Source organism: uncultured Bacteroides sp., assembly GCF_902491285.1.
Taxonomy (GTDB): Bacteria; Bacteroidota; Bacteroidia; order Bacteroidales; family Bacteroidaceae; genus Bacteroides.
This window is the reverse complement of sequence record NZ_CABUHK010000003.1, coordinates 1-57671: the sequence shown is the minus strand read 5'-3', so window position 1 is coordinate 57671 and position 57671 is coordinate 1. Positions and strand designations below refer to the sequence as shown.

The following is a 57671-nucleotide window of genomic DNA, read 5'->3' as shown; positions in this document are numbered from 1 at the left end:
TGTTTATTCCAATGCAAAAATGACACGCAGGAAGAAACATGCCCTGATGACGACGGATGTTCCTGTACAGATTGTTGTTCTCCTTTCTTACATTGTAACACTTGCACGGGCTGTCCTGCACCCGAACTGTTTCATTCACCATTTGTCGTAATCATTCAGTTCAATGATAATCCCCTTTCGTTTTACAAAGAGAAACTGATTCCGCAGTTCTCATCTTCCATTTGGCAACCACCCAAGATAATGAATCTTTAAGAATTTATTTCAAGATATCTCTTCTATGGAGATATAACCAATTATTTAATTCACACGACGGTGAAGATTATACTTCAGCGTAGGTTTGTTGCGTATTTATTCATACTGCGGATAAGTGTGCAACGGTAAATTGTCAATAATAGAAATATGAACATAAGAATTATAATACTAGCAATATTTACATTGTTAGTGCAAAATGCATTGGCGCAAAATACATTTAAAGCAATCGTTAAAGACGAAAAAAGTAAAGAAATACTGATTGGTGTAAACGCTGTCCTTAGCAAAACGACCAATGGAGCAAGTTCGGATAAAAACGGAATAATCACTATTTCAAACATACCTGACGGAGTACAACATATTACATTCAGCTATTTAGGCTATGAGTCTGAAACAAAATCATTTTCGTTCCCCCTCTCTTCAACCGCTCCGGTAGAGATTCTTTTGGAGCAAGATGAAGAAATGCTGGAAGAGGTAATCATTTCATCAACCAGAGGGACACGAAGCATTCAAAACATACCCACCAGAGTTGAGTTCATCTCCAGCGAAGAGCTTGGAGAGAAAGGGAGTATGAAACCGGGAGATATCCGTATGTTACTAAACGAAAGTACAGGTATCATCACACAACAGACTTCTGCAACATCAGGAAACGCAGCTATACGCATACAGGGCTTGGATGGCAGATATACACAGATATTGAAAGACGGATTCCCCGTTTTTGCAGGTGCGGCAAGCGGACTGGGGCTATTACAAACTCCACCCCTCGACTTGAAGCAGGTTGAAATTATCAAAGGCTCCACATCTACCTTGTATGGCGGCGGAGCAATAGCCGGATTAATCAACCTCATCTCAAAAACTCCCGAAGAGAAGCGGGACTTAAGCCTGCACCTCAACGGGACATCAGGCAAAGGTCTGGACGTGAGCGGATTTTACGGGCAACGATTCAAGAAGGTCGGCACAACCATCTTTGCTTCTTATAACAGGAACTGGGCTTACGACCCTTCGGATACGGGCTTCACAGCAATACCCCAATTTGACAGATATGTCTTTAATCCTAAATTATTCCTCTATTTAACAGAAAACACGCAAATGAGCATAGGGCTTAATGCCATGTTCGAGAATCGCCAAGGTGGAGATATTGAGTATATAAAAGGGAAAGGGGACGATACGCATTCCTATTTCGAGAAGAATAAGACACAAAGACATTCTACCCAATTAACCTTCGGGCACAGATTTAATGAAAAAGACAGATTGGACTTTAAGAATAGCGTGACTTATTTCAAAAGAAATATAGGTGTACCAAGTTATTCTTTCGAAGGTACTCAAATATCTACATTCAGTGAGCTATCATACACGCATACGAATCAAAAAACGGAATGGGTAGCCGGACTGAATTTATGGACGGATAAGTTTGACGAAAAGAGACTGGCTGATTTTCAACTAAGAGACTATAACCAAACAATAATGGGAGCTTTCGTACAGAACAACTGGGAAGCGACGGAGTGGCTTCATCTGGAAACAGGATTAAGGACGGATTATGTTCCTGATTATGGAACTGCCATACTCCCACGTGTCTCCGCTCACTTCAAGATAACTGACAAATTTTCATCCCGGCTCGGTGGTGGATTTGGCTATAAAGCACCTACTATCTTTACAGAAGATAGCGAAAGGCTTCAATATCAAAATGTATTACCGATTGACAAGGATAAGAATAAACTGGAAAGGAGTTACGGGTTAAACATAGACTTTAACTATGTAACTTCATTCTGTGACGGCAATATCACATTCAGTGTCAACCAACTATTCTTTTATACCTATCTCGACAATCCTCTCTTGCTGCAATCAACAACAGACGGGCTTTACAGACTTAACAACATAACCGGCAATACAGATAGCAAAGGCGGAGAAACGAACGTAAAAATCGGATATAAAGATTTCCATCTATATCTAGGATATACATTTACCGATACCGGTACGAAAGAAAGCGGTATAAGACAAGAGAATATATTAACTCCCAAGCACCGGTTGAACAGCATTTTGATGTATGAGGTAGAGGATAAATGGAAAATCGGTTTAGAGGCATATTACTTTAGCCCGCAGAAATTAGGAGACGGATTGAAAGGGAAACAGTATGTGGTATGCGGCTTTATGATTGAGAAAATATGGGAGATGTTTTCTTTATATGCCAACTTTGAGAACTTCACGGACAGACGCCAAACCCGTTTTGATACTATATACACAGGCAGCATATCCAACCCTATATTCAGGGATATTTATGCGCCGCTTGACGGCTTCGTCATGAATGCAGGGATTAAATTAAGATTCTGATTTTATCAATTAATTAATTTATGAACGCACATTTCTTTTTTTCCTTGCCCATGAATTTCAGAACACATACCTTTGCGTCGTGATCACAAAACAAGAATAAAACAGATTAACTAACTATTAAAAAAGAAAGATTATGGCACTGAAGTATGTTGTCAAGAAAAGAGTTTTCGGCTTTGACAAGACAAAGGCTGAAAAGTATGTAGCACAGAATGTTATTACCAATACGGTAGATTTCAGAGATTTATGCAAGGAAGTATCCATGTTCGGTATGATTCCCGAGGGTGCGGTGAAGCACGTGATTGACGCGCTGATTGATGCGCTGAACACAAACCTGAATAAAGGGTTGTCGGTGCAATTAGGTGATTTCGGCTGCTTCCGTCCGGGAATGAGCTGTAAAAGTCAGGATACGGAAGAAAAGGTAGATGCCGACACCATCCAACGGGTGAAAATCGTGTTTACTCCGGGATATAAGTTTAAAGAAATGTTGGAAAAAGTCAGCATTAAAAAGACGGAAGGAAACGGCAGCAATGCTTCTTCGGGAAATAATGGCGGAAGTAATCCCGAGAACCCGGATAGTGATGATAGCGGTGAAACTCCGGATCCCGATCCCGCAGCATAAAATCTGATATACCTGAGAGCTAACGACTAGCTTTATTGAACGTGAGATACAGTTTCTACTTTTAGACAGAACAGTATCTCACGTCTTTTTTATTTCCATAAGCATAGATTAATACCGACAACATGCTTAATTTATTAAAAACTAGCCTTAATTGAATGATTTTTTGCCCTTCACTCATTAAAATAATCCTTATCTTTGGCTCCCGAAATTCAAACCTAATACAAAAAACCCATGAAGAAACAACTACTCTCCTGCTGCTTGGCTGCATTGGGACTGACAGCAATTCAAGCGCAAAGCTTCAATGAGTGGAAAGACCCGGAAGTGAATTCCGTAAACCGCTCCGCTATGCACACTAACTACTTTGCTTACACATCGGCTGATGAAGCTAAAGCCGGTATCAAAGAAAATTCCGCGAATTTCATGACTCTGAACGGTCTTTGGAAATTCAACTGGGTGAGACATGCCGAAGCACGTCCGACCGACTTTTACCAGACTAATTTCAACGACAAAGGCTGGGACGACCTTCAAGTGCCCGGCGTATGGGAACTGAACGGCTATGGCGACCCTATCTATGTAAATGTAGGATATGCCTGGAGAAGCCAGTTCAAGAACAATCCGCCGTACGTTCCGACAGAAAACAATCATGTAGGCTCTTACCGGAAAGAAATCATCGTTCCTGCCGACTGGAAAGGAAAAGAGATTTTTGCCCATTTCGGTTCGGTCACTTCCAATATGTACCTTTGGGTGAACGGACGCTATGTAGGATATAGCGAAGACAGCAAACTGGAAGCCGAATTCAACCTGACCAGCTATCTGAAACCGGGTAAGAATGTGATTGCTTTCCAGGTATTCCGCTGGTGTGACGGCAGTTACCTGGAAGACCAGGACTTCTTCCGCTACTCCGGTGTAGGACGTGATTGCTATCTTTACGCACGCGACAAGAAATATATTCAGGACATTCGTGTAACGCCCGATTTGGACAGCCAATATAAAGATGCTACGCTGAATATCGCTGTTGACCTGAAAGGAAACGGCACAGTGGTTTTAGACCTGACAGATGCCCAAGGCAACAGTGTAGCTACCGCCGACCTAAAAGGTTCAGGCAAGCTGAACACCACACTGAATATCTCCAATCCTGCCAAATGGACGGCTGAAACGCCTAACCTTTATACACTGACTGCTACCCTGAAAAACGGCAACAGCACAGTAGAGGTAATTCCTGTGAAGGTTGGTTTCCGCAAGATTGAATTGAAAGGCGGACAGATACTCGTTAACGGCCAGCCGGTACTCTTCAAGGGAGCCGACCGCCACGAAATGGATCCGGACGGCGGTTATGTAGTTTCCCTCGAACGTATGCTGCAAGATATCAAAGTCATGAAAGAACTTAATATCAACGCCGTACGTACCTGCCACTACCCGGACGACAACCGTTGGTATGACCTTTGCGACCAATACGGTATCTATGTAGTAGCCGAAGCCAACGTGGAATCTCATGGTATGGGATATGGAGACCAGACACTGGCAAAGAACCCCAGTTACGCCAAAGCTCATATGGAACGTAACCAGCGCAACGTACAACGCAGCTACAACCACCCGTCTATCATCTTCTGGTCACTGGGTAATGAAGCCGGCATGGGACCGAACTTTGAGAAATGTTACACTTGGATTAAAAACGAAGACAAGACACGTGCAGTACAGTATGAACAAGCACGTACCAGCGAATTTACAGACATCTATTGCCCGATGTATCTAGGTTATGAAGGTTGTATCAAATATTGCGAAGGCGATATTCAAAAACCGTTGATTCAGTGCGAATATGCACACGCTATGGGTAATTCACAAGGCGGATTCAAAGAATACTGGGACATCATCCGCAAGTATCCGAAATACCAAGGCGGATTTATCTGGGACTTTGTAGACCAGTCTTGCCACTGGAAGAACAAAGACGGAGTAGATATTTACGGCTATGGCGGCGACTTCAACAAATATGACGGTTCGGACAACAACTTCAACGACAACGGCTTAATCAGCCCTGACCGCGTGCCTAATCCGCATGCTTACGAAGTAGCTTATTTCTACCAGGACATCTGGACTACTCCTGCCGACCTCGCTAAAGGTGAAATCAACATCTTCAACGAAAACTTCTTCCGCGACCTGTCTTCATACTACATGGAATGGCAATTACTGGCAAACGGGGAAGTGATGCAGACAGGCATTGTATCCGACCTGAAAGTAGCGCCTCAACAAACTGTAAAAGTGCAGCTTCCGATTGACACGAAGAATATCTGTCCTTGCAAGGAACTGCTGCTCAACGTCAGCTATAAACTGAAAGCCGCAGAAACATTGTTGCCGGCAGGAACTACCGTCGCTTATGACCAGTTAAGTATCCGCGACTACAAAGCACCGGAACTCAAACTGGAAAACGTACAAACCACCAATCTTGCAATCACCGTGCCCAGTATCCTGGACAACGACCGTTACTACTTGATTGTTAAAGGTGAAAACTTCTCCATGGATTTCAACAAGCAAAACGGCTACCTCTGCCGCTATGACGTGAATGGCATGCAGATGATGGAAGATGGCAGCGAACTGACTCCCAACTTCTGGCGTGCGCCGACCGACAACGATTTCGGAGCAGGCTTACAACGCAAATATGCGGTTTGGAAGAACCCGGAACTGAAACTTACGTCTCTGAAACACGGCATCGAAAACGACCAGGCTGTGGTTCGTGCAGAATACGACATGAAATCGGTAGGCGGCAAGTTATTCCTCACTTATACTATCAATAATAAGGGAGCAGTGAAGGTTACCCAGAAAATGGTAGCCGACAAGAGCAAGAAAGTTTCTGAAATGTTCCGTTTTGGCATGCAACTTCGTATGCCTCTTACTTTCAACGAGATAGAATATTACGGACGCGGTCCGGGCGAGAACTACTCCGACCGTAACCACGGCGCCATGATAGGTAAATACCGCCAGACGGTAGAAGAGCAATTCTATCCGTATATCCGTCCGCAGGAAACCGGAACGAAAACTGATATCCGCTGGTGGAGACTGCTGAACATCGGAGGTAACGGTTTGCAGTTCGTTTCTGAAGCTCCGTTCTCTGCTTCTGCACTGAACTACACTATCGAATCACTGGATGACGGTGATGCAAAAGACCAACGTCACTCGCCGGAAGTTGAAAAAGCAAACTTTACAAACTTCTGCATTGACAAAGTACAGACAGGGTTGGCATGCGTCAACAGTTGGGGAGCTATACCGTTAGAAAAGTATCGTCTTCCTTATCAGGATTATGAATTCAGTTTCATCATGTCACCCGTATCGCATAAACTGAAGTAATGAAGTAAAAAACATAGTTAAAAAACACGGTATCAGAGTACAAGAATACCGAAATTACTGTACTTTTGCAGCCGGAAACTGATTTCACAGAATTAGTTTCCGGCTTTCATTCCTTAAATCCCCCCTTTATACAAGAGAATGACACACGTGCAACAAAACGCATAATTTTAAAAAACAGATAAATGAGAAGTATGAAAAGTAGAATTGTTTTATTTGCATTTTGCTTGGCCCTTCTGTCCAGTTGCGGCAATAAGGGTAATGACACCGGAAAAGTCCCAGAATATGCAGTACAAGAATTACAGAAGTCAACTGCAAATTTAACGACAGCTTATCCAGCTACCATTAAAGGTAAACAAGATGTAGAGATCCGTCCGCAAGTGTCCGGCTTCATCACCAAACTGTGTGTTGACGAAGGAGCAAGTGTACACAAAGGACAAGTTTTGTTCATTGTCGACCCGACTCAATATGAAGCAGCCGTACGTACTGCCAAAGCAGCCGTTGCTACAGCCGAAGCAGCCGTACGCACCCAACAAATCACAGTGGATAACAAACGCGAGCTGAACAAGAAAAACATCATCAGTGACTACGACCTGTCAATGGCCGAAAATACATTGGCACAGTCTCAGGCACAATTGGCCCAAGCACAGGCACAGTTGACTTCTGCTCAGCAGAACCTCTCTTTCACACAGGTGAAAAGCCCTTCTGACGGGGTTATCAACAATATCCCTTATCGTTTGGGAGCATTGGTCAGCCCTTCTATCGCTACGCCGATGACTACCGTTTCTGAAATTGATGAAGTATATGTATATTTCTCTATGACAGAAAAAGAGCTGTTGGCAATGACCAAGTCCGGAAGCACTATCAAAGAAGAAATCAGCAAAATACCGGCTATCAAATTGCAGTTGATCGACGGTACTGAATATAATATTGAAGGTAAAGTGGATGCAATCACAGGGGTTATCGACCAGACTACCGGTTCTGTAAGTATGCGCGCTATCTTCCCGAACAAAGAACACATCCTACGTAGTGGCGGTACGGCAAACGTGCTGATTCCTTACACAATGGAAAATGTTATCAGCATTCCGCAGTCTGCAACAGTAGAAATCCAGGATAAAAAGTTCGTTTACGTCCTGCAACCGGACAACACCGTGAAATATACGGAAATCGGTATCTTCAACCTGGATAACGGGAAAGAATATCTCGTTACTTCCGGTTTGAACGCAGGAGACAAAATTATCATCGAAGGTGTGCAGAGCCTCAAGAACGGTCAGGTTATACAACCTATCACACCGGCTCAGAAAGAAGCGAACTATCAACAGCACTTGAAAGACCAACGCGAAGGGAATTTAGCTACTGCTTTCAATTAATAACTTAGATAATCGTATGAAATTAGATAAATTTATTAACCGTCCGGTACTATCAACAGTTATTTCTATCTTGATAGTAATCTTGGGTGCTATCGGACTGGCAACACTGCCTATCACCCAGTATCCGGACATCGCGCCCCCTACTGTGTCTGTGAAGGCCACTTATACGGGTGCCAGTGCATCAACCGTATTGAACTCCGTGATTGCTCCGCTGGAGGAACAAATCAATGGTGTGGAAAATATGATGTATATGACCTCTAACGCATCCAACACAGGTGCCGGTGATATATCCATCTATTTTAAACAGGGAACAGATCCGGATATGGCTGCCGTCAACGTGCAGAACCGTGTTTCTATGGCACAGGGATTACTGCCTGCCGAAGTTACCAAAGTCGGTGTGACAACTCAGAAACGCCAGACTTCCATGCTGGTGGTATTCTCTCTTTATGACGAAACCGATACGTATACAGAAGCGTTTATCGAGAACTACGCAAAAATCAACCTGATTCCGCAAGTTCAGCGTGTGCCGGGTGTGGGTGACGCCTCTGTGATGGGACAGGACTACTCCATGCGTATCTGGCTGCGTCCGGACGTGATGGCTCAATACAAGCTGGTGCCGGGTGACGTATCCGCAGCATTGGCAGAGCAGAACGTGGAAGCTGCTCCGGGACAATTCGGTGAACGCAGTAACCAGACTTTCCAATATACCATCCGTTACAAAGGACGTCTGCAACAGCCGGAAGAGTTCGAAAATATCGTCATCAAATCTTTGCCCGACGGCGAAGTGCTTCGTCTGAATGATATTGCCGAAATCCAACTGGACCGTTTGGGATATAACTTTACCAACCGCGTAAACGGACATAAGGCTGTAACCTGTATCGTTTATCAGATGGCAGGAACAAATGCGACACAAACTATCAGTGACATCCAGGTGTTACTGGATGAAGCGTCCAAATCACTGCCGGCCGGCCTGAAGATAAACGTTTCCATGAATGCCAACGACTTCTTGTTCGCTTCTATCCATGAGGTATTGAAAACATTGTTCGAGGCATTTATCCTGGTATTTATCGTAGTATATATCTTCTTGCAGGACTTACGTTCTACATTGATTCCGACTATTGCCATCCCGGTAGCTCTTATCGGTACTTTCTTCATTCTGTCTCTGGTAGGATTCAGTTTGAACTTGCTGACGTTATGTGCGCTTGTGCTCGCCATTGCGATTGTGGTCGATGATGCCATTGTGGTCGTCGAGGGTGTACACGCCAAGCTAGACCAAGGTTACACATCCGCCCGTCTGGCTTCCATCGACGCAATGAATGAGTTGGGTGGTGCTATCGTATCCATTACGCTGGTCATGATGGCTGTGTTCGTTCCGGTAAGTTTCATGGGAGGAACGGCAGGAACATTCTACCGCCAGTTTGGTATGACAATGGCCATCGCCATCGGTCTGTCCGCCCTGAACGCCTTGACATTAAGTCCCGCCTTGTGTGCCGTTCTTCTGAAACCGCATAAGCAGGAAGGTGAAGGTTCCGAAGAGGTTCCTCCATTGAATGAGCGTATGAAAACAGCCTATAAAGCGGCTCATACAACGATGATAAACAGATATACCGAAGCTATCGGAAAGATGTTGCATCCGGGAATCACACTCACATTCACGCTTGTTGTCATCCTCGGTATGATTTTCGGGTTCTTCAATATCAACCCGATAGTTACCGCCATCCTCATACTTCTCAGTATTCTGGCACTAATCGGAATGAGCACGAAGAAATTCAAGAACAGTTTCAATGATACCTATGAATCTATCCTGAAACGGTATAAGAAACGCGTACTGTTCTTCATCCAGAAGAAGTGGTTGTCCATGGGACTGGTCGTTGCTTCCATCGTATTGCTTATGTTCTTCATGAACACTACTCCGACAGGTATGGTGCCAAACGAAGATACCGGTACACTAATGGGAGCTGTAACCTTGCCGCCGGGTACGTCACAAGACCGCTCGGAAGAGATTCTGGCACGTGTAGACAGCCTGATTGCCGCCGATCCTGCCGTATCTTCACGTACACTGATTTCCGGCTTCAGTTTCATCGGTGGACAGGGACCGTCCTACGGTTCTTTCATCATCAAACTGAAAGACTGGGACGAGCGTTCGATGATACAGAACTCTGACGTTGTGGTGGGTTCTTTATATATGCGTGCACAGAAAGTCATCAAGGAAGCACAGGTATTGTTCTTTGCTCCGCCGATGATTCCGGGTTATTCGGCATCTACGGATATTGAAGTGAATATGCAGGATAAGACGGGTGGCGACCTGAACAAGTTCTTCGATGTAGTCAACGACTATACCGCCGCACTGGAAGCCCGTCCTGAAATCAATTCGGCAAAAACAACGTTCAACCCGAATTTCCCGCAATATATGATTGATATTGATGCGGCAGCTTGTAAGAAGGCAGGTATCAGCCCAAGTGACATCCTTACTACCATGCAGGGATATTACGGTGGTCTGTATGCGTCCAACTTCAACCGTTTCGGTAAGATGTACCGTGTAATGATTCAGTCGGACCCGTTATCACGCAAGAACCTGGAATCCTTGAAGAATATCAAGGTTCGTAACAGTGCCGGAGAAATGGCTCCTATCTCTCAATTCATCACTATCGATAAGGTATATGGTCCGGATATCATCAGCCGTTTCAACCTCTACACTTCTATGAAAGTGATGGTGGCTCCTGCCAGTGGTTATACATCAGGTCAGGCATTGACTGCATTGGCGGAAGTAGCCAGCCAGAACCTTCCGACCGGTTACACCTACGAACTGGGTGGTATGGCACGTGAAGAAGCGCAGAGCAGTGGTAGTGCTACCGGATTGATTTTCATCCTCTGCTTCGTATTCGTTTACCTGTTGCTGAGTGCGCAGTACGAAAGTTACATACTTCCGTTGGCCGTGTTGCTATCCGTTCCGTTCGGTCTGTTAGGCAGCTTCCTGTTTGTGAACGGAGTGAGTGCTATCGGTAATATTTCGATGCTGAAGATGATTCTCGGTACGATGTCCAACAATATCTATATGCAGATTGCGTTAATTATGTTGATGGGGCTGTTGGCGAAGAACGCCATCCTGATTGTAGAGTTCGCCCTCGACCGTCGTAAGATGGGTATGAGTATCACATGGGCAGCCGTATTGGGTGCCGGTGCCCGTCTCCGTCCGATCCTGATGACCTCCCTGGCGATGGTAGTCGGTCTGCTTCCGTTGATGTTTGCCTTCGGTGTAGGTGCTCATGGTAACCGCACACTGGGTACTGCTTCTATCGGCGGTATGTTAATCGGTATGATCTGCCAGATTTTCATCGTTCCTGTCTTGTTTGTTATCTTCCAGTATCTGCAAGAAAAAGTGAAACCGATGGAATGGGAAGATATCGACAATACAGATGCCGTAACAGAGATTGAACAATACGCTAAATAATGAAATTCGATATGAAGAAACAGATTCTATATATGTTGTGCGCAACTGCTCTCCTAAGCAGTTGCCACATCTATAAGTCGTATGACAGACCCGAAGATATTACCACTTCCGGGCTGTATCGTGATCCGGTGTCGGATAATGATACACTGGCTTCGGATACAACCAACTTCGGTAATCTGCCGTGGAGAGAAGTCTTCACCGACCCACAACTCCAGTCTCTCATCGAGGCGGGACTGAACCAAAATACTGACCTCTTGTCTGCTGCACAGAATGTAAAAGCGGCAGAAGCGTCCTTGATGTCGGCCCGCCTGGCTTATGCTCCGTCACTGGGCTTGTCCCCGCAAGGAACTATCAGCAGTTTCGACAAGAATGCAGCTACAAAAACTTATTCATTGCCCGTCACTGCTAGCTGGCAAGTCGATTTGTTCGGCCAGTTGCTGAACTCCAAACGGAATGCGCAGGTTACACTGAAACAAATGAAGGCTTACCGACAGGCAGTACAGACGCAGGTTATCTCCAACATCGCCAATATGTATTATACATTAATGATGTTGGACCGCCAACTGGAAATAACCAAAGCTACGGCTGAAATTCTGAAAAAGAATGCCGAAACAATGGAAGCAATGAAAGACGCCGCTATGTACAACATCAACTCAGCAGGAGTTGAACAGAGCAAAGCTGCTTATGCACAAGTACTTGCCACCATCCCGGACATAGCACAGAGTATCCGTGAAACGGAAAATGCCCTGTCTACCTTCTTGGGAGAAGCTCCTCACGCCATCAAACGCGGCGTACTGGAAGCACAAGTACTCCCGACGGAACTTTCCGCAGGTGTACCTATCCAGTTGTTGTCCAACCGACCTGACGTAAAAGCAGCCGAAATGTCATTGGCAAACTGCTATTATAATACAAACTCGGCACGTGCCGCTTTCTACCCGCAAATCACGCTCAGTGGTTCGGCAGGATGGACAAACAGCGCCGGAAGCGCAATTGTCAATCCGGGCAAGTTATTGGCTTCCGCCATCGGTTCACTGACCCAGCCGCTATTCTACCGCGGACAGAATATCGCCCGCCTGAAAGCAGCCAAAGCACAGGAAGAACAAGCTAAGCTGTCCTTCCAGCAAACACTTTTAAACGCCGGAAGTGAAGTCAGCAATGCGCTGAGTTTATACCAGAAAAACAGCGAAAAGGTAGAATCCCGCCGGATGCAGGTAGAATCTGCCAAGAAAGCTTCGGAAGATACAAAAGAATTATTTAACTTAGGGACTTCAACCTATCTGGAAGTACTGTCCGCACAACAATCTTACCTGAGCGCACAAATTTCTCAGGTTTCCGATTGCTTTGACCAGATGCAGGCCGTAGTAAGCCTTTATCAGGCACTGGGTGGTGGAAGAGAAAAATAACTTTAAACATATACTATTATGATTAGTCCGTTAGCTTATGTAGACCCCGAAGCCAAATTAGGCAAGAACGTAACTGTCCTGCCGTTTGCCTACATCGAAAAGAATGTGGAAATCGGAGATGACTGTGTCATCATGTCTTATGCCAGTATCCTGCAAGGCACTAAAATGGGAAAAGGAAACAAAATCCATCAGAACGCAGTCCTGGGAGCGGAACCGCAAGATTTCCACTATACGGGAGAAGAAAGCAGTCTGATTATCGGTGACAATAATGATATTCGTGAAAATGTAGTCATCAGCCGCGCTACTTTTGCCGGCAACGCTACTAAAATAGGAAACGGAAATTACTTGATGGATAAAGTGCATCTCTGCCATGATGTGCAGATAAACAATAACTGTGTGGTAGGCATAGGCACCACTATCGCAGGTGAATGTACGCTGGACGACTGCGTTATCCTGAGCGGTAATGTCACCCTGCATCAATATTGCCACATCGGTAGCTGGACGCTGGTACAAAGCGGATGCCGTATCTCCAAAGATGTACCGCCGTATGTTATCATGTCCGGCAATCCGGTAGCATATCACGGAGTGAATGCCGTAGTCCTGTCGCAACACCGCAACACGTCGGAGAGAATCCTGCGCCACATCGCCAACGCTTACCGCTTGATTTATCAAGGTAATTTCAGCGTTCAGGATGCTGTACAAAAGATTATCGACCAAGTGCCGATGAGCGAGGAAATCGAGACAATCGTCAACTTCGTGAAAAACTCGGAAAGAGGTATCGTGAAATAAACAAAGTTACTTTCCATATAGAGTAAGGGTGATGCAAAAGAAAAGCGTCACCCTTCTTTTTTACAGACAGATGACGCTCTATAACTTATGCCCGTCCCGAAGGCGGATAATTATTCAAATTCCAGTGTACCGAAGAAGTCGGGACGATGAAAGTCCGGTTTCTCTATTTCTATCGGGTTCCACGAAAGAAAATGAGGGGTCTGCAATTCATCGCCACATTTATAGAAATTGGCTTTCAGCTCCTTTCCATCAAGTGAATCAATCTGATGTTTGAAGAACACAGCATAAGGGATAATCAGAGCGACTTCCCAGTTTGTCTCTTCAACGCGTTCCTCAAAAGGCGCATTGCCCAGGCTGGACCAGCGTTGCACAAGAGCTGTCACCTCCTTCGGAGCGTGCTCACGACCGTTACGGGCAGGGCCGGCACCAATCAGAATTGTCCCGATGCAGTTGCACTCTATATTATAATAGACTCCGTCACCAGCCGGTATAGAAAAAAATTCTACACAGGAATCAGTCCATACAGAACCGTTATCTTCACCATACCTGGCACGCACACTCTCTTCTTTTACTTTAAAATGCAACAAAATAGAGTCCTGCGTGTGAGCTATACGAAAATTCACTTTGGGTTTGTAGGGATATTCAGCCCAGTTGACACACTGAATGGCCTGAAAATCTATTTTTTCTTCATCGAATAATTTAGGAAGCGAGCAAGCCTCCACGTTAGCCGCACTAATTTTCTTTACTTTCATATTTCTTTCGTTTGAATGATACAAATATAGTTACTTTCTTCTAATAAGGTTCACAGAAATGAAATAAAAACAATATATTTGCCAATAGTAATACCTTAAAAGAACGAATTAGTGAGAAAAATAACTCTTTTATTTCTACTATTTTTAAGCGTAGCCGCTATCCGTACGCAAAGTCAAAACATTACTTTCAATCATTTGACCACGGATGACGGACTTTCACAGTTCTCTGTCAACAGCCTGTATATCGATGAACAGGGAATTATATGGATCGGCACACGCGAGGGACTAAACCGGTATAACGGTAACGACATTAAAAGTTTTAAACTCAAGAAGAACGACCCGAACAGCCTGTTCAGCAATACAGTGCTGCGCATCACCGGAAATAAGAACGGGAAAGTATACCTGCTCTGCACCGACGGTGTGGCTGAATTTGATCTGGCAACCCAAAAGTTCAAGACATTGCTTCAAGGTAATGTAGATGCTATTTATTTTAAGGAGAAATTATATATAGGTAAAAGGGAAGAAGTCTTTGTATATAATGAAAATACAGGCAATTTCGACCTTTTCTATCATCTTGCCGGAAAGAATATCACTCTGTCCTGCCTGCATCTGGATAAAAACAAGAATCTATGGATGGGAACTACCGGTAATGGCGTTTACTGCCTGTCGGAAAGCAAAACACTTTCGCAGCCTGTCAGCAAAGGTAATATAACCAGTATCTATGAGGATTCTTCCAAGGAGTTATGGATAGGTAGCTGGGAAGAAGGACTTTACCACATAAAAACGGACGGAAGTATTGAAAACCTCCACCATGACTCTATGAATCCGAACAGTCTCTGTTCCAATTTTGTCAGAAGCTGTTGCGAAGATAACTCCGGAGATTTGTGGATAGGAACATTCAACGGGCTGAACCGGTATGACAGACGCACAGGCAAGTTTCATCTCTACACTGCCAACGACAACAGTCCCGACGGACTCACCCACTCTTCTATCTGGTGTATCGTAAAAGACAAACAGGGGACGCTTTGGCTGGGAACTTATTTCGGTGGAGTGAATTACTTCAATCCCGAATATGAGATCTATACCCGCTATAAAGTGGGAGACACGGAGAAGGAAGGTCTGAGTAGCCCTATCGTCGGAAGAATGACGGAAGACAAAGATGGCAATCTGTGGATTTGTACCGAAGGGGGCGGTGTAAACGTTTACGACCGGATAAATAACACATACCGCTGGTACCGTCACGAAGAAGGGAAGAACAGTATTTCGCACAACAATGTGAAGGCTATCTATTACGACCGTGCTAATGAAATTATGTGGATTGGCACGCATCTGGGCGGACTGAACAAACTCGACCTGCGTACCAACCGTTTCACCGTCTACCGGATGAAGGTGGGCGACTCAACTTCATTGCCGTCGGATATTGTACGTGATATTGTGCCGTACAAAGATAAACTGGTGATTGCCACACAGAACGGTATCTGCCTGTTCAGCCCGGCAACAGGTACTTGTGAACAACTCTTCAAGGAAACCAAAGCGGGCAGAAATATCAGTATGGTAGCCAGTCTCTGTTTCGACAAAGACGGTACTCTATGGATTGCAGCTACCGGAGAAGGCGTTTACTCCTATCGGTTCGACACCAACACACTCACCAATTACGCGCATAATCCGGCTGTCCCGAATAGCCTCAGCAACAACAATATCAACAATATCATGCAGGATAGCAACGGAAACCTGTGGTTCTCGACTTCCGGCAGCGGATTAGACCGTTATCGCAAAGAGAGCAATGATTTCGAAAATTTCGATGTACAGAAAGATGGCTTGTCCAGTGACTGTATATACGAAGTATTCGAATCTTCCATTCAGAAAGGAGATTTATTGCTGATAACCAATCAAGGCTTCTCGCAATTCAACTATCCGAGCAAGAAGTTCTATAACTATGGTACGGAAAACGGATTCCCGCTGACTGCTGTCAATGAGAATGCGCTGTTTGTCACGCGTGATGGAGAAGTATTTCTAGGCGGTATTCAGGGAATGATTTCTTTTTGGGAAAAGAAATTCCATTTTACCCCGAAATCCTATAATATCATCCTTTCCCGCCTGCTGGTCAACGGAAGGGAAGTTACCCCCGGAGATGAAACCGGCATCCTGAAGCAGTCGCTCTGCCACACACCGGAGATTAGCCTGAAAGCGAATCAGTCGATGTTCACCATCGAATACGCCACCTCCAACTTCATTCCTGCCAACAAAGACGAAATTCTCTATCGTCTGGAAGGTTTCTCCGACGAATGGAATCATACATATCGCAAACAGACACTCATCACCTATACGAACCTGAATCCGGGCAAGTACACACTCGTCATCAAATCACAGCGGGACGGAATTAAAGAAGCCAAACTTCTTATAATAGTACTTCCTTCCTGGTATGAGACGTGGTGGGCTTACCTGATTTATACCATTGTCACAATCAGTCTGTTGTGGTATCTTATTCAGAACTATAATTCACGAATCAAACTCCGCGAGTCTTTGAAATACGAAAAGAAACACATCGAGGACCTGGAGGCACTGAACCAGTCGAAGCTGCGTTTCTTCACAAACATCTCGCATGAGTTCCGCACGCCGTTAACACTTATCGTGGGACAAGTGGAAACTCTGCTGCAAGTACAAACATTTACCCCAAGTATATATAATAAGGTATTGGGAATCTACAAGAACAGCATCCAACTGCGGGAACTGATTACCGAGTTGCTAGACTTCCGCAAACAGGAACAAGGGCACATGAAAATTAAGGTAAGCAAGCACAACCTGGTAGACTTCCTGTACGAGAATTATCTGCTCTTCCTTGAATATGCCAGCAGCAAGCAGATTAACTTCAAGTTCAACAAGCAGAAAGATGTCATTGAAGTATGGTATGACCAAAAGCAGATGCAGAAGGTAGTCAATAATCTATTATCCAACGCATTAAAACATACGAAAGCGGAAGATACCATTTCCATCAACGTTTCGCAGGAGCAAGACCATGCCATCATTGAAATAAAGGACACCGGTACAGGCATCGCCACCGCAGAAATAGACAAGATTTTCGACCGGTTCTATCAGACCGAACTACTGAATTCACTGAATACCGGTGCCGGAACAGGTATCGGGCTGGCTCTGACAAAAGGTATCGTCGAGCTTCACCACGGCACTATCCGCGTAGAAAGCGAGCCGGGCAAGGGAAGCAGCTTCATCATCACCCTGAAACTAGGTAAACAGCATTTTGCCGAGGAACAGATAGCACAAAGCGATACGGATACTACTATTCAGGAGACAGAATCTTTCGTGCCTTCAGCAGAAATAGTATCTGAATCGGAATGGAAAGAAGAAGACAACAAGCGGATTGAAGATGCCAAGATGCTGATTGTGGAAGATAATGAGTCTATCAAGCAGATGTTAGTCGGTATTTTTGAGACATTCTATCAAGTCAGTACCGCTTCCGATGGAGAAGAAGCACTGGAAATGGTAAAGAAAGATATGCCGAGCATTATCCTAAGTGATGTTGTGATGCCACGTATGTCCGGCACGGAGCTTTGCAAGCGGATTAAGACGGATTTCGACACGTGCCATATTCCGATTGTGCTGTTAACGGCGCGCACTGCAATAGAGCATAATATTGAAGGATTGAAAATCGGTGCGGACGACTATATCACGAAACCGTTCAATACCAATCTCCTGATTTCCCGTTGCAACAACCTGGTAAATTCCCGCCGGTTGCTACAGGAAAAATTCAGCAAACAGCCCCAGGCTTTCGCACAGATGCTGGCTACCAATCCGATGGATAAGGAAATGCTGGATCGAGCAATGGCTATTATCGAACAGCACCTTGATAATACAGACTTCAACGTCAATATCTTCGCACGGGAAATGGGTATGGCGCGCACAAACTTGTTTACCAAGTTAAAAGCGGTGACAGGACAGACACCGAATGACTTTATCCTGAGCATACGTCTCAAGAAAGGAGCTGTCATGTTACGGAATAATCCGGAACTGAATATCACGGAGATTTCCGACCGGATCGGATTCTCCTCTTCACGCTATTTCAGCAAATGCTTCAAGGAGATTTACCATGTCAGTCCGCTGGCTTACCGTAAAGGTGAGGAGAAGGAAGAAGGAGAAGAAGAGGCAGAACAATAACTCTCATTATCAAATAATTATGCATTAAGCAGACACTGCTGTGCCAAAGGAAATATTCTCCAATTGGTACAGCAGTGTACAATTTTGCACTTCACTTGTACGTTACTACTCATTCATATTTCTCCAACCATTTATCTTTGTGCATCTAATATCACCTCTAAAATACAACATTATGAGAAACGTTTCACGTCTACTTCCGTTATTGCCCGGCATCGCGATGCTGACCGGATGCAACCACGCAGCCCAAAAGAGCAATAGACAAAACGGTCAAAAGCCCAACATTATTTATATATTCGCAGACGACCTCGGCATCGGCGACCTGAGCTGCTATGGAGCAACTAAAGTGAGCACTCCTAATATTGACCGACTGGCAGGACAGGGAGTACAATTCACCAATGCTTATGCCACCTCAGCCACCAGTACCCCTTCCCGTTTCGGGCTCCTGACCGGTATGTATCCCTGGAGACAAGAGAACACCGGTATTGCTCCGGGAAACTCGGAACTTATCATTGACACAGCCTGTGTCACAATGGCCGATATGTTGAAAGATGCCGGTTACGCTACCGGTGCAGTCGGCAAATGGCATCTGGGACTGGGTCCGAAAGGCGGCACCGACTTCAACAGCCCAATCAGCCCGAACACACAAAGCATCGGATTCGACTATGAATTTATCATCCCCGCAACCGTAGACCGCGTCCCCTGTGTATTTGTAGAAAACGGTCGTGTAGTAGGTCTTGACCCTAACGACCCTATCACCGTCAGCTACGACCATAAGGTAGGCGACTGGCCTACGGGAGAAGAAAACCCGGAACTTGTGAAGCTGAAACCCAGCCAAGGGCACAATAATACCATCATTAACGGTATCCCCCGTATCGGCTGGATGACCGGCGGGAAGTCCGCCCTCTGGAAGGATGAGGATATTGCCGACATCATCACTGATAAAGCAAAGAATTTTATAGCTTCCCATCAGGAAGAACCTTTCTTCTTATATATGGGTACACAAGACGTACATGTCCCCCGTATCCCCCACCCGCGCTTCGCCGGAAAGAGCGGGCTCGGAACCCGTGGCGATGTCATCCTGCAACTGGACTGGACCATCGGAGAAATCATGCACACACTGGACAGCCTCAACATCGCCGACAACACGATCCTTATCTTCACCAGCGACAACGGCCCTGTTATTGACGATGGCTATCAGGATCATGCTTACGAACTGCTCAACGGACATACCCCGATGGGAATCTACCGCGGCGGTAAATACAGTGCTTATGAAGCAGGTACACGCATCCCGTTCATCGTACGCTGGCCCGCCAAAGTAAAGCCAAACAAACAACAGGCCCTTTTCTCTCAAATCGACGTATATGCATCGCTTGCCTCTCTCCTGAACCAACCTCTGCGAGAAGGAGCGGCACCCGACAGCCAAGAACACCTGAATGTACTTTTAGGCAAGAGCAATACAGACCGTGACTATATCGTTCAGCAGAACCTGAACAACACACTCGCCATCGTAAAAGGTCAATGGAAGTACATCGAACCAAGCGACAGCCCTGCTATTGAGTTCTGGACAAAGATGGAACTAGGAAACGACAAACAACCGCAACTCTATGATTTATCGTCCGATCCATCAGAGAAAGCGAACGTAGCAAAGCAGCATCCTGATATCGTAAAAGAACTGTCTGCCTTGCTGGAAACCGTAAGAGAGAAATAAAAATATGAGAACAGTAGAATTGTATGATTTTGCACCAATCTTGAATCATTATATCCACAAGAACGGGTACAAAGTCGCTACATTTGTACAGAGTTAAACAATGAATATGCGTTACAACAAAAGCAATATATTACGCGATTTTTCTAACCTTAATTGAAAACGTTTATATAAATCAGACTTTAATCAATTTAACCCCCCAAAAGAGAGGAACCGCGAGGCCCCTCTCTTTTTTATTTTAGCACTTCCTATAAAAGTAAAGTTCCGGTTAGCGAGTCTCTTTTATAAGTTCTATTCTCATAAAACGAATATTGTTTTCACTTTCATTCTGAATATCTTCACCAAAGAATCCCAAACGGCTGAATGTTCCTGTAGAATTTACCGCAAGCTCCAGTTCTTTCGTTCCTTTCTGCCTGAAGTTCACTGTACCAACATCACTCCATGTTTCCGGATACGAATTCTGACGCACATTAGCCAATTCACCATCTTTCTGCATCAGGACAGAATTAAAGGAAGGATTGTCGTCCACTTTCAGTGTTATTTTCGCCCCTTCGGCAAATGTTCTTCTCCAGTGACGGCTGGTAAAGATTCGTACTTTATAGGCCCCCGGTTCGTCAATTTCACATTTCAACTGCAACTTGCCTGTCCCCGCATGGAAATTCTGTGTATTCCCGCCTTCTGCAATACTAAGACTCCCTTCCTTCCCCGGAATGATTTTTCCATTAGCGACAGGAATACTCACTATATTCTCATTCATATAGTTGTCCTCACTGAAGCGAACAGGAGCCTTGCACACCAACTTCACAACCGGTATTTGACCGTAATCCAGTTCAGCAGGAATCGTCAAGGCGTAATGCCCCTTATCCGATACAGGAACAGCCATACCGGAAGATAGAATCTCGGCTTTCTCCACAGGAGACAGAAGACCTTTCAATATAATACGCCTATTGAGGGGTTCGCGCAACAGATGCAGATAAATGATATTATCCTTATGTGTAGCATATCCCCAGGGAAAATTATCATTGAAAGGATTACCCGATGTTCCATAGACAGATTCTGAATTTGCCTGCATCCAGTTACCGATAAAGTTCATGATATCAACACTTGGCTGCGGTACGGTTCCATCCTCTTTCGGGCCGATATTAATCATATAGTTCACTCCACGGCTTGCACATTCTATCAGCGAACAAAGTATGTCTTTCGGACTTTTCCAATCATGGTCATTCTTCTTATACCCCCAGGTATGATTCATTGTGGCCACCATCTCTAAATCCATGTTCACACGTGAACAAGGCATTTCATTATCTCCCAATGCTCCATAATCACCCAGGTTATAACCCACGCGACCATTAATTATACATTCCGGTTGCAGTTCTCTGACTACATTTACAAATGTCTGACTTTGTTCCTTTGTCAAATCAAACGGAGTATCGTACCACAACAGATCAATCTTGCCATACCGGGTAAGTAACTCTTTCATTTGTGATAGGGCTTTTTCTTTGATATATCGGTCTAAATTGGGTTTTACCTCGGATCTTGGCTTACCATAATGCCCATCATATTCATTCTTCATAACGGCCGCATCTTCTTCCCGCCAGTCCTGTCGATGGGAATAATAGAACCCGACCTTCAATCCCTGTCTACGGCAGGCCTCTACCAACTCTTTCAAAGGGTCTCTCTTATAAGGGGTACGTTCGATATCAAAATCTGAAACGTCACTCGGATAAAGGCAGAAGCCTTCGTGATGTTTAGTCGTAAACACGATATAGCGTGCTCCTGCCTGCTTTGCCAACTTTACCCATGCATCCGGATCATAGTTGGACAAAGTGAACTTATCTGCCAGTTTCTCATATTCGCTGTTCGGCACCTTCGCAAAGTTCTGTATCCATTCGCCAATGCCATCTACTGGCTTTCCATTCCACTCTCCAGCAGCAACGGAGTAAAGTCCCCAATGGATGAACATTCCAAAGCGGCCTTCACGCCACCAATCCATATCTACCTGCTGTTTGGCTTGCCCGCACACAAACACCCAGCTTAGTAATAATGTGCCTACTAACTTTCTTAAATTCATAGTTTTGTTTTATGCTTAACTCTATTTATTCACTAATGATACATATGCCGGACTGCCTTCGGAAAGCGTAGTTTTCAGAATCGTATTTCCGCGACTGTTCCTTTCTAATGATACCTGCAGGTCTTTATCTCCTGCTTCTACAGTCCATTTTCCTTTCAATTCTATCGAAACTTGTGTGGGAGTCGGCTTCCAGTTATTCTTTGCAATCGTTTCCGGGCGAAGATTCGGGTTACATAAAGCCAGTTCCAGCTTCTTTCCTGTTTTATCCGGACGTTCCATCACCAATAGTTCAGTTTCGGAACCACATACTACACCGGCAGACAGATGAGAAGCCGGCGCAAAGAATGCGTAAGCTGTCGTAGCCGAAGGAAGATGCTTAATCACATGCACGGAGTCCTGTGCGGTAACAACCTTAAAGATACGCTCTTTTTCCTGCTGCGCTGCAAGCTCCTTCATCTTTTCGGGAGTCGTGGCCGGAACAACCATAAACTGATAATTCTTCTTCCCGGGTTTCACTCCGTGGTGCAAATAAGCTTTTGCGGCAACTTCCTTACCGGATTCGACAGCCATTCCTACTGATGCAGGAGTCGTTTGTTCTTCATGTTTAATAATCAGCTTGTCATGCCCCTTCGGTATAAAATATCCGGTAGTAGTAGGAGCCACCATCCAGGCCGGAGCCTGTGAATCAATCACTAGTTCCTTGCCTTTCTCTATTTCCTTGCCATCTACTATCAATAGTTTACAGTCTTTTGAAATAATAGATTGGAAAAGGTTTGTGGCAGTAATCCATTCGTTGGGATACGTACCTTTTGCCGAGATATCTGTCCCTAAACTAAACAGCATGCCATCAATAGCAAATACAGACTTGCAGAATGAGAGATTGGTGGGTTCAAAACGACGGCTTCCCCAGCGGTCATCCTGGTCGAAAGCTGACGCAAAGATGCCACAATCTTTCCAGGATAAGGCACCTGCAAAGTGGGTAGTAGTCGATTTCTGATCGAAACGGTCAGTATCATTCTTATTAGGCATCATCTCTTTCCAGTCAGTATAGTGTACGGTGGTACTTCCCGGCATCATATTCCAGTCCCAACCTGCACTTTTCTTCTTTTTATCCGCAGGATAACCGCATTTCGACAATCCGCCTTCATAAAGGATTTCCAGTGTTCCATGACTTTGGTATCTGCCAAAGCGGTTCGTTTTACTGTATATCTCTCCTCCCCAAAAATTAGTAGTCGGGCAACGCATGACGGCTACCCAATTATCCTGCCTATACACTCCGGCAGGACTATAATTGAACTGATAGAAGCCATCTGCATTCAGTTCGGGAGCGTCCTTATATTTCTTTGTCTTATAGAAATAGTTATAATAAGCAGCCAGTTCCTTATCATAAGGTATGCCAAGTATATCTGCTCCTACTTCAATCAAGGTTTCAAAAAGCTGCTGCGAGAAATTCACATCCAGCCCCGTAAAAGGGTGTCTTCCTGCCATACTATTCGCATAATAACGATCCTTATCAGAATTTGAGCGAACGGCCATCAAATAAACACTGACTACCGCTTTGCTCATCCGTTGATATGCTTCCTTTTCTATGCGGAAAGAAGTACCTTTCAAGCGTCCCATATACTCCACCCAGGTCTTATAAGAGTACATATATCCATTATAATGGGTATTATGATGGAATCCGGTACCATCCGGCTTCAGCACATCATATCCGCTGGGACTATATTGTGTACATGCGGACAAAAAGTGTGAGAAAGCAGATAAGTCTTTGATTGCCTGTTCCTCGTCCGGATTATGAACAGCGCAGACAAACAGATGTGGGACGACATTATAGATATAATCCGAATTAACTTTTTGCCTGATTTCTTCGTCTCTAAGATTTAGCTGGTCTGCTTCCAGCAGGTTCTGAACTGCTACTATCAACCGGCTTTTCCGCATATCGTCACATACAGGTAACGCACTTAATAAGTCAGCCGGGACTTTACGGACATCGTTATAATTACTATACTTATATTTGGGAATACTCTCTATAATATTTTGAGAAAACAAGTAATCCAAAAACAGGAACAAGTCCTTCTTCGCTGCGCCACCGTCCTTAAATGCCGCAAAAGCCAGGGCACGTACCGTCTTTGCGATATCTCTTCCCTGCTGAAGTGTGATTTTGTCTTTGTTCAGCAATGAGCTCCCTGTGACGGTCGTTGCGTTCACTCGTTCCAACTGGTACATTTGTATCTGTATCAAAGCAGCTTCTACCTCATTGGGATTAGCTTTCGGAGCAGTAAGTTTATACTTTTTCCGAAATTCATTCAGTTCCTTCTTTTTTATGGAAATATCAGATTGTGACATTTCTGCTTGCATACGAGTAACTGAACATGTGCTTGCTGCACCATGAAGTGGTATTCCTACCCCACCACATAACAAGAATAAGCAGATCAGGTTTCTTAATTTCATAATCAATCTATTATTATAAGGGTTGTCATTAAATGTCATGTGCTTACTTCAGTTCTTTTAGCCAGTCGGGGACAAAGCCCAAACGTTTCTCCAACTGTGCTTCGTAAAGCGATTCAGGCTCTACGGGAGTGCCATGGCTTTCATCCAGTTTCACTTGTTCCTGCACAAAATTCAGCGGATCACCATGGAAACCGACAATAATCGGCGGAAGGAATTTCCATCCTTTAAAGCCAATACGCCACCAATCGAACACACCGGCAGGAGCAGAATTTCCGCTTGCCACACGTGATCTTTCCGAATACATATTCCAAATTGTGAGATCGTCAAGATGATTGGGAAGCTGGTCATAGTCACCACCTTGGCGGAATTGCATGAATCCTCCCCTGCAGGCATCTATCAGCGTAGCACGCGGTTGTGTGGCATGCGACTCAAAGCAAGCGTCTTTTCCCCAATGTACACGCCAGATAACGGCTCCCATACTTGGTTTTGATACTCCACAGGCATGATATTGCCCGGCACCTTCTTCACGGATATTCCTGTCATCTATCAATAAACCATTCGTACGGTCTGTCACCTTACCGATGAACACACGCGAAGAACCGGCGGAGCGGATGGCAGAGTGTCCCCGGTTACCATCTATGGTTATATTGTAGGCGGAGATATTAGCACTGTTTGTTATAGAACTGGCTTCACTGACACTCGTAAATTTGACACGACGCATCCAAGAGTTAGTTAAGCGGGTCATATCCACAGGTTTGTATGCGCCATCATCTTCCCAGGTTCTATGATGCTTGAAATCATCTACAGCATTTCCCACAAAAGCAAGATCCTCTACTCCCACTTCCTCATAATGAGGATATTGGTGGATTTCCCACCCCCAACGTGCTTCTACTTCGTGCATGATGGGTTCTTTGAAAGTGATACGATTACCGCTTTTTGCAATAATCTGATGAAAATCCTGAACCCTTACGCCGTTTTCTATGATATTAACCATAGTTGCTTCTACAGGATAAGGAGTCAACTCTTTATTCACAAGTTCCGGGTCATTGTTCAACAGATAGAGACATACCCAGTCACCTGTATTCAGCATAGTAGCATCGGAAACTTCTACTGTATGACTACCTTTGGCAGCGTCAGCCGTTACATCACATAGTTTCTTTAATCCTGAATTATGCTTAATCTCAAGCAAAGTCGGCGATGAGTACATCACTTCCTTACTATCCGGCAAATTGGGCGTTTCCATAATCAACTTAGTCTTATCCGGGCCGTCGCCTTTAATAACGAAGTATCCGCCGTTAATAGGAATACGGTAGCTCGTGTTGTTTCCCTTACTATCTGTAGCATATGTTTTTCCGGCTTCGGGTTCTCTCATTCCGTTGTCGTCTTCACTGTGCAAAACATATTCTCCTGCAGGGAAATAAATAACAATACGTGCAGTCGGATTATTACCGTTTTTATCACCGTCACGGGTCATTTTCTTCTCTTTCAGAATATCTATTAAGGCTTCCCGGGCACTCATCTTCTTCTCTTCCATACGCTGTTTCACGTTCATCACTTCATATCCTAGTGAAAAGCCATCCGGTGGTGCTACTTCTCCATGTTTATATCCGGCATAGGAGAAGTCGAGTAACATATTATCGTCGCTGTTCATCAGGAATTTCTTCCAGGCAGGTGTAGTGTTGCTATTATGGGTAGGAAGTGTCAATGAGCTCTCTCCGATACGGGGTTTCAGGACAATTATGCCCGTTTCTTCATTCAAAGTGGCTGAACGGTAAAGGGAGAAGTTTTTGGCTGTTTTTCCAGTCAGGAATGGAACTGGAGAATTACTTAGGCGTTTCCACTGATAGCCGTTATAGGAAACTTGCCAATAGCCGTCCTCTCCTATTCCTATCATGGGGGTAAAAACTGCTTTTCCGGTTTTATTCAGGGCGGAAGCTGGATTGCCTTGCAAGTCTGTCAGGAGATAAGAAGCACCTTCTAATTGATAGATCCAATAACCTTCTTCATCAATGCCCAACAGAGGAATATCTTTATCTTCGGCAGTTTGGGCATACACATCTGCTATTTGCTGATTGCTCAATTGCAGTTTGTAGTGTCCTTTCTCGTCAGAAGTATAATCTACAATCTCTACCTTATTTGCCAGCATGGCTTGATAGGCAGAAATATTTGTATTGTATTGGGTGATAAGTTCCGTTATTTGTTCTGGTTGATCGGGGATGGGATTGTTGTTTACCACTTCATCGTCAGAGCAGGAAGAGAAGGATATATTAACAGCTAAGATAAAAGTAGTGACAGTAGCGTATAAATTCAGTTTCATGCTTTTCATATTTTAAATTCAAATCTATTGATAAGGCGAAGAATCTACCACTATATACTTAGCACCAAAGATTCTTCGCCTTATTCCATACAATATAATCAAGAAATCACATTATTATCTTCATTTATTCAATGTCCGAACCATATTTTCCTTTATAAGTATCATTCAGAATGAATGTACCAGCAGCAAAGTCTGTACTTACAAAAGGAGAGCCTTTCAAAGGAGTTATAGCATTTGTTATCCCTGAAGGTGTACCGTTACCACCTCTAAAGAATAACCATTTTGCTCCACTCTCGTCAAACACAATATTATCCTCAATCTTTGTCTTGTCTGATGGAGTCGATGATCCCGCCTTAGAACTAATCCAGTTGCAGCCACCATTCCAAGCTCCACCATTCCATACTATATTCTTAGCCAATAAGCTCTCATTACTCGGGATTCCTTGAATATATCCTTGCGTAGAGTTCGGAACAACGTTGACAAATGTATTTCTTTCAACAAGGAAAGTAATATTCGTATTAGCATAAACTAATAATTTCAAATCAATGGTTGTAGCCGCATCTTCAGCATAAAATACATTATTTGTTATCTGAATATTTGAATTAATAAATGTCGCATTATTAGGATGGAAATTAATAATTCTCGTTTCGGCACTGCCATTCGTCAATGAGAAACGACATGAATTAAGTATAAAAGTCTTAATAGAGGTAGTAGTGTTACTCGTAGAAGAAATATTGAACAGTGCACGATTATTCCCTGCTTTACCTAATTTAATAATACAATCATCCATAGCCAAGTATTCGAACATACAAGTTCCGGTTCCTTCTAAAGTTGACAAATAATTGGCATTTAATGTGCCGTCAATAATCAAACCTTTGCACAGAAGACCTGTTGCTGTCGCATTTGGCGAGTTAAAAGCAAAGAACTTGCCAGCTCCCATTTCTACCGTTGCTCTCTTATCCGGATTATTATTAATCAGAATAAGATAATCTTGTATGGCCATTTTTGCAGTAAGGCTAATATCTGCGTCAATGAAATAAACCTTATCTGTTGTAAACACAGTAAAACTACCTGCATTATCTTCAGATATTAATTCCGCATTCGGATAATCATACTTATTAATAACTAAATTTCCAACTCTAATATCCAACCCGGCTTGATATTCTGCCCAGTAGCTATTTATTGTTGTTTTAGCCTTAATCTGATCCGTAGCAGTATTCACTCCATGAGTCACCTCTACTACGATCACACATTCGCTTGCTGTAGAAGGCGGGGTTACAGTTACAGTAACTTCTTTCGCACCAGTCACGTATGGCAATATCTTTGCATTCCAGTCTGTTGGAGCATTCACCCGTACTAAATCTCCTTCAACCAAATTTACTTTTACAGTAAAAGAAGATGCTGTTCCTCCTGCTACCATCCAAAAACCGTTAGTCATAGACTCCGGAGCATTAATAGCACATTCCAGTCCTTTTATAATAGGAATAAGATGTTCACTCCCATCATTCAGAGTAACCTTAAAGTTGTCTCCTTCTACTATCGCAGCTTTGATAGGATTTGTTTGGCTATTTGTTCCTTCGGCCAAGCCGTTTTCCAAAACACTCCAAGTGGCTTCGTTGTCATAGCTTACCCACCAGTATTTTTTTCCTCCATCTGCCGGATTAGCTTCAATCTTAAATTTAGGGGTAATTGATGCGTCGTCTCCATCTTCTGCTTTGGCACGCAAACCTGTATCTTCTCCACCTATAAACCAGTTTCCGTTTTCACCGATTTCAATAGAAGGATAATTACCACCGGTTGCACCCGGAGTTAAAGTCAATGTTTCACCATTACTTAGAGTTAGTGTATAAGTATCACCATTAACAGAATAATCCGTAATAGTCTTGTTACCATCCAACAGCACACGAATGATGTTCATTTCATCGTTTAACTGCTGAACCTGTGCTTCGAAATTCGCCACACGGTCTTTTAGAGCATCAATGTCTCTTTCCTGGTCGTCTGTGTTGCATGACACAAAAGTCAATGCCAACAAACTGAATAATATGAATGATTTATAGAATTTCATAATAATTTCTTTGCTTTTATTAGTTCGACTTATTCACTAACCGTCACTTTCAACGGTTTAATCAATCTATATCCTTCTTTAGAGAATATCTGGAAATAAACAGTATACTCGCCCGCTGCTACTCCCTTCGCGCTAATCGTTAAATTATCGGATGCAGCATCAGTCAGATTTACCTTCAAAGGAGTTTGGTCGATAATGATATTGTCAACATTGGTCGACGTTGCAGTTATGGTTATGGAACTTGCTTTGGCTACTGTTACGGAAGTAAGTTCTCCCGATACGTTTGAGAAAGCCAGATTCAAACCACCCAATAAAGGTATGGTCGTAGAACCGTCAGCAAAACCAAAAGTCATATTATTACCCTCTACTGTGACACTTGAGAATATGCCACCTGGAATTTTCTCAATATTTGCAATATTATAACGACCTTCTATGCGCTGTACTTCGCCGCCTTCAATGGTATAACACCAATAGCCGTCCGAATCAATTGATATGGTCGGTGTCTTTCCGTCTTTTCCGTCTACCGGAACAGCCGGACAGGGATTGCCATCCTTATCTGTCAATTCTTTTGTTTCTCCATTAAGAGTGTATGTCCAGTTACCTGCGTCATTAACACCAAGTATAGGAATTTCTCCGGCAGGTTGACCACTATAGATAACTAACTTTTTACCATCGCTCAATGTGAGGGTATAATTCCCCTTCTCATCCATTGAGTAGTCAGTTATAAGAACGAGTCCTTTCATTGCGTCCTGGAAAGATTTAATGCCTGTGTTCAAATCTACAAGATCATCTTCCAAAGCATCCAAACGGGCATTCAGGTCGTCAATATCTTTACGTATATCATCCTTATCATCACACGCTGTAAAGATGATGATGGGTAATAAACAAATTAATAGTATCAATATCTTTTTCATAATTCTTAGTTTTAGCGTTGTGCACCATATTGAGTATAACCATCTTTAGGTATAAAGATACCTGTTGACTTATTAAAGGTAGCAGAATTATCCGTATCAAACAACCCTCCTACAAGTTCAACATCAGGATCAATAGCAGTATTTTGGAACATACGAAGCGGTTTTCCTGCCTTAGAATACCCAAAATTAGCACCGCTATTCAGATTCTTCACTATAGCGCTTGCACCGGTAAAGAAATATGCAGCTTTGGCAGCATCCGATAGCCAATATAAGTTATCCTTCACAGTGGCTTGTTCTACACTGTTTGCTCTTACAAGTCCATAAACGCTATTACCGGAAGATTCAATATCAATCAATGTATTAGCTGTCAAATTCAGGTTTTCGACTGTTAAATTATTACCATTAAATATCTTGAACTCTGTTAAACCGTCACTGAGAGAAGAATAAATAAGGTTGTTGTCCAAACTAAGATTTTTGCAAGTCATCTGAGTCAACAAATACAATCCAACACCTGATATCGCAAGATTAATATCAGAATTACTGATAACAAAGTTATCTATAGAAGCAACAGTAATTTCAGAACCTCTCATGACAAGTCCTTTAGTTGCAACTAAGTCATTAATCTTACATTGATCGAAAACAATATTTATATTATCCTCTTTCACAACTCGCAATGGATAATGATTAGTAGTGTTGCTCAAAGTAACATTTTGGCATACAAATGTACCTTTCAGAAATATCTGCTTGGAGACTGCCAAATTTATCGTAGTTACATCCACCGTAGTCGGAATAATAATTAATTCTTCCACTCCTGTATTTCCCAAAGCATAAGTCAGCGTTACATTATTGGTAGATACAAAATATACTCCACCTTCTGATATAGCTTGATCTGAAGTAATTTCTGTCGCTGCTCCATAGGTCTCTTTATTGATTTCCAATCCACCTACAGTGACAACCAGTCCATCTTCATATTTATTCAAATTATTGCTATAATCTTTCGGATTCTTCACCTTAATCTTATCAACAGCCCAATACGCTCCTTTTTGAACTTGAACAGTCACATCCGTAGTGTTATCAGCCATAGCTCTAGTCAATGCCTTAACATCTGCAGCAGGAGCAAAAATTGATAATTGATAGTTGTTACCTTGTTCATCAACTTTATCTAGTTTACTCAAAGTGGCTCTCCAGCCTTGCGGACAGGTAACTTGTGAATTTTCGCCTTCTATCTTAACAGGAACAATTGCTCTTTCTCCCTTATTAATAACCAAAAAGTCTTCATCATCCAACGCAGACTTATCAATAACGCAAACCAGTGTTGCTACAATGGGAAGTGTATGTATACTACCATCTTTTAAAGTCACTACAAAGTTATTGCCATCAACTTTGGCAGATTCAAAGATTTGGTCACCCAAGGAACTTCCACCGGCAATACCTTCGCCACCGGGAACATTCGCCCAAGCACCATCACCGAAACGTACTTGCCAGTTACCGTTCTCCACACGAAATTCCGGATAACCTTCACCGTTCTTACCATCTTCTCCCACAGCAACGATTCCTGTAGGATTACCATTTATGTACCATTTGCCATCCTCACCGATTGTTATTTCCGGCTCATTAACCGTTCCTCCCTTACCAATAACGAGAGACAATTGTCTATCATCACTCAAAGTGATTATATATTTTTCCACTCCACCCTCTGTGACAGTCTCAACCTTACTAACTGTCTTATTCTGTGGATCAAGAATATAGCCGATTACAGCCAAATTATCATTCAACAGCTTCACCTGTTCTTCAATAAGCGTCACCCTATCCTTCAGGTTGTTCACATCGTCTTTCAGGTCGTCCAGCGTACAACCGGTAACGGTAAAAAACATCAGGACGAAAAGTATATACGATTTTATGTACTTCATAATCTATTAGTATTTAAAGTTATTCTGTTACATTAATAATCAACTCACAAGTCTTGGATGCCGCATGCGCATAATTGGAATTATTCATCAGGAATGTAGCAGTATACGTACCCACTTGATTATAAGTATAAGTGTAAGAGTTCAATTCCTGAGAAACATCTTTCACCTTCACTCCCGAATCCGGTGACGGACATTCAAGCAGATTCAAATAATCAGAAACAAGCCAGGTATATTTCCAGTTGGAACCGGTAGCAGCGCCAGTGACAGCAAAGCTACCGTTTGCTATACTACTCAAATTCCACATACCTGATACACCCGTTGTAACAGAACCATATTCACGGTCTTTTGGCATGTTAATTTCAGCCTGATCTTTAAATACTGTCTTATTCTTCATATTTAAAGGAGTAAAGCCAAAAGAAGAAGCATAAGCAGTTGTTACACGACCGTTTTTCCAAGTAGTTTCAACACGCATACCTACGAAATTGAATGTTGACTGGGGAATAGGATCGCCACTACTATAAGGAGGAAAGTCAGATGACTTTTTCCCGTCCTTATTGAATGCAATAGCCAATGTCAGCTTTTTACCTATAAACTTCTTTACCGATTCACTATAGTTCAGCGCATTGGCTGCACTACCCAATACTGAAGTTGGCAATTTTGTCCGTGGGATAAAGGTTTTCCATACTGTAGTTTTCTCTACTAAAACAGAATCAGCCTCAAAATTAGTCTTACTCATCCCCGGAAAAGCCGTACTATTCTCCGAATCTGTTTCCTGTTCTTCCGCCAAATATAGTATATCCAACTGATTCGTGCATGAATTTGCATTTCCCGTCGCTGTCCAAACACCGAATTTCAGTTCACATGATTCAACATCTTCCGCGGAATATTCCTTTCTGTCCCGGTAAATATACTGATGTCCGAGTTCACCACTAAAGAAAGATACATAATCCGGATCACCATGAAGAAGGAATTCAACAGGAGTTCCCTTTTTTACAGTCAGTATGTTTCCCTCGTATCTTACATTTTCGTTGGTTGCCACCCTTACGCTGACATCCGTCAAGTCCCGATCCAGTTCTTTCTCACAAGATGTGAAGTAAAGAACTCCCAAACTTACTAATAACAATTTATATATTTTCATCGTCCTATTCTTTTCTTTAATAATTTAATAGACTCAAGGTGATTACCAACCCGGATTATTATCTGTAATCAGTTTATTCACTGCTTTTTCAGCATCCGGAATGGGGAAATACTGATAAGCGGAAGTCACGCGGTAGAATGGTGCTACCTGAGAACCCTGATTCCAATGAGTGCCACTCAGTGCCAGGTCAACCTGTTCATTCATCTTCTCCACAAACTCTCCCCAACGAATCAAGTCGAAACGACGGGTGTATTCAAAGCACAGCTCCATGGCACGTTCATCTTTTATCGCGTTACGGAAAGCAATCTGCGAATTAAGAGAACCTGTATGATCTGTGATTCCTGCACGGTCGCGTACTTCCTTCAGGCAACGCTTAGCCAAATCTGTCGGATAGCCCTGATACTCATTTTCTGCTTCTGCCACCATCAACAATACATCCGAATAGCGAAGAATGGGAAAATTGATAGAGGTAAAATTCTTATTTCTCTTGGTAGCAGGTTCATACTCACGACGGAATTTTGCACAACACAAGTCTTTTCTTACCTTGTCTGCGGCAACCGCTTTCTTATAAACATCTCCTCTTTGGCTTGTCTTATTTACAAATTCCTTACCTTCATCCGGGCCATCATAATCATAAGATTTTTCTCCATACCAACCCGCACCGGTTACCAATTCGTATAATTCCTTGCTCTCAAAAGTTCTTCCTACAATTCCGGTTTTACCTTTAATACCTGCGTCAGCATCAGCGTCCAGCGCACGATAGGTGAAAGGTGCTATGTTCCAGGTGAAACGTTTCTTATCACCATTCTTGGTATACAAATCATAAAGTTTCGGTGTAGCCCAAAGGAATCCGTAAGAATATCCCGGATCGGCTTTTCCTACCAAACTGGATTGAGAAGAGAAGTCCGAACATTGAAGTCCAATCGTATTTCCGATACGACCTTCCGAGCGTACATCTCCCGTACCGTCACCGGCAAACTCAACTTCCCAAATGCTTTCATTAGAACCGGTTGTATTGTATTTGTTCGAACACATATCAATGAATGTATCCCAATAATCATCAGCAAGGTCATGTCCTTCCGCCATTACTTTCTGTCCGAAGAAGCTGGCACGTTCGAAATAAGAGTTTGTTTCGGCAGATGCCGGTTTGCCGTCACGATAATGTTCGCCTGCCCAAAACAGATAAACACGTGCCAGGATTCCCCATGCAGCCGACTGCGAAATGCGACTGGGCTTATAACCCAATTCATTGGCAGAAAGCAGCCCTTCATCAGCAGCTTCTTCCATTTCTTTCACAATAAACTTATAAATTACATTCTTGTCGGTACGGGCAATATCTTTATTGGTTACCGTGCCTGACGAATAGGTAGATTCCAGTTTCAAAGGAACATCTCCCCAGCATTGCACCAGGTTAAAATAGTAGAATGCACGCAGGAAACGCGCTTCCGATTTAAACTGCGCACACTTCTCAGCACTTATCCCCGGTACTTTATCTATTTCTTCAAGAAACATGTTAGTACGCTCAATACCATTGTATAAGTTAGCCCAAAATTGTGTGACAGCCGCGTCACTGGTTGTCGTATTATTACAGATTAATCCTGTATTGGAAATACGTCCGGTAGATCCGCCGTAGAATTCCAGGTCGTCACCGCCTACGAGTACCATATAATCGCCACCATAAAAAGTAGATTGCGCCAAGTTCGCATAAGCTCCGGTCAGAAAGTTCTGAGCCTCCGTTTCATTCTGGAAATAGTTTTCTGGAACAATCTTATATGGTTCCTTTTCCAAAAAGTCACACGACGCCATTGTACATGCAGCTACAAAAGAAAGGAATACTATTTTTATCGTTTTCATAATTTCTTCTTTATATCTATCATTTCAAATAATATTAAAATCCTAAATTAACTCCAAAATTGACTGCATAAGCTCTCGGATAAGCAGAATAGTCAAGTCCCGGTGTCAAGGCGCTGTTACGGATAGAAACTTCCGGGTCATAACCGGAATAACCGGAAATTGTCCAAAGATTCTGTCCTGCCACATAAACACGGGCATTCGAGATTCTCCACTTTTTAATCACCTTCTTGGGCAGAGTATAGCCTATACTCAGCGTCTTTAGGCGAAGGAAAGAACCATCTTCGATGACACGTGAAGATACCACCTTGTTAGAACTGGAGTTCTTGGCAACTGGAATATCGCTATACGGATTCTCCGGTGTCCAGCGATCAGCATAAGTTGCATACTGATTCAGATTACGCGAATTATTGACGTTTTCGAAGAATAAACGGTTAGCATTCAAGATATCATTTCCATAAGACCACTGGAAGAAGATACTCAAATCGAAGCCTTTGTATTCGAAATCATTGGTGAAACCACCAGTATGAATAGGTAAGCCACGTCCGATCATAGTACGGTCATTGGAATCTATGACACCATCGCCGTTCAAATCTTTATATTTAGGCATACCGGGTTGCGTATTGCTCTCACTGGAGTAGTAAGGAACACCTGGATGTAATACATATGTATCACCTGATTTATAGAAGTCCTCATACTTGTAAGTTCCTTCATATTGATAACCATACATCATACCCATCGAATAACCTTTCTTTGCAATATATGTAGGTTGTGTATTGTATGCCTGATCAAAGTAAGCAGAAGTCAACAAGGATTTCTGACCTTCGGCAAGTTCCAATACCTTATTCTTATTGAATGCGATATTGAAGTTAGTGCTCCATTTGAAACCGTTCTTATTGTAGTTTATCGTATTCAAGGTAAATTCCACACCAGAGTTACGTACCTTGCCCACATTCTTCATGGCACTCTTGAAACCTGTTGTATAAGACATGTCCGCATCCAAAAGCAAATCACGAGTTGTTTTCATATACCAGTCAACATTCACACTGATACGTTCGTCGAAAAAGCCTAAATCCAGACCAACATTCCATTGTTCGGTCGTTTCCCATTTCAAATCTTTATTTGACAAGGCGATAGGTACCATACCGACACTATTCTGGTTGTTTTCAAACGGATAAACTCCTGACGGAATATTATTTGAAGATGCTTTCAGCATTCGCAGCAAAGCATAAGCTTCATATTCACCTACGCGGTTGTTACCTGTCAAACCCCAGCTGGTACGCAATTTACCATTGGAAACAACAGATTTGAAATCTCGCATGAAGTCCTCTTCGCTAAAGTTCCAGGCCAAGGAAGCCGAAGGGAAGAAACCATACCGATTCTTTTTAGCGAATTTGGAAGAACCATCAGCACGGAATGATGCTGTTGCGTAGTATTTAGACAGATAATTATAGTTCACACGGCCTAAGTAAGACATCATAGACCACGATGACTTCTCGGAACTGGTAGTACTTGGAATACCTTCACTCATACCGGCCATTCCCATAGATTCATTCGGAATATTGGTAGTCTTGAAAGAATAGTACTCGTAATCAGAGTTTTGGAAAGTGATACCAAGCAATGAATTAAAGAAATGCTTCTTCTTTATATTAGTCTGATAGGTCAGGACGTTTTCGTTCAACCACGTCAGACGTTGGTTACGAACAACCTGCGCATTGACTTTATCTGTAGAAATCGGACTACCGTAACGTGTTTTTGAATTATTGAATGTATCATTGTTACGGGCATCGTAAGTATAACCGCCTGAAACTTTCAGTTTCAAACCTTTTATAAACTCGTATTCTACGAAACCGTTCAACTGAAGATTATTGGTGTAGTTCTTGCGATATTCATTCTTCAATGACATAATCGGATTGAAACGATAATCATTAGTCGGTTCTACGGAAGAGTCGAGTGCATTGTCCATCAATGTATTCAATGGAACATCCGGCTCTGTAACTGGGCGATATCCCCATACACTATAGAACAAGTTATTCATACCGCTGGAGGAATATAGAGAGGTAGAACTACCTGTCTGAATAGCACGTGAATAGTTGGCAGTTATACTCATATTCAGTTTACCACGGCGAACCACTGTATTCATACGTGTCTGGAAACGCTTATAGTTTGAGTTCAGAACGATACCATCCTGGTCGAAATAAGAAGCCGAAGCATTATAACGAACGCCTTCCGTACCTCCCATCAAACTTACGTTATGGCTCTGCTGCCAGGCAGTACGAAATATTTCGTCTTGCCAATCATACTGCGGAACACCACGATAATCATCCAATGTCCATTGCTTACCTTCATATTCTTTCAGATAATTCTTTTGTGTATCTGCCGGGAACATCTCATTCTGCAACTTCACAAACTCATATGCATCCAGCATCGGAATCGTATTGGTTACTTTTTGCACACCGAAACTTCCATCATACTTCAGTTGCGGTTTTCCTACCTTACCTTTCTTAGTGGTGATAATAACGACACCATTGGCACCACGTGCACCATAAATGGCAGTAGCCGAGGCATCTTTCAATACTTCAACAGATTCAGCATCCGAAGTGCTGATAGTAGCTGCGATAGCAGGGTCTTCCACCGGGAAACCATCAATCACATACAATGGTGAGTTGTCCTGTGTCAAAGAGTTGTTACCACGGATTACGATGTTCATCGTTCCACCCGGCATACCTTCGCCCGAACTAACATTCACTCCGGCAATACGTCCACCCAAGGTTTGGTCGAACGAAGACGTTGGAGTTTTGAGCAAGCCTTCCATATCGACTTTTGACACAGCGCCGGTAAGGTCTTTCTTCTTGATTTCCTGATAGCCTACGATGACTACTTCATCCAGTGTCTTTGTATCTTCTTTCAGCACAACAGACATAGGCTTAGATGCATCGGCTGGCACTTCTTGGGTTATATAACCGATAAAAGAGATGACAAGAGTGGATTTCTTGTTAGGAACATTTAGTGAGAATTTGCCGTCAAGGTCTGAAATTGTACCTTGAGTGCCTCCTTTGACCTGGATGCTTGCGCCAGGCACCGATTCTCCAGTTTGGTCAACGACTGTACCCCGTACAAGTACTTGGGCCAGTGCCACAGAGAATGAAAATAAGGCTAACAGTAACATACTGAGACCTCTCTTCCATGAAAGATTAATTCGGAATTCGGGTTGCATACTATTCGTTTTACATTTAAAATTAGATTTGTCAATGCGCAAATTTAAAAACTCACAGCCTACTTTACCGGCCAAAATTATTCAATTATGATACAAAAACATACATATAAAAATATATTCGGTGTATCTTTGTGCAAAAATAACGTAATGCAAGACTTACCCATTCACTTTGCCCCGCTACAGGGGTACACAGAAGTTTTTTACCGCAATGCCCACGCCGCTTGTTTCGGTGGCGTAGACACTTATTACACCCCATTTGTCCGAATCGAGAAAGGCGAGTTCCGCAGCAGGGATGTCCGAGGCATCGAACCGGGAAACAATCATGTGCCCCACCTCGTCCCTCAGTTAATAGCTCCGACAGTTGAAAAAGCGGAAGCGATTCTCTCCCTTTTTATCGAGAAAGGATATAAAGAAGCGGATGTAAATCTGGGCTGCCCCTTTCCAATTTTAGCAAAGCGCCACAATGGTTCCGGCATCCTGCCTTATCTCAAAGAAGTGGAAGCACTGCTCAGCTTGGTTCGGAAGTATCCGCAAATCAGTTTCTCCATAAAAATGAGATTGGGATGGGAAAATGCGGCTGAATGCCTCAAACTAGCTCCTATTATTAATGAACTGCCACTGCGGCAAGTCACGATGCATCCCCGTTTAGGCAAACAACAATATAAAGGTAAGGTAGACCTTAAAGGGTTCGCTGATTTTCAAGATGCTTGCAAACATCCTATTATTTATAACGGAGACATAAACAGTCTGGAAGATATTCAACAAATTCAGGACAAGTTTCCTTCATTAGCCGGAATTATGATAGGACGCGGGCTACTCGCCAATCCGGCGTTAGCATTAGAGCATAGACACGGACGCGCTCTTAGCTTCGATGAAATGGTACAAAAATTGCAATTGATGCACAAAAGCGTATACACGGCATACGCAGAGCAGCTTGAAGGTGGAGACGGACAGCTCCTAAACAAAATGAAGACTTTTTGGGAATATTTATTGCCAAATACAGAAAAAAAACTATTGAAAGCGATTCATAAAAGTACAAGTCTGAACAAATATAATCAGGCTGTCAATGCCTTTTTTAATCAATGATAAGCTGATAATCGGAATTTTATGTAATTTTGCGCCCGTTTATAAACAAGCACATTATGAAAAAATACATTCTATTATTTATTTGCCTGATAACTGTTTCGAGCAGTTTTGCACAGATGAAGGATTTCAAGTTCAAATTCTACGGACAGATTCGTACTGACTTTTATTATAACAGTCGTGCCAACGAAGAAACCGTAGACGGGTTGTTCTATATGTATCCCAAAGACAAGGTACGCGATCCGGACGGAAACGATTTGAATTCAACGTCAAACAGTAATTTCTATACGTTATATTCACGTTTGGGAGTAGACGTTGCCGGTCCTAAACTAGGAACAGCCAAAACTTCTGCTAAAGTAGAAATTGACTTCCGCGGCACAGGTACTTCTTATTCAGTAGTACGCCTTCGCCATGCTTATCTCAACTTGGATTGGGGCAAATCAGCTTTATTGCTCGGACAAACCTGGCATCCGTTGTTCGGAGATGTTTCGCCACAGATTCTTAACCTTTCGGTAGGAGCACCTTTCCAACCGTTTAGTCGTGCACCGCAGATTCGTTATCGTTATACAAACCGTAACTTCCAACTCACGGGAGCTGCCGTATGGCAATCCCAGTATTTGTCTCAAGGACCTGCCGGAAAAAGCCAGGAGTATATAAAGAAAGGCTGTGTTCCTGAAATTTATATTGGGGCAGATTACAAGAAAGATGGTCTATTAGCAGGTGTAGGTGTTGAGTTGTTATCATTAAAGCCACGCACAGTCTCCACAGAAGGATATAAAGTAGACGAACGCATCACAACTCTTTCTTACGAAGCTCATGTGAAATACACGAATAAGAACTGGTTTATTGGCGCAAAGAGTGTATTAGGTTCCAATCTTACACAAGCGTCCGGTCTTGGCGGATTCGGCATTAAATCTATTAATGAACGCACAGGAGAACAGAAATACACTCCAATACGTTTTTCAAGTTCTTGGCTGAATGCCGTTTACGGGCAAAAATGGAAACCGGGAATCTTTGTCGGCTACGCAAAGAATTTAGGAACAAGCGATGCATTGGAATCAGAAAAGCTATATGGTACAGGAACAAACCTTGACCAATTAGTTACAGCAGGAGCTGAATTGACATACAATGTACCTCATTGGAAATTTGGTTTGGAATATACTCTAAGTTCGGCATGGTATGGTTCACTCAAACATTCTAACGGAAAAATTATAGACACTCATGCTGTTTGCAATAACCGTATCGTAGCGGTAGCTATGTTTATGTTCTAAGACGCATCTCTACATAGTTTTTTTGTACATTCCTATTGTCACTTTGGGTAGCTAAACGACACATTATCAAGAAGTAAAAATGGCAATAGATAGCAAATAACAAGGTGACAATAGAATGTCCTTCTCCATTCTATTGCCACCTTTACTTTATTCGCTTCCGTCCTAAAAGTTTCAACCCCATTTGAAACTATTTGTTTCTCGGCGTGAAACACTTTGTTTCAGTGCTTGAAACACTTCGTTTCTCGGTGTGAAACACTTCGTTTCAAACAGTGAAACAAAAAGAACCAATATTTGAAACAATATTTTCTTCTATTTGGAACAACATTTAAGTCCGAGGCTTCACACTCTGTTTATATTGAATCCACCTTATTTCCGTAGTTCCACTCCAAAGCTAGCTCCGTCTTTACAAGTAAAACGGAGAACCGTTTGCTTTTTATCAGACGAAAGAACCTTGCAGAAAGGAGTTTCTTCGACATTCCATCGACCTTTCAAAGTGACAGTAACAGGAATTTCACCACTTTCATTGCCAATCCACGGACGGGAATAAATACTGCGTTCTATCCGTTTTCCATCTTTATCAAAAGCTTCATCACTTGCACCGCGATACAATGCCAAGTCCGGCTGTGCCACTGTCAGCAGAATTTTCTCTGGTGATTCCTTACGAATCATCACTAGGCAGGACGTATCCGTACGCTGTAATAATTCACCAGGAAGAGGTGCTTGCGGGGTTTCAAAAAGTACATAAGAGTATATATTCTCTGCCGATGAATACACGACATGAGCATCGCGATCCTGCTTCAGTACCTTATAAGCAGGTTTCTTGCTAAATGACTTCATAACAGTTTCATTTGTTTGTGGCAGGACAGCATATTCATAACTTCCGCCTTTCGGAGCTTTCCCATGATTCACGACTAATGAAACCCAATCCCCCTTCGTTTCCTTGCCTGTATCCTGCATACGGGAATATTGCGGGAAGGTCTTCTCAAACTTAGCTGCAGCCGGTACATAATATCCGGTTCCCAGATGATCAATCCATGTCTTGCCCTCACCTTGATAATTCTTCCAGTAATCATGTCCTGTCTTATCTGTTACTGCCAACTGGAATATCGTGGTTTCAGTAGGGTATTCCGTGTTGGCATTTTCAATATCCGAGCCTAGACAAACAATCATTCCGCCGATGAAATGGAAAGATTTACGTGCCCGGTGAGTTCCATTGTATTTATCATGCTCGTGCAATTTCATTCCAAAATTTCCATTCTCTTTCTTTTGCGACAATCCACCGGCAAAAGCCTCGTCAGAGTAAAGCATTTCTTCCATGCCGGAGAAAGTATCCACATTCAGGACTTTAGCCTTCAACTGTTCCAGCGGAAGATGTATGGAAGTCACACCTGGGATACGGTTCCAGTCGAAACCTTCCTGCTGCCAGCCGCTTGTGGCAGGAGTAACGTTCTGTCCCGGTGCCGCTGTCAGGATTTGCAGGCTGCCATGTGCCAGATAACGGCCATAAAGATTATGCCCCAGATAATGTTCTGCCGCCCAAAGATAGCGGGAATGTCCGCGGACCACTGCCGACCAGTTGTTACGACGTTGTACAGATACACAACCGTAACCCAGTGCCAGATTTCCTTGCGGATCGGGTTCAGGACGAAAACCTTTTTCCACAAGCAGCTTCGCAATCTTACGTTCCTGTGCGTTAGAGACTTTGGGCATATACTCCGGTTCCTGTTCTTTAGAAGAAATACCTGAGACAAGGCGAAGATAAGCGGATGCCATATCCTTGTCAAACTCGGACTTCCCATCGGGAGTCCCTGCCATAGCCATCATCGCATAATGCATCGGCACTAATTTCCCCTTTCCATCGGGGTGACGACCGGACATTGACAATGGGAAATTCAATTTATTACAGTAGAAACGCATTGCAAATAATACATTTCTCACTGTCTCATGTGCCAATTCCGAGACAGCAAATTCTGTCCGATTGAAAAGATAAATCATATTAGTCGCCCCATCCAAACCACCGACGGCATAAGCAGGGTAGTTATTACGGTGATGGAAAGCACCGCCATCTATTTTGAACGAGCCATCCAGCCCCGGAGCGGGACGACAACCGTAATCAATCCAACGGGAGAAAGACTTCAAGTATTGCAACTTTTCCGGTGTATCCTCCATCATCAGGATACTTGCAATGCGACCGGTAGTCTGTGTATTAAATGAGTCCATATCAATTCCATTACCTTCCGGTTTAGGATATACCTCATTCGTAATGGCATACCACCGCAGTGTGCGTTCGGCTTCCTGCAACTTACCGGCTTCACGAAGTACGTCTTTCATCAGGAAATATGCCAGATACAATCCGCGAACACTATATCCGTAATGATGGATATTCCCCCAACAACTGCCATAAGTCACCCCCTGGTCTGTTATATGGTCATACATAGCCAAGAATTTCTGCTTCATTTCTTTCTGAAGTTCCGGTTTTGCAGCACTATTATTATACGCAACAGCAATCCGTTTCATCAAATCAAAATAGGCACGCATTTCTATACCGAGCTTAGTCAGCATATCCTTATCCCAATTCGGTATAATCCGTTCATAAGCTTCGGAAGCGCGCACCATATAAATAGGCACACCCGATACCTGACCGTTTTTATATGTAATCTGATAAAAATCATATTTCTTACGGATAGTCTCCACTTCTTTGTCCGAGAGCTTGCCTTTTGTATAATTCATATCCCGGAAACGTTTCTCCAGCAGTTGCATTTCTTTCTTTTGCTTGTCGCTGACAGAGGTCAATTCAATATCCGGTTTTAAAAGCGAGTGCTTATAGACAACCAGCCAATGGTTATTGGTTCCGGCATTTACAAAAGGCACCTGTAAATCGGCTGTTTGCTGACGTGCATCAACCTTGGTCGCAGTAATCAAATGATCGATGAAAAGGCTTCCTTTTGCATTTGGGGCAACAATACGGAGTTCATTCATACCTTCTTCCGGCATACCTTGCATATCACGTTCATAACAAACCCATGCGGCACGCCAACCTTTAAAGTTAATTCCGAAAGGAAACGAAGTACATTTCTTACCGTCTTTCAAGAATTCAAAATCGATCGTTGCATTTTGGGGTTCTTCATTATACACCCACACTATAAAAGCTGAAAGATACAGATCCTTTCCGGTCGGATCCTTCTTTTCAAATTTCAAATCTTTCTTGAGTTCTAATACGCCGCCAGGTTCAAAGTCCCATTTCATCGAATGTTTTCCATCCTTATAATGTATATCGGAGATGGAAAGCCGGGAGTGGACGCCCGTAATACAGTCTGGAACTTGCGGTTCCTCAAAAGAGAACAGCCGCTCGTCTGTAACTACTTGCGCATGAAGAAATGCTGAACATAAACAGGAAAGTAGAGTGGTTACTCCTAGTCTGGTAAAAGGTTGTTTCATCATGGGTATATTGTATATTAGATTTTTTATGTGCAATTTAAAATGTAATCACTTTAAAGCCAGTAAACAAGACGTGATTCTGCAAAAGGCGTAATCCGAAATGACCGTTCCCCAAGCCATCTGCCACAGAATAACGGAAAAGTTCCTCGCCATTCACTGAATAAGTAGTTATTCCTTTTTTAACCCGGATTTGAATTTGATACCATTGATTGGGAGCAAGCAGATGCGGTGCGTCTGTATACTCACTCAGTAACGGTTTTACTTTATCGTCTGCTATTCCGTAATATTCTCCCCAATAACGACGGAAACGAGTCGTAGAATTGTCATTTCCTCCGTATCCAACGTAGAAAAGGTTCAGTGTATTGTAGTTTTTAAAGACACCGTTCCGCCACTCGCTACGGGCAAAAAGGTTATCAGGATGTTTAGGGTCATTGGCAGCCCAAAAACAATTCAAGTCACTTAAACGATCATATGTTCCGCCTTTCATTACCATACAGATACGATAACTTATCTCATAATCACCTGTCAGACGTTGCCCATACCACATGGTCAAACCTTTAGGAACAATCAGTTCCAATGTATCCGCATGTTCTATCATCTGCAAGGCATGGGATTCATCTTCTATTTTCCATTGTTTGGTAAAGGAGTTTTTGTGTTGCGCAAAGAGCACTACACTATTCAAAAAGAAAAAAGTAATCAAACTGTAGCCAATAAAAAATCGCTTCATCATTACGGGTATTAGTTTAAAGATTGTTTTTCCGGGTACAAAGAAACCCCTCTTTTCGAAAAAAGAGGGGTTCAAATTGTACAAAATATCTCAAATAACGTATTGGCTGAGCTTTTGTATTACCAAGCTTCTACTACTTTTCCCCCTACGGGATGCAAATACCAATCTTTATTATCGGTACCGTTGCTAGTCACCCAACCACGAAACTTAGGATAAGCATCATCAAACAGCACTTGCTCATAAGCATGTTTTGTACCAACAGGAACTTTTATTCCCCAAACAAAACCATTCTTATTACAATATGGAACACCGTCCATCATTTCACCTTTTGAATCAGCGTCATAATTAGTATAAAAATAAGTCGGCCTATAACCTTTCATGTGAATCTCTTTATTGCTGTTTGTCTTAATAAAGAAGTTCTGATTATTTGTATTAGTAATAAGCTCACGATAAGCCTTCAATTGTTCCAAATCCTCTGTAAGACTGGTACGTTCCTTACCACTCAGCGTAATCTCTGCGCGCAACATACCTTGTCCCGGATTTATATATCCTTCTGTAGTCTGGAAGAAATTAGTGTTATCACCTAAATCAGCCAATCCGTCCATTATGATAACAGGATTACTATTTTTCGTATCTACAGTAACTTTGCAATACTGCGATTTGCCAAACAATGTTCCGCGCATTTCCGCTTCCATTTTTCCCACAGCTAATTCGTCCTCTGTTCCCTGTCCCTTTTTCAATACAATACGGGTTACAGCAGTAGCCTCATTAATATATTTCTTGTCCAAACCACCCAATACTACACCAATCGCTGTAGGATATCTGCCACCTTTCGCACGAATATCCAAAGTCAGCTTCAAGTTCTCTTTATATGCCTGATTTACTAACAATTCCTCATTCTGACATTCAGTAACCTTCAAATCATATTCAAAAACTACATCGTTCAAATCATTGTCCTTATTCGGTTCTATCGGCCAATTGTCTTCAAACATAGCAACCCCTGTATTGTGATAGAAAAGCCATCCGGCATCCTTTTCATTAGTAGGTTGCACTGCATCTTCAGGCACTGTAATTGCTACAACTTCACTTCCACGAGTAACATTGGCAATCGGAAATGCAACATCTTTAGCTGTTGTCGTTGCCGTTGCATATCTTAAATAAAGATTTATACAGTGAATCGGCACATTTAGCTCTAAACTTTTTTCACCCTTCACAAGCAAATCTCCAACCAATAAATTTTCTTCTTTACAGTCCTTATCCGAATACAAGGATACGACTACAGGTTTAGCTGAAGCCACCTCAACTGCGACTGCACGGCTAGTTGCAAAATCAAACCCAGCAGGAATTACATACTCCGGCGAATTATCACCTCCCTCTTCTCCATTATTCACTCCCCCTTCATTGTCATTATCCGTACAAGCAACAATGGCAAATGCCCCCATAAGGACATACATCAATTTTTTAATCTTCATCATATTCCAGAATTTAAATTATTGTTTGTTTTTGTTTCGCATGAGATTACGCCATATGACTCGCATATACCGGCCTCATTCGTTAACTAATCAAAAATATCTTTAATACTTTATAGCCTTTTAACCGCCACTAATTGTCATTTCAACCCTTTCCATCGAAAATAATCACAAGGTATGAAATACCGTCCAAAAGTCCTGTCCATGAATAATGGCTAATATATACAAGTTATTTAGTATATTTGCATACAGCAGAACATACAATACAACAAATGTACAGCATTTGTTTTAAATATACAAGTTTTTAGATAAATATATCAAGGGAAATGGAGCAAGTTTTATATGGCGTAGATTTCATAGAATACTATTTCTATTGGATATACTATAAGTTCGTAGGATATCCGTTGATCATAAGAATATGCTCAATCGCTGTTATGTTCTGCATTATTGCATACTTGTTCCTACTATTCCATATCATATATGGTATATTCAAAAGACGGAAAGAGAAACGGAAATATAACAAAGCATTCGATAAGTATTATGAAGTAATGAAGACAATCTCACTAGATTCCAATGCATTAAATGAGGAGGAGATAGCAGACAGATTAGCATATAACACGAAAAAACGCCCCAAGCCCGCCGAGCTACGCATCATCACGCAGCTATTAACGGAAATCAAGAGTGTACATGAGAATGAAATCAATGAGGTCAACTACCAATCCATACAAACCGTATTCCAGATAACACGTTTTCTCGAACGCGAACTACAGTTCGGGACTAAAAGAGCTAAGATACAAGCCCTGAAACTTATTCAGTCCATCAACGGATATGCTTCCGAAGCCGTATTAGTACGTTTCCTCTACCATCGCGAGATGGAATTGAGAAATTCGGCACGCTATACTTATATGTGGTTAAGCCAAGGAGACCCGTTTCGTTTCTTCGACGAAGATATCAGCATGAAGTTAAGGCAATGGGACATGATGGAATTGCATGCTATCCTTGAACATCCTAAGAAGGTAGGTTATAACACCCCAAGTTTCATAAAATGGGTAAACACTTCAGCCGAGGAAAATGTTAAGACATTCTTTATCAATGAGATAAGACTATACAATGAAACAGAAAGTGCACCGATTTTAGCAAAACAAATCAACGCGCGCTCTACAGAAATACGGAGCGAAGCGATAAAAACTTTGGGAAAACTAAAATACAAAGAGATAGAACCCAAGCTGATTGAGATGTATCATGTGCAACCGGAAGAAGTCAAACGGCAAATCATCACCGCCATCGCCGACTTGAAGACGGACAAAGCCTTGGGATTTCTTTACAATGCTTACGACGAAGCCGACAATTGGGGAACGAAACGAGTAATCCTGAAAGCCCTATACGATTATAGTGCCATGGGAAGAAAAACCTTCGATCAATTGGAGCGAAAAGCTGATTCTCACTCTGCGATATTGTTCGCCCATACGAAGCATCCGTTAATCAACCAGTTAAATTAGAGAGCATGAAAGATATCATATTTACAATCTTCAATTATTTCGTATTCTTTTATACGAGTATGTTGGCGATAAGCTTTGTCACTTTCGCTTTCCTCTCTTTCATTTCTCTGAAACGGAGAAAAGACTATTATGTGGAGAGTTATATGCGGAAGACAATCAAAGAATCTCCTTATACACCCGGCATCTCGGTGATTGCTCCCGCCTACAATGAAGAAAAGACAATCATCGACAATATCAACTCCATGCTTGCATTGGAATATCCGCTCTTCGAGGTAATCATTGTAAATGATGGCAGTACGGACAGCACGTTGGAGAAAATTGTCGAGCATTATGAACTGGTAGAAGTGCCATATGCATATATCGAACGAATCAAGACCCAACCGTTCAGAAGGCTTTTGAAGTCGACGAATCCGAAATACAGCCAGCTCATCATCGTCGACAAAGAAAACGGTGGAACCAAGGCGGACGCATCCAATGCAGGCATCAACGTCTCTTCATACCCTTACTTTATCTGCACGGATGTAGATTGTATCCTGGAGAAATACGCTCTTTACCGATGCATCTCACCAATCATCTCTTCGGACAAGCAGGTGATTGCAGTCAGCGGGACAATGCTGATGGCCAACGGATGTGTAGTAAAAGACGGGCAGATTGTGGATGTCAGGACTCCCCGTACCCCGATTCCGCTTTTCCAGAATCTGGAATATATGCGTTCCTACCTGATAGGCAAGATGGGATGGTCTGCCATCAACGGCATGCCGAATGTATCTGGTGGGTTCGGCCTTTTTGACCGTTCGGTAGCTATTGAGGCAGGTGGATACGATGCCCCTTCCTTTGCAGAGGACATGGATTTGATTACCCGTATGGTAGGATATATGTGCGACTTCTCGCGCCCTTACAAGATTGTGCAGATTCCGGATACCTGTTGCTGGACAGAAGGGCCGCCTAACCTTGCGATGCTTTATCGCCAACGTACCCGCTGGGCACGCGGATTATTCCAGACACTGAGTATTCATCATAAAATGATATTCAATAAGGACTATAAGCAGATGGGACTGCTCACACTGCCCTATATGTTCATCTTTGAGTTTCTGGCACCCATCATCGAGTTGGCAGGCCTGATAGTATTCATCTACCTGGCTTTCACGGGAGCGGTCAACTGGAATACGGCATGGATGATTTATCTGACAATCTACACGTTCTGCCAGTTCCTCTCCATTGTCGTTATCACCTACGATTATTACGTCGGAATGCTTTATAAAAGAGGGTACGAATACCTGTGGATTATCATTGCGTCCATATTGGAACCGATTTTTTATCACCCCATCATCACTTTCTGCTCTTTGAGAGGATACCTCAGTTATCTCATAAACAGGGACTTCAAGTGGAAGAAGATGGAACGGGCAGGATTCAAGCAGAAAAAAGGAAGCGAAACCGGAACCGACGGCAATGCAACAATAAAACCCGAACCGGCAACGATTTAAGTTAGAAATAAACAACAAGACAGGATGAACAGAGAATTTCTCCATAAGATTACCATATTAGGCTGTCTGCTTTTGCTGATTACCTCTTCCGTAGGTACCGACAAAGGCTTCCAGACACCGGAGCAATATGCCCAGATTGTACAGGAGCATTTTGCTAACGAAGAGTGGGAAGCGGGGAAAGAGATATTGGACGAAGGGCTTCAGAAATACCCGAATGTTTCTGACCTTGAATGGCTTATGGGCAAGTACTGGTTCCACGAAAAGGACTATGACCAGTCGCGCTACCATCTTGTCAAAGCTGTTGATAACAATTACAATAACGTCAATGCCAAGCATTTACTGGTAGACGTAGAAGATATTACGGAGAACTATTCCAGTGCCATTTGTTATGTGAACGAATTATTGGAAGTGAACCCGTATTGGCGAGGCTTATGGCGGAGAAAGATTGAATTGTATCGTAAACAGAACAACGATGTGGAAGCCGACCGCCTGCTGAAACGGATCAACCAGATTTACCCGAACGACACCATTCTGAGAAAAGATTATATCTACAGTATGGAGATAGGCTATCAGCAGATGAAAAAGGGCGGCAACCGGAAAGAAGCAATTGAGAAATTGACGGAACTAATCAAAGTATCTCCTGACAATGAAGAGTATTACCTGGACATTATCAATCTGCACTTGCAGGAAGGGAACCGGGAAGCAGCTTTAGGCTGGTCGTCCAATGGCTTGGCTGCCTTGCCCGGAAGCAGTGCTCTCATCGTAAAAAGAGCTTCTATCCTCGGTGAATTGGCACGTTATCCTGAAGCGCTGGCATTTATGCGTGAACAAATGAGAAGGAACAACAGCCCTGCCATACGCCGTATGTATAACGACTTGCTGATGGAAGCTGCCCGAGCGGAAAAGCAACGGGATCCCTATGTACTGTACGGAATGGCCTATGAAGGGGGAAACAAGAACAAAGAAGCGTTGGAGTATCTGCTGAATACTTCGGTGACAAGGGGATATACCGACGATGCATTGTTCTATATCCGGGAAGCCAAGAAGCAATATGGCAACTCAGATAAAGGTATTTTATATAAAGAGTATATGCTTTATCGCCAGATGAACGAGGACGACCTCGCCTATTCGGCTTTGAAGAAACTGTATGACATGTATCCCGATGACTATGACATCACATTAGCCATGTCTGCACAGCACATGAAGAAAGCGGAAAAGTTAATGGAACTCGGCCTGTATGCAGAAGCATTACCTCATGTGCTATTTGTTTCCCAAAGGCATCTTGACAACGAAGTCAATGGCGCTGCTTGGGAAAAAACGTTGAGCTGCTACATAAATATGAAACGCTACAACGAAGCACTCGCCACCTTGGACACCATCACCCTTCACTTCCCGGAATATGAAAACGGCACGTTGAAAAGGGCATTTATTCTCGATAAAATGGACAAAACCGAAGAAGCCTTGCAACTTTATCTATCCGCCATCGAGCAAAGTGATGAAGATATGCGCATCTTCTACGTCATCGGATACGAAGAACTAGCCGTTCCTTATATCAAGAAATGCATGGAAGCGGGAGCTACAAAAAAAGCATATAGCGAAGCGGTCAAACTCGTCAGCTTGAATCCATCGAGCGATTTGGGATTACGGTATGCCATCAACTCAGCCGGTTTACTAGGAAAATACGATGAATTCGAGAAATATACGGAACAAGCCATCAACTACTACCCCGAAGAACCGTTCTTCCAAGCCAAAAGAGCGACTATCCTTGAGCGTGACAAGAGATATGAAGCCTCTTTGGAGTTTCTGAAACCGATACTCAACAAGTACCCGAGCAACAAAGAGATTATCGGTGCCTTCTCGCAAAGCAGCGAATACCACGCCTTGCAGTTGACAAAAGCGAAAGCCCCTGAACAAGCTCTCGCCGTACTCGATACAGCCCTGCTTTATGACAGTCAGAACCGTTCGCTGAAATACACCAAGGGAGTAGTATATGAAGCCAACAGACAGGCCGATTCAGCTTACTATTACCAGAAGTTCTACGAACCGTCCATCATGGAATATCGCTCTTTTCAACGGCACTTGTCGGGTCTTAGAAGCATGATGCTCAAAAATGAAATAGCATTGACTTACCTGCGTGCACGTTATGGAGAAGAAGACATCATCACTTCTGTCGCAACTGCCGAATACACCCGGAAGAACCGGAAGAACACCTATACGGGACGTCTCAACTATGCGGGAAGAAGCGGCTCGGCAAGCGACAACATGGAAGCCGAGGAACAGACGCCGGGCGGAGTCGGCATACAGGTACAAGGCGAATGGACACATCATTTCTCCCCTAAATGGAGCGCTACAGTCAACGCAGCCCTCGCCACCGAATACTTTCCGGAAATTTCTGCCGATATTGCCGTAAGGCATTACCTCAAAAACGACTGGGAAATAGGAGTCCACGTAGGATACAGACGTGTAGCCGCCTACAACAAGCATTACGAATGGAATGATGAATTCTTTGCAGGCAGCAACGGGGAGAACGGGTTCTTATTTACCGGCTGGGACGAGTCAAAGACAAACTTGCTGACTCTTGGCGGAGAAGTAGCCAAGACTATCGAAGTAGTCCGGCTGAATACGAAACTGGACTTGCACTTCTTCAACTCCAACTTCTATTACAATGCCCAGATTGGCGCCAAGTATTTCCCTGCCAACGACGGAAAGACAAATATCAACGCCATGGCGAGCATCGGCTCGGCACCGGAGACAGCCGTGCTGGACTATGCCCTGCCCGGTTCTTTCTCGCACACCAATACAATGGTGGGCTTAGGGGGACAATACATGGTCAGCCCCAACATTACCATAGGATTAATGGGCACCTGGAATACCTATTATAACCAGACGAATACGGTGAAAGGAACCAGTCCGCTCAACCGGATAGAATCCATATCGACACGTTATAAAAACTTATATAATATCTATGCACAAATCTATATCTCATTCTGACAAGCTCTGTCCTCTGTTGGCAGGAATGATATGCATTTGCTGCCTTTTGTCCGGTTGCCGCATGCAAGCACGTACGGAGATGTTTCCGTCCAAAGAAGGATACCTCGTCACGATTGGGGAAGACCCGACCAACCGGGACACCCGATGGGCAAAATACCTCTACGAGCATCTCAAGAAACGTGCAAATGACGATGAAATGGTCGCTTTTGGAGTTTCAGAGAAAGAGATGTGGCACGTCATCATACAGATAGACCCTACGGCACAGGAAGGATTCAGAATTTCCCGCAAAGGAGCAGATATAAAATTGACGGCTTCTGACGACCGACAAATGTTATGGCTGCAATATCAGCTCATAAAAAAAATAAGTAAGGAAGACCCGCGTATAGACGGTTCCGACCTGCTGCCAGCTCTCGTCAACCTGACAGACACTTGCGGCACTTTTGCTTTCGATTATCAAAGCATCTACTCTCCGGCAGGTCTGAATCCCGACTATACAGGCGTGATGGGGCTTAATAACTTCGACGACAGTTGGGGTATATGGGGACACAACCTGCGAAAAGTACTGGGAGACAATGTAGACAAAGTGTATGCCACCATCCATGGAAAGACAGACGGCTCACAGCTTTGCTTCTCTTCTCCGGAGATGTACCGGCAGATTGAAGGCTATATCGTGAATAACTTCGGTGAAAAGGGGAATTCCCGTTTTGTCATCGCACCGGATGATAATCCTTACGCCTGCACATGCGCAAGCTGTACCGCCATAGGAAATACAGAAAAGAACGCAACACCTGCCGTCACCGAGTTGATACTCCGCCTGGCACAGCGTTTCCCGAAGCATTTCTTCTTTACCACTTCCTATCGGAGCACACAACAGGCCACGGACAAGCCATTACCGGCAAATGCCGGAGTAATGGTCAGCACCATAGACTTCCCGCTCCGCCGGATAGATGGCAAGGACGCACAGGAAAAGAAGTTTGCCCGGCAATTGGAGAACTGGAAAAAAGTAACGAAGAATATCTATATATGGGATTATATCAACAACTTTGATGATTACCTAACTCCTTTCCCCATATTAAAGATAGCCCAGCAACGGCTTCGGTTTTTCAAGCAACACGGAGCCAGCGGCATCTTCTTTAACGGAAGCGGATACAACTACTCTTCTTTCGATGAAATGAGAACTTTTGTATTATCGGCACTCCTTATTAATCCGGAACAGTCCGTAGATAATTTAGTCAGAAACTATTTCAATCAGGAATATCCCGTATCAAAGAAATGGCTGTACGATTATTATATCGACTTGGAGAACAGCACTCAGTCGGGAAAGAAACTGGGGCTTTACGCTGGAATCCGGGAATCAGAGAATTCATTCCTCAATCCGGAGAAATTCACCAGATTCTATGATGAAATGGGGGATTTTGTTTCTGACGCAAAAGGGCAGGAACGTAAAAAGCTTCACGGACTCCAGACAGCCTTGTCTTTCACACGGCTGGAAATGGGGCGTGATCACAGCTATGATATTTACGGATATGCCAAACGAAACGGAAAAGAAATCCAGGCGAATCCTCAGGCACGGAAATGGATAACCCAACTGAAAGAACATAAAGCATTCGCCGGAATGGATTGTTATAATGAGTCGTCCAATGAAATCGACTATTATATAAAGGAATGGGAACAATATATACTTGCTTCCGACATAAAGAAGAATGCATTTCTGGGAATTGCTCCGTCTTCAACTCCCCAAACGAATAAAAACAGCCTGAAAAGACTGACAGACGGCACACACGGTTTGCCCGACAACTATCATTTCGGCTGGCTCATCTTCCCGCAAGAAGAATGTACCATCGACTTGCCCGTGAAAGAAATCAATGAATCAGGAACAGTTTATATCAGTTTCCTGAATCTTCCCAGACATCGCATATATGCACCGCAACAAATCGAAGTATCGGGAGACGGGACAAGTTATAAGAAAATAAACCTAAACGCAGAAGATTCCGTTGAAAAGGGAGAGATGGTAAAAGCCGTCATCCCCGTTGACCTGAACGGAACGGAGTCGTTAAGTATAAAAATTATCGGTACAAAAAAGCCGGGAGCTCAAATCGGCGTGGATGAAATAGCATTCATTCCATAACGAGTCCTCCCGAAAAAGTGACATACTAAAAAACAATGGCAACTATGAGCAAAACTATCATCTATATTCTCCTCTTGACCGTGCTTCCTTTCTGCTTTGCAGGATGCAGAAAGGAAGTGCGCCCCACGAGCATGACCATAAAGGATTCCGTCAGACATTACTATCCCATCAAACAAGGGCAGCAACTTGACATCATGTTCACTATCACCAATACAGGAGACGCTCCTTTGATTATCTCGGAGATGCAGCCTTCCTGCGGTTGCATCATCCTGGACAAAAGTTCGCATATCATCATCCCGGAAGACGGTATCCGTCAGTTCAAGGCAACCTACAACAGCATTAAGAATGTAGGAGAAGTCATCCACCGTATCCGGATTTACGGCAATATGCTTCCTCACGGAAGAGCCGAACTGAGATTCGACGTCAATGTAGTGCCGGACGCTGATTATACGCGCGATTATGAAGAACTCTACCAGGAGTTCAACACTAAAAACGGTATTGTCAGAGAGATGGTGGACGGAAAAGAATCCGAATTGGGATACTATGTAGGAGAACCGTAAAAAAAATAAGCAATCGGTAACAACCGATCACTTATTACCGATTGTACTTTCTAAGGATGTATCTCCTTGAATGCCGCATTCTCTTCTTTCACCTGTTCTATGGTCTGTTTCAACTCTCCAACAGGCAGGTCATAACCATACCAGCCTGTATAGCAATCCACTACATACCATTTTCCATCAGGCGAAAGTTCGAATTCGACACGTAAGTCGATCTCTGATTCTTCATATCCCGCCTCGAACACCTTATGTTTGGGCTCGTTCACTGTGAACTTGGAGACATAGATACCACCTTCTTCCTGAGAGATACGTTCTTCCTTCATTGTCTCACTATCCAGCAACGGCCATTTTTCCTTGGTAAAAGGGAATGTTTTCTCGGTTTCACCGTCATCTGCCAATAAGGTAATCGGAGTTTTCAACGGAAACTTGATACGGGTATATTGGAATGCCGCACTGGAAGTAAACTTATCCAAAAACGACTTGAAATCCTCACCGGATCCGACAGCCGCTTCACTGTCAGCTTTTGCTTTCGAACTATTACCGCAAGAGATGAACGAAACACCTGCAAACAGCACCATGGCCAACAAGCAGCATATAAACTTTTTAGCTCTCATAACACTATATAAATTAAGAGTTTAATTGACGCTGCAAAGATAATGACAAGTTTGATATCTTAGTTATTTCAGGAGCTAAATCTTTACGTATCCCCAGCCGGATTACTTGTGCCGCAGATACTCATAGCCAAAGCGGCAGAACAGGCATTTCCGTTTATCGCAATACTCCTTCTGCAACTGTATCAACGCCTGGCTGTCCGCCGCAGTGACAACCGGCAGTCCGGCATCACTCCACGCACGGATGATATGATTATCTTCAGCCTTCAACTCTTCCAGGAAACGGCCGGCACGTTCACACATCCGTTCGTCCGCTTTATGCAACCCGTAGGTATACAGAAAAGGGATCAGCGTATTAATCACAATCAGATTTTGTGACTTCTCTCCCACCGTTTTATCCTTTTTCGCAGAAAGCCGCCCGAACAGATAATGGTTCTCCCAATAGGAAGAGGTACGCGCGTCCAACAACTTTCTGACTTCCGCCAAAGTCTCCGCTTCCAGCAACCGCGAGAACAACTTATCCCCCTTCTGATAGAGATAGGCCAACTGTGCCAGGCGAATATGGGGAAAGTTCTCCGGACGAAGCCTTAGAAAACGCCACAATGTAGCATCCATCACCTGAGTAATCTCAAACTTCCGTTGCAAATAACGAAACTCTTTGCAAAGACGAAGGCTGTACTCGTCCTCCTGCTCTTTTTTCCGGAACGTATCTTCAAACAATCCCGCCAGACCGTAGAAAAAAGCTTCTATCTGAAACAAATCATTCCGGTGCTTGTCCATCGCACGAAACGGTAGCAATCCCGCCCATGTCTCAAAAGCGTCGCCATTCAAGCCGAAACCGAAATTACGGGCAAGGGTGATAAAGAAAGCGTCTTCCCAGTTATTGTTACAATATTCCAGACGCTGCGTTATTAATTGCGCCTTTTGCTCCAATCGCTCGGTTTGTAAGGCTGTCAGCCAGGAATGAACGGTCAGTTTTGGGAGAGAAGCAAGCACAGGATGACAGGCTGGATATTGGTCGGCAACACAAAGTTCGTGGTAATGAGACTGCACATTTTCAGGACAAGCCAGGACCAGTTGCGGAATCTGCCCGCCGTTAGTGCGGGTTATCTCTTCGTCCGCCTCTCCCACTACATGGAGAATCACCGAGTCATAAGCCTTGTCACAGTTGTGTCCGTGGCGGAACCAGTCCGAAGCATGGGTGTGTATTTCAATATTTCCCACCCATAAGGTACCGTCTATTTTTAGTTTAGCATTGAAAAAGTCGGGACCGGCGTTCGGGTTTTGCAGACCGGAATCAATCACTTCTACCGGTAAGCCTTTGGTGGTTTGCAGTACTTTCAGAGGAAATAATTTATGTTTCCACACGTAGTGGAGAAGGTGTTCCATGTTAACAAGACGTTAATGTACACTGCAAATGTAATAAAAATCTTATCTTTGCGACTATTATTTTGAATATAAGTCAGAAAACAATGAAAATAGCACTGATCGGTTACGGAAAGATGGGCAAAGAGATAGAAAAGGTTGCCCGTAGTCGCGGACATGAAATCGTCTGCATCATTGACATCAATAATCAGGATGACTTCGAATCGGAAGCGTTCAAATCTGCCGATGTAGCCATTGAATTCACCAATCCGATGGTAGCTTACAATAATTATATAAAAGCTTTCAAAGCCGGAGTGAAACTAGTGTCAGGCAGTACAGGATGGATGGACGAGCATGGCGAAGAAATCAAGAGACTCTGTACGGAAGGCGGAAAAACACTTTTCTGGTCATCTAATTTCAGTCTGGGAGTGACTATATTCTCTGCGCTGAACAAGTACCTCGCCAAGATTATGAACCAATTCCCCGGTTATGACGTCACCATGAGCGAGACACACCATGTCCATAAACTGGACGCTCCCAGCGGAACAGCCATCACACTGGCGGAAGGTATCCTGCAGAACCTGGACCGCAAAGACAAATGGGTGAAAGGAACCTTTGCAGCACCGGACGGAACCGTCAGCGGAACCAATGAGTGTGCCGCCAACGAACTTCCCATCGGCTCTATCCGTGAAGGAGAAGTTTTCGGGCTTCATTCCGTACGCTATGAATCTGACGTGGACAGCATCACCATCACCCACGATGCCAAAAGCCGTGGCGGATTCGTATTGGGTGCCGTATTGGCAGCCGAATATACAGCCCAACACGAAGGCTATTTGGGCATGAGTGATTTATTCCCATTCTTGAACGATTAAGATTTCAGAACCCAGTTCTAAACAAATATAACATTATGAGACAAGCCACACGCGCACAATGGATCAAATG

32 protein-coding genes are annotated in these 57671 nt (G+C 43.4%); 17 read left to right on the top strand and 15 right to left on the bottom strand.

From position 1 onward, the window contains the following. Positions 1 to 399 precede the first annotated feature (399 nt). From RDN93_RS01370 to lpxA, 7 genes are all read left to right on the top strand, one after another. Positions 400 to 2577 (top strand): TonB-dependent receptor, encoded by a 2178-nt coding sequence (locus RDN93_RS01370; protein ID WP_308743884.1) that lies wholly within the window; start codon positions 400 to 402, stop codon positions 2575 to 2577. Between the two features lie 133 nt (positions 2578 to 2710). After that, a complete protein-coding gene (locus tag RDN93_RS01365; RefSeq protein ID WP_308743883.1) occupies positions 2711 to 3196 on the top strand; it encodes an HU family DNA-binding protein in 486 nt (161 codons plus the stop codon). Positions 3197 to 3427: 231 nt separating this feature from the next. After that, on the top strand, positions 3428 to 6535 hold the full coding sequence (locus tag RDN93_RS01360) for a glycoside hydrolase family 2 TIM barrel-domain containing protein (protein ID WP_308743882.1): 3108 nt from the start codon (positions 3428 to 3430) through the stop codon (positions 6533 to 6535). Positions 6536 to 6726: 191 nt separating this feature from the next. Further along, positions 6727 to 7902 (top strand): efflux RND transporter periplasmic adaptor subunit, encoded by a 1176-nt coding sequence (locus tag RDN93_RS01355; protein ID WP_308743940.1) that lies wholly within the window; start codon positions 6727 to 6729, stop codon positions 7900 to 7902. A 16-nt stretch (positions 7903 to 7918) separates the two neighbouring features. Further along, on the top strand, positions 7919 to 11353 hold the full coding sequence (locus RDN93_RS01350) for an efflux RND transporter permease subunit (protein WP_308743881.1): 3435 nt from the start codon (positions 7919 to 7921) through the stop codon (positions 11351 to 11353). Positions 11354 to 11364: 11 nt separating this feature from the next. Continuing rightward, positions 11365 to 12756, top strand: coding sequence for a TolC family protein (locus RDN93_RS01345; RefSeq protein WP_308743880.1), 1392 nt, complete (start codon positions 11365 to 11367; stop codon positions 12754 to 12756). Between the two features lie 18 nt (positions 12757 to 12774). After that, positions 12775 to 13545: an acyl-ACP--UDP-N-acetylglucosamine O-acyltransferase gene (lpxA, locus tag RDN93_RS01340; protein WP_308743879.1), complete on the top strand. Its 771-nt coding sequence runs from the start codon at positions 12775 to 12777 to the stop codon at positions 13543 to 13545. A 110-nt stretch (positions 13546 to 13655) separates the two neighbouring features. On the opposite strand, the gene RDN93_RS01335 is transcribed toward lpxA, so the two are convergent. Continuing rightward, a complete protein-coding gene (locus RDN93_RS01335) occupies positions 13656 to 14297 on the bottom strand; it encodes a carbohydrate-binding family 9-like protein (RefSeq protein ID WP_308743878.1) in 642 nt (213 codons plus the stop codon). Between the two features lie 111 nt (positions 14298 to 14408). On the opposite strand from RDN93_RS01335, the gene RDN93_RS01330 reads away from it, so the two are divergent. Both RDN93_RS01330 and RDN93_RS01325 read left to right on the top strand, forming a co-directional pair. Beyond that, positions 14409 to 18467 (top strand): two-component regulator propeller domain-containing protein, encoded by a 4059-nt coding sequence (locus RDN93_RS01330; RefSeq protein ID WP_308743877.1) that lies wholly within the window; start codon positions 14409 to 14411, stop codon positions 18465 to 18467. 172 nt (positions 18468 to 18639) lie between these two features. Then, on the top strand, positions 18640 to 20175 hold the full coding sequence (locus RDN93_RS01325; protein WP_308743876.1) for a sulfatase-like hydrolase/transferase: 1536 nt from the start codon (positions 18640 to 18642) through the stop codon (positions 20173 to 20175). A gap of 265 nt (positions 20176 to 20440) precedes the next feature. On the opposite strand, the gene RDN93_RS01320 is transcribed toward RDN93_RS01325, so the two are convergent. From RDN93_RS01320 to RDN93_RS01280, 9 genes are all read right to left on the bottom strand, one after another. Further along, positions 20441 to 22243, bottom strand: a complete 1803-nt coding sequence (locus tag RDN93_RS01320) for an alpha-L-fucosidase (protein WP_308743875.1) — start codon at positions 22241 to 22243, stop codon at positions 20441 to 20443. Between the two features lie 21 nt (positions 22244 to 22264). Beyond that, a complete protein-coding gene (locus RDN93_RS01315; RefSeq protein WP_308743874.1) occupies positions 22265 to 24694 on the bottom strand; it encodes a polysaccharide lyase family 8 super-sandwich domain-containing protein in 2430 nt (809 codons plus the stop codon). A 43-nt stretch (positions 24695 to 24737) separates the two neighbouring features. After that, the gene (locus RDN93_RS01310; protein ID WP_308743873.1) at positions 24738 to 27011 is read right to left on the bottom strand and encodes a DUF4955 domain-containing protein; all 2274 of its coding nucleotides are present in this window, start codon (positions 27009 to 27011) and stop codon (positions 24738 to 24740) included. Between the two features lie 124 nt (positions 27012 to 27135). Continuing rightward, the gene (locus tag RDN93_RS01305; RefSeq protein ID WP_308743872.1) at positions 27136 to 29076 is read right to left on the bottom strand and encodes a PL29 family lyase N-terminal domain-containing protein; all 1941 of its coding nucleotides are present in this window, start codon (positions 29074 to 29076) and stop codon (positions 27136 to 27138) included. Positions 29077 to 29105: 29 nt separating this feature from the next. Then, positions 29106 to 29990 (bottom strand): PL29 family lyase N-terminal domain-containing protein, encoded by an 885-nt coding sequence (locus RDN93_RS01300; RefSeq protein ID WP_308743871.1) that lies wholly within the window; start codon positions 29988 to 29990, stop codon positions 29106 to 29108. A gap of 11 nt (positions 29991 to 30001) precedes the next feature. After that, on the bottom strand, positions 30002 to 31900 hold the full coding sequence (locus RDN93_RS01295) for a PL29 family lyase N-terminal domain-containing protein (protein ID WP_308743870.1): 1899 nt from the start codon (positions 31898 to 31900) through the stop codon (positions 30002 to 30004). 19 nt (positions 31901 to 31919) lie between these two features. After that, positions 31920 to 33038, bottom strand: a complete 1119-nt coding sequence (locus tag RDN93_RS01290) for a DUF5017 domain-containing protein (RefSeq protein ID WP_308743869.1) — start codon at positions 33036 to 33038, stop codon at positions 31920 to 31922. Between the two features lie 42 nt (positions 33039 to 33080). After that, positions 33081 to 34892, bottom strand: a complete 1812-nt coding sequence (locus RDN93_RS01285; protein ID WP_308743868.1) for a RagB/SusD family nutrient uptake outer membrane protein — start codon at positions 34890 to 34892, stop codon at positions 33081 to 33083. 34 nt (positions 34893 to 34926) lie between these two features. Further along, positions 34927 to 38106 carry a TonB-dependent receptor gene (locus tag RDN93_RS01280; RefSeq protein ID WP_308743867.1) on the bottom strand — a complete coding sequence of 1060 codons (3180 nt, stop codon included), beginning with the start codon at positions 38104 to 38106 and terminating at the stop codon, positions 34927 to 34929. 147 nt (positions 38107 to 38253) lie between these two features. Here RDN93_RS01280 and RDN93_RS01275 point away from each other — a divergent pair, with 147 nt between their 5' ends. Beyond that, positions 38254 to 39192: a tRNA-dihydrouridine synthase family protein gene (locus tag RDN93_RS01275; protein WP_308743866.1), complete on the top strand. Its 939-nt coding sequence runs from the start codon at positions 38254 to 38256 to the stop codon at positions 39190 to 39192. A gap of 56 nt (positions 39193 to 39248) precedes the next feature. After that, positions 39249 to 40460: a DcaP family trimeric outer membrane transporter gene (locus RDN93_RS01270; protein WP_308743865.1), complete on the top strand. Its 1212-nt coding sequence runs from the start codon at positions 39249 to 39251 to the stop codon at positions 40458 to 40460. 366 nt (positions 40461 to 40826) lie between these two features. Here the strand turns inward: RDN93_RS01270 and RDN93_RS01265 are convergent, their stop codons facing one another. From RDN93_RS01265 to RDN93_RS01255, 3 genes are all read right to left on the bottom strand, one after another. Continuing rightward, complete coding sequence (locus RDN93_RS01265; protein WP_308743864.1) at positions 40827 to 43901, bottom strand: chondroitinase family polysaccharide lyase; 3075 nt, start codon at positions 43899 to 43901, stop codon at positions 40827 to 40829. Between the two features lie 34 nt (positions 43902 to 43935). Further along, a complete protein-coding gene (locus RDN93_RS01260) occupies positions 43936 to 44628 on the bottom strand; it encodes a DUF6250 domain-containing protein (protein ID WP_308743863.1) in 693 nt (230 codons plus the stop codon). A 116-nt stretch (positions 44629 to 44744) separates the two neighbouring features. Next, positions 44745 to 46100 carry a DUF4842 domain-containing protein gene (locus tag RDN93_RS01255; RefSeq protein WP_374047356.1) on the bottom strand — a complete coding sequence of 452 codons (1356 nt, stop codon included), beginning with the start codon at positions 46098 to 46100 and terminating at the stop codon, positions 44745 to 44747. A gap of 320 nt (positions 46101 to 46420) precedes the next feature. On the opposite strand from RDN93_RS01255, the gene RDN93_RS01250 reads away from it, so the two are divergent. The 5 genes from RDN93_RS01250 to RDN93_RS01230 are packed head-to-tail and all read left to right on the top strand — an operon-like array spanning position 46421 to position 54756. Continuing rightward, positions 46421 to 47593 (top strand): HEAT repeat domain-containing protein, encoded by a 1173-nt coding sequence (locus RDN93_RS01250; RefSeq protein ID WP_308743862.1) that lies wholly within the window; start codon positions 46421 to 46423, stop codon positions 47591 to 47593. A gap of 5 nt (positions 47594 to 47598) precedes the next feature. After that, positions 47599 to 49077 (top strand): glycosyltransferase, encoded by a 1479-nt coding sequence (locus RDN93_RS01245; RefSeq protein WP_308743861.1) that lies wholly within the window; start codon positions 47599 to 47601, stop codon positions 49075 to 49077. A gap of 24 nt (positions 49078 to 49101) precedes the next feature. After that, on the top strand, positions 49102 to 52068 hold the full coding sequence (locus tag RDN93_RS01240; protein WP_308743860.1) for a hypothetical protein: 2967 nt from the start codon (positions 49102 to 49104) through the stop codon (positions 52066 to 52068). Further along, the gene (locus RDN93_RS01235) at positions 52043 to 54196 is read left to right on the top strand and encodes a DUF4838 domain-containing protein (protein ID WP_308743859.1); all 2154 of its coding nucleotides are present in this window, start codon (positions 52043 to 52045) and stop codon (positions 54194 to 54196) included. The genes RDN93_RS01240 and RDN93_RS01235 overlap by 26 nt, the downstream gene beginning before the upstream one ends. A gap of 44 nt (positions 54197 to 54240) precedes the next feature. Further along, the gene (locus RDN93_RS01230) at positions 54241 to 54756 is read left to right on the top strand and encodes a DUF1573 domain-containing protein (protein WP_308743858.1); all 516 of its coding nucleotides are present in this window, start codon (positions 54241 to 54243) and stop codon (positions 54754 to 54756) included. A 50-nt stretch (positions 54757 to 54806) separates the two neighbouring features. Here RDN93_RS01230 and RDN93_RS01225 read toward each other — a convergent pair whose 3' ends face one another. Further along, positions 54807 to 55367: a DUF4348 domain-containing protein gene (locus RDN93_RS01225; protein ID WP_308743857.1), complete on the bottom strand. Its 561-nt coding sequence runs from the start codon at positions 55365 to 55367 to the stop codon at positions 54807 to 54809. 102 nt (positions 55368 to 55469) lie between these two features. Further along, positions 55470 to 56753, bottom strand: coding sequence for a DUF2851 family protein (locus RDN93_RS01220; protein ID WP_308743856.1), 1284 nt, complete (start codon positions 56751 to 56753; stop codon positions 55470 to 55472). An 83-nt stretch (positions 56754 to 56836) separates the two neighbouring features. On the opposite strand from RDN93_RS01220, the gene dapB reads away from it, so the two are divergent. After that, positions 56837 to 57601, top strand: coding sequence for a 4-hydroxy-tetrahydrodipicolinate reductase (gene dapB / locus RDN93_RS01215; protein ID WP_308743855.1), 765 nt, complete (start codon positions 56837 to 56839; stop codon positions 57599 to 57601). Positions 57602 to 57671: the final 70 nt, after the last annotated feature.

Bases quoted from the DNA above. Each gene is read 5' to 3' on its own strand.
- RDN93_RS01370 (WP_308743884.1), top strand. From the start codon at position 400: ATGAACATAAGAATTATAATACTAGCAATATTTACATTGTTAGTGCAA.
- RDN93_RS01365 (WP_308743883.1), top strand. From the start codon at position 2,711: ATGGCACTGAAGTATGTTGTCAAGAAAAGAGTTTTCGGCTTTGACAAG.
- RDN93_RS01360 (WP_308743882.1), top strand. From the start codon at position 3,428: ATGAAGAAACAACTACTCTCCTGCTGCTTGGCTGCATTGGGACTGACA.
- RDN93_RS01355 (WP_308743940.1), top strand. From the start codon at position 6,727: ATGAAAAGTAGAATTGTTTTATTTGCATTTTGCTTGGCCCTTCTGTCC.
- RDN93_RS01350 (WP_308743881.1), top strand. From the start codon at position 7,919: ATGAAATTAGATAAATTTATTAACCGTCCGGTACTATCAACAGTTATT.
- RDN93_RS01345 (WP_308743880.1), top strand. From the start codon at position 11,365: ATGAAGAAACAGATTCTATATATGTTGTGCGCAACTGCTCTCCTAAGC.
- lpxA (WP_308743879.1), top strand. From the start codon at position 12,775: ATGATTAGTCCGTTAGCTTATGTAGACCCCGAAGCCAAATTAGGCAAG.
- RDN93_RS01335 (WP_308743878.1), bottom strand. From the start codon at position 14,297: ATGAAAGTAAAGAAAATTAGTGCGGCTAACGTGGAGGCTTGCTCGCTT.
- RDN93_RS01325 (WP_308743876.1), top strand. From the start codon at position 18,640: ATGAGAAACGTTTCACGTCTACTTCCGTTATTGCCCGGCATCGCGATG.
- RDN93_RS01320 (WP_308743875.1), bottom strand. From the start codon at position 22,243: ATGAATTTAAGAAAGTTAGTAGGCACATTATTACTAAGCTGGGTGTTT.
- RDN93_RS01315 (WP_308743874.1), bottom strand. From the start codon at position 24,694: ATGAAATTAAGAAACCTGATCTGCTTATTCTTGTTATGTGGTGGGGTA.
- RDN93_RS01310 (WP_308743873.1), bottom strand. From the start codon at position 27,011: ATGAAACTGAATTTATACGCTACTGTCACTACTTTTATCTTAGCTGTT.
- RDN93_RS01305 (WP_308743872.1), bottom strand. From the start codon at position 29,076: ATGAAATTCTATAAATCATTCATATTATTCAGTTTGTTGGCATTGACT.
- RDN93_RS01300 (WP_308743871.1), bottom strand. From the start codon at position 29,990: ATGAAAAAGATATTGATACTATTAATTTGTTTATTACCCATCATCATC.
- RDN93_RS01295 (WP_308743870.1), bottom strand. From the start codon at position 31,900: ATGAAGTACATAAAATCGTATATACTTTTCGTCCTGATGTTTTTTACC.
- RDN93_RS01290 (WP_308743869.1), bottom strand. From the start codon at position 33,038: ATGAAAATATATAAATTGTTATTAGTAAGTTTGGGAGTTCTTTACTTC.
- RDN93_RS01285 (WP_308743868.1), bottom strand. From the start codon at position 34,892: ATGAAAACGATAAAAATAGTATTCCTTTCTTTTGTAGCTGCATGTACA.
- RDN93_RS01280 (WP_308743867.1), bottom strand. From the start codon at position 38,106: ATGCAACCCGAATTCCGAATTAATCTTTCATGGAAGAGAGGTCTCAGT.
- RDN93_RS01275 (WP_308743866.1), top strand. From the start codon at position 38,254: ATGCAAGACTTACCCATTCACTTTGCCCCGCTACAGGGGTACACAGAA.
- RDN93_RS01270 (WP_308743865.1), top strand. From the start codon at position 39,249: ATGAAAAAATACATTCTATTATTTATTTGCCTGATAACTGTTTCGAGC.
- RDN93_RS01265 (WP_308743864.1), bottom strand. From the start codon at position 43,901: ATGATGAAACAACCTTTTACCAGACTAGGAGTAACCACTCTACTTTCC.
- RDN93_RS01260 (WP_308743863.1), bottom strand. From the start codon at position 44,628: ATGATGAAGCGATTTTTTATTGGCTACAGTTTGATTACTTTTTTCTTT.
- RDN93_RS01255 (WP_374047356.1), bottom strand. From the start codon at position 46,100: ATGATGAAGATTAAAAAATTGATGTATGTCCTTATGGGGGCATTTGCC.
- RDN93_RS01250 (WP_308743862.1), top strand. From the start codon at position 46,421: ATGGAGCAAGTTTTATATGGCGTAGATTTCATAGAATACTATTTCTAT.
- RDN93_RS01245 (WP_308743861.1), top strand. From the start codon at position 47,599: ATGAAAGATATCATATTTACAATCTTCAATTATTTCGTATTCTTTTAT.
- RDN93_RS01240 (WP_308743860.1), top strand. From the start codon at position 49,102: ATGAACAGAGAATTTCTCCATAAGATTACCATATTAGGCTGTCTGCTT.
- RDN93_RS01235 (WP_308743859.1), top strand. From the start codon at position 52,043: ATGCACAAATCTATATCTCATTCTGACAAGCTCTGTCCTCTGTTGGCA.
- RDN93_RS01230 (WP_308743858.1), top strand. From the start codon at position 54,241: ATGAGCAAAACTATCATCTATATTCTCCTCTTGACCGTGCTTCCTTTC.
- RDN93_RS01225 (WP_308743857.1), bottom strand. From the start codon at position 55,367: ATGAGAGCTAAAAAGTTTATATGCTGCTTGTTGGCCATGGTGCTGTTT.
- RDN93_RS01220 (WP_308743856.1), bottom strand. From the start codon at position 56,753: ATGGAACACCTTCTCCACTACGTGTGGAAACATAAATTATTTCCTCTG.
- dapB (WP_308743855.1), top strand. From the start codon at position 56,837: ATGAAAATAGCACTGATCGGTTACGGAAAGATGGGCAAAGAGATAGAA.